This is a genomic window from Longicatena caecimuris (genome assembly GCF_004341945.1).
Classification (GTDB): Bacteria; Bacillota_I; Bacilli_A; order Erysipelotrichales; family Erysipelotrichaceae; genus Longicatena; species Longicatena caecimuris.
In genome coordinates, this window is record NZ_SMBP01000008.1 from 1 (window position 1) to 57,671 (window position 57,671).

The 57,671-nt window shown below is 36.6% G+C and carries 50 protein-coding genes, 2 tRNA genes and 1 pseudogene (1 of these 53 running past the window's edge); 38 read left to right on the plus strand and 15 right to left on the minus strand.

Going from position 1 to position 57,671, the window contains the following annotated elements; translation table 11 throughout:
- Positions 1 to 237 precede the first annotated feature (237 nt).
- The 4 genes from EDD61_RS05940 (at position 238) to EDD61_RS05955 (ending at position 7,026) form a co-directional block, all read left to right on the plus strand.
- On the plus strand, positions 238 to 2,463 hold the full coding sequence (locus EDD61_RS05940) for a bifunctional diguanylate cyclase/phosphodiesterase (protein WP_120136665.1): 2,226 nt from the start codon (positions 238 to 240) through the stop codon (positions 2,461 to 2,463).
- Between the two features lie 209 nt (positions 2,464 to 2,672).
- Positions 2,673 to 3,377 (plus strand): ABC transporter ATP-binding protein, encoded by a 705-nt coding sequence (locus EDD61_RS05945; protein ID WP_008690660.1) that lies wholly within the window; start codon positions 2,673 to 2,675, stop codon positions 3,375 to 3,377.
- Positions 3,377 to 6,625 (plus strand): ABC transporter permease, encoded by a 3,249-nt coding sequence (locus EDD61_RS05950; RefSeq protein ID WP_132224530.1) that lies wholly within the window; start codon positions 3,377 to 3,379, stop codon positions 6,623 to 6,625. The genes EDD61_RS05945 and EDD61_RS05950 overlap by 1 nt, the downstream gene beginning before the upstream one ends.
- A gap of 324 nt (positions 6,626 to 6,949) precedes the next feature.
- Positions 6,950 to 7,026: transfer RNA gene (locus EDD61_RS05955), tRNA-Arg, on the plus strand.
- A 92-nt stretch (positions 7,027 to 7,118) separates the two neighbouring features.
- Here EDD61_RS05955 and EDD61_RS05960 read toward each other — a convergent pair.
- From EDD61_RS05960 to EDD61_RS05970, 3 genes are all read right to left on the minus strand, one after another.
- Positions 7,119 to 8,123, minus strand: coding sequence for a GGDEF domain-containing protein (locus EDD61_RS05960; protein WP_132224532.1), 1,005 nt, complete (start codon positions 8,121 to 8,123; stop codon positions 7,119 to 7,121).
- Between the two features lie 51 nt (positions 8,124 to 8,174).
- Positions 8,175 to 9,677 (minus strand): carboxypeptidase M32, encoded by a 1,503-nt coding sequence (locus EDD61_RS05965; RefSeq protein WP_020990893.1) that lies wholly within the window; start codon positions 9,675 to 9,677, stop codon positions 8,175 to 8,177.
- A gap of 151 nt (positions 9,678 to 9,828) precedes the next feature.
- A complete protein-coding gene (locus tag EDD61_RS05970; protein WP_132224534.1) occupies positions 9,829 to 11,229 on the minus strand; it encodes a GntR family transcriptional regulator in 1,401 nt (466 codons plus the stop codon).
- A 455-nt stretch (positions 11,230 to 11,684) separates the two neighbouring features.
- Here EDD61_RS05970 and EDD61_RS05975 point away from each other — a divergent pair, with 455 nt between their 5' ends.
- Positions 11,685 to 12,428 carry an alpha/beta hydrolase-fold protein gene (locus EDD61_RS05975; protein WP_132224536.1) on the plus strand — a complete coding sequence of 248 codons (744 nt, stop codon included), beginning with the start codon at positions 11,685 to 11,687 and terminating at the stop codon, positions 12,426 to 12,428.
- A 213-nt stretch (positions 12,429 to 12,641) separates the two neighbouring features.
- Here EDD61_RS05975 and EDD61_RS05980 read toward each other — a convergent pair.
- Positions 12,642 to 12,716: transfer RNA gene (locus EDD61_RS05980), tRNA-Arg, on the minus strand.
- A 152-nt stretch (positions 12,717 to 12,868) separates the two neighbouring features.
- Positions 12,869 to 13,717 carry a MurR/RpiR family transcriptional regulator gene (locus EDD61_RS05985; protein ID WP_008979786.1) on the minus strand — a complete coding sequence of 283 codons (849 nt, stop codon included), beginning with the start codon at positions 13,715 to 13,717 and terminating at the stop codon, positions 12,869 to 12,871.
- 246 nt (positions 13,718 to 13,963) lie between these two features.
- Between EDD61_RS05985 and EDD61_RS05990 the strand changes: the two genes are divergently transcribed.
- The 4 genes from EDD61_RS05990 to EDD61_RS06005 are packed head-to-tail and all read left to right on the plus strand — an operon-like array spanning position 13,964 to position 17,073.
- Positions 13,964 to 15,277, plus strand: coding sequence for a PTS sugar transporter subunit IIC (locus tag EDD61_RS05990; RefSeq protein WP_119983270.1), 1,314 nt, complete (start codon positions 13,964 to 13,966; stop codon positions 15,275 to 15,277).
- On the plus strand, positions 15,278 to 15,574 hold the full coding sequence (locus EDD61_RS05995) for a PTS sugar transporter subunit IIB (RefSeq protein ID WP_008690671.1): 297 nt from the start codon (positions 15,278 to 15,280) through the stop codon (positions 15,572 to 15,574).
- A gap of 1 nt (position 15,575) precedes the next feature.
- A complete protein-coding gene (locus tag EDD61_RS06000; protein WP_008979784.1) occupies positions 15,576 to 15,899 on the plus strand; it encodes a PTS sugar transporter subunit IIA in 324 nt (107 codons plus the stop codon).
- Between the two features lie 4 nt (positions 15,900 to 15,903).
- Positions 15,904 to 17,073, plus strand: coding sequence for a trans-sulfuration enzyme family protein (locus EDD61_RS06005; RefSeq protein WP_008979783.1), 1,170 nt, complete (start codon positions 15,904 to 15,906; stop codon positions 17,071 to 17,073).
- A gap of 69 nt (positions 17,074 to 17,142) precedes the next feature.
- Here EDD61_RS06005 and EDD61_RS06010 read toward each other — a convergent pair whose 3' ends face one another.
- On the minus strand, positions 17,143 to 17,763 hold the full coding sequence (locus tag EDD61_RS06010) for a DUF4230 domain-containing protein (RefSeq protein ID WP_008979782.1): 621 nt from the start codon (positions 17,761 to 17,763) through the stop codon (positions 17,143 to 17,145).
- Between the two features lie 321 nt (positions 17,764 to 18,084).
- On the opposite strand from EDD61_RS06010, the gene EDD61_RS06015 reads away from it, so the two are divergent.
- The 12 genes from EDD61_RS06015 to EDD61_RS06070 all read left to right on the plus strand — a co-directional run bounded on the left by EDD61_RS06015 (position 18,085) and on the right by EDD61_RS06070 (position 30,296).
- Entirely contained in the window at positions 18,085 to 19,293 is a 1,209-nt protein-coding gene (locus EDD61_RS06015; protein WP_020990891.1) for an AfsR/SARP family transcriptional regulator, read from the plus strand.
- A gap of 170 nt (positions 19,294 to 19,463) precedes the next feature.
- The gene (locus EDD61_RS06020) at positions 19,464 to 23,090 is read left to right on the plus strand and encodes a vWA domain-containing protein (RefSeq protein WP_132224538.1); all 3,627 of its coding nucleotides are present in this window, start codon (positions 19,464 to 19,466) and stop codon (positions 23,088 to 23,090) included.
- Positions 23,091 to 23,104: 14 nt separating this feature from the next.
- Complete coding sequence (locus EDD61_RS06025; protein WP_132224540.1) at positions 23,105 to 23,596, plus strand: signal peptidase I; 492 nt, start codon at positions 23,105 to 23,107, stop codon at positions 23,594 to 23,596.
- A gap of 1 nt (position 23,597) precedes the next feature.
- A complete protein-coding gene (locus EDD61_RS06030; protein ID WP_132224542.1) occupies positions 23,598 to 24,257 on the plus strand; it encodes a hypothetical protein in 660 nt (219 codons plus the stop codon).
- A 157-nt stretch (positions 24,258 to 24,414) separates the two neighbouring features.
- Positions 24,415 to 25,107: a hypothetical protein gene (locus EDD61_RS06035; protein WP_132224544.1), complete on the plus strand. Its 693-nt coding sequence runs from the start codon at positions 24,415 to 24,417 to the stop codon at positions 25,105 to 25,107.
- A 23-nt stretch (positions 25,108 to 25,130) separates the two neighbouring features.
- Positions 25,131 to 25,913, plus strand: coding sequence for a SipW-dependent-type signal peptide-containing protein (locus tag EDD61_RS06040; protein ID WP_008979776.1), 783 nt, complete (start codon positions 25,131 to 25,133; stop codon positions 25,911 to 25,913).
- A gap of 26 nt (positions 25,914 to 25,939) precedes the next feature.
- Positions 25,940 to 26,614 carry a hypothetical protein gene (locus tag EDD61_RS06045; RefSeq protein WP_120136659.1) on the plus strand — a complete coding sequence of 225 codons (675 nt, stop codon included), beginning with the start codon at positions 25,940 to 25,942 and terminating at the stop codon, positions 26,612 to 26,614.
- A gap of 22 nt (positions 26,615 to 26,636) precedes the next feature.
- On the plus strand, positions 26,637 to 27,263 hold the full coding sequence (locus EDD61_RS06050; RefSeq protein WP_008979774.1) for a SipW-dependent-type signal peptide-containing protein: 627 nt from the start codon (positions 26,637 to 26,639) through the stop codon (positions 27,261 to 27,263).
- A 200-nt stretch (positions 27,264 to 27,463) separates the two neighbouring features.
- Positions 27,464 to 28,105, plus strand: a complete 642-nt coding sequence (locus EDD61_RS06055) for a hypothetical protein (RefSeq protein ID WP_008979773.1) — start codon at positions 27,464 to 27,466, stop codon at positions 28,103 to 28,105.
- A 14-nt stretch (positions 28,106 to 28,119) separates the two neighbouring features.
- The gene (locus tag EDD61_RS06060) at positions 28,120 to 28,779 is read left to right on the plus strand and encodes a hypothetical protein (protein WP_119983277.1); all 660 of its coding nucleotides are present in this window, start codon (positions 28,120 to 28,122) and stop codon (positions 28,777 to 28,779) included.
- Between the two features lie 43 nt (positions 28,780 to 28,822).
- Positions 28,823 to 29,569 carry a MucBP domain-containing protein gene (locus EDD61_RS06065; protein WP_165877194.1) on the plus strand — a complete coding sequence of 249 codons (747 nt, stop codon included), beginning with the start codon at positions 28,823 to 28,825 and terminating at the stop codon, positions 29,567 to 29,569.
- A gap of 151 nt (positions 29,570 to 29,720) precedes the next feature.
- The gene (locus EDD61_RS06070) at positions 29,721 to 30,296 is read left to right on the plus strand and encodes a DUF308 domain-containing protein (RefSeq protein ID WP_008690680.1); all 576 of its coding nucleotides are present in this window, start codon (positions 29,721 to 29,723) and stop codon (positions 30,294 to 30,296) included.
- Positions 30,297 to 30,410: 114 nt separating this feature from the next.
- Here the strand turns inward: EDD61_RS06070 and EDD61_RS06075 are convergent.
- A pseudogene (locus EDD61_RS06075) lies at positions 30,411 to 30,712 on the minus strand (ISL3 family transposase); the annotation flags it as partial.
- A 340-nt stretch (positions 30,713 to 31,052) separates the two neighbouring features.
- Here EDD61_RS06075 and EDD61_RS06080 point away from each other — a divergent pair.
- From EDD61_RS06080 to EDD61_RS14165, 5 genes are all read left to right on the plus strand, one after another.
- Complete coding sequence (locus EDD61_RS06080; RefSeq protein ID WP_243642693.1) at positions 31,053 to 31,832, plus strand: hypothetical protein; 780 nt, start codon at positions 31,053 to 31,055, stop codon at positions 31,830 to 31,832.
- A 245-nt stretch (positions 31,833 to 32,077) separates the two neighbouring features.
- Entirely contained in the window at positions 32,078 to 35,275 is a 3,198-nt protein-coding gene (locus tag EDD61_RS06085; RefSeq protein WP_132224546.1) for a hypothetical protein, read from the plus strand.
- Between the two features lie 277 nt (positions 35,276 to 35,552).
- Positions 35,553 to 36,731 carry a DNA-protecting protein DprA gene (locus tag EDD61_RS06090; protein ID WP_132224548.1) on the plus strand — a complete coding sequence of 393 codons (1,179 nt, stop codon included), beginning with the start codon at positions 35,553 to 35,555 and terminating at the stop codon, positions 36,729 to 36,731.
- The gene (locus tag EDD61_RS06095; RefSeq protein WP_165877195.1) at positions 36,715 to 37,947 is read left to right on the plus strand and encodes a ComF family protein; all 1,233 of its coding nucleotides are present in this window, start codon (positions 36,715 to 36,717) and stop codon (positions 37,945 to 37,947) included. The genes EDD61_RS06090 and EDD61_RS06095 overlap by 17 nt, the downstream gene beginning before the upstream one ends.
- Before the next feature lie 191 nt (positions 37,948 to 38,138).
- Entirely contained in the window at positions 38,139 to 38,270 is a 132-nt protein-coding gene (locus EDD61_RS14165; RefSeq protein ID WP_020990885.1) for a hypothetical protein, read from the plus strand.
- Here the strand turns inward: EDD61_RS14165 and EDD61_RS06100 are convergent.
- Positions 38,253 to 39,101, minus strand: coding sequence for a collagen-like protein (locus tag EDD61_RS06100; RefSeq protein ID WP_119983280.1), 849 nt, complete (start codon positions 39,099 to 39,101; stop codon positions 38,253 to 38,255). The two genes, EDD61_RS14165 and EDD61_RS06100, sit on opposite strands and share 18 nt — an antisense overlap.
- Positions 39,102 to 39,531: 430 nt before the next feature.
- Between EDD61_RS06100 and EDD61_RS06105 the strand changes: the two genes are divergently transcribed.
- Positions 39,532 to 40,431, plus strand: coding sequence for an NAD-dependent epimerase/dehydratase family protein (locus EDD61_RS06105; protein ID WP_132224552.1), 900 nt, complete (start codon positions 39,532 to 39,534; stop codon positions 40,429 to 40,431).
- Between the two features lie 268 nt (positions 40,432 to 40,699).
- On the opposite strand, the gene asrC is transcribed toward EDD61_RS06105, so the two are convergent.
- From asrC to EDD61_RS06135, 6 genes are all read right to left on the minus strand, one after another.
- Positions 40,700 to 41,704, minus strand: a complete 1,005-nt coding sequence (gene asrC, locus EDD61_RS06110) for a sulfite reductase subunit C (RefSeq protein ID WP_132224554.1) — start codon at positions 41,702 to 41,704, stop codon at positions 40,700 to 40,702.
- Between the two features lie 15 nt (positions 41,705 to 41,719).
- The gene (asrB, locus tag EDD61_RS06115; RefSeq protein ID WP_008979764.1) at positions 41,720 to 42,520 is read right to left on the minus strand and encodes an anaerobic sulfite reductase subunit AsrB; all 801 of its coding nucleotides are present in this window, start codon (positions 42,518 to 42,520) and stop codon (positions 41,720 to 41,722) included.
- Positions 42,513 to 43,559: an anaerobic sulfite reductase subunit AsrA gene (gene asrA / locus EDD61_RS06120; RefSeq protein ID WP_119983283.1), complete on the minus strand. Its 1,047-nt coding sequence runs from the start codon at positions 43,557 to 43,559 to the stop codon at positions 42,513 to 42,515. Before asrA ends, asrB begins: the two co-directional genes overlap by 8 nt.
- 320 nt (positions 43,560 to 43,879) lie before the next feature.
- The gene (locus EDD61_RS14170; RefSeq protein ID WP_132224556.1) at positions 43,880 to 45,436 is read right to left on the minus strand and encodes a collagen-like domain-containing protein; all 1,557 of its coding nucleotides are present in this window, start codon (positions 45,434 to 45,436) and stop codon (positions 43,880 to 43,882) included.
- 368 nt (positions 45,437 to 45,804) lie between these two features.
- Positions 45,805 to 47,022, minus strand: coding sequence for an ABC transporter permease (locus EDD61_RS06130; RefSeq protein ID WP_119983285.1), 1,218 nt, complete (start codon positions 47,020 to 47,022; stop codon positions 45,805 to 45,807).
- Complete coding sequence (locus EDD61_RS06135; protein WP_132224558.1) at positions 47,019 to 47,933, minus strand: ABC transporter ATP-binding protein; 915 nt, start codon at positions 47,931 to 47,933, stop codon at positions 47,019 to 47,021. The genes EDD61_RS06130 and EDD61_RS06135 overlap by 4 nt, the downstream gene beginning before the upstream one ends.
- 149 nt (positions 47,934 to 48,082) lie before the next feature.
- On the opposite strand from EDD61_RS06135, the gene EDD61_RS06140 reads away from it, so the two are divergent.
- From EDD61_RS06140 to EDD61_RS06175, 9 genes are all read left to right on the plus strand, one after another.
- Positions 48,083 to 48,301, plus strand: a complete 219-nt coding sequence (locus EDD61_RS06140) for a helix-turn-helix transcriptional regulator (RefSeq protein ID WP_008979742.1) — start codon at positions 48,083 to 48,085, stop codon at positions 48,299 to 48,301.
- Entirely contained in the window at positions 48,298 to 49,200 is a 903-nt protein-coding gene (locus EDD61_RS06145; RefSeq protein WP_132224560.1) for a hypothetical protein, read from the plus strand. The genes EDD61_RS06140 and EDD61_RS06145 overlap by 4 nt, the downstream gene beginning before the upstream one ends.
- A gap of 84 nt (positions 49,201 to 49,284) precedes the next feature.
- On the plus strand, positions 49,285 to 49,929 hold the full coding sequence (locus EDD61_RS06150) for an SGNH/GDSL hydrolase family protein (protein ID WP_008979740.1): 645 nt from the start codon (positions 49,285 to 49,287) through the stop codon (positions 49,927 to 49,929).
- 68 nt (positions 49,930 to 49,997) lie between these two features.
- Positions 49,998 to 50,549, plus strand: coding sequence for an RNA polymerase sigma factor (locus EDD61_RS06155; RefSeq protein ID WP_008979739.1), 552 nt, complete (start codon positions 49,998 to 50,000; stop codon positions 50,547 to 50,549).
- Positions 50,536 to 51,234, plus strand: a complete 699-nt coding sequence (locus tag EDD61_RS06160) for a hypothetical protein (protein WP_132224562.1) — start codon at positions 50,536 to 50,538, stop codon at positions 51,232 to 51,234. The genes EDD61_RS06155 and EDD61_RS06160 overlap by 14 nt, the downstream gene beginning before the upstream one ends.
- The gene (locus tag EDD61_RS06165) at positions 51,225 to 52,097 is read left to right on the plus strand and encodes an ATP-binding cassette domain-containing protein (protein ID WP_119983289.1); all 873 of its coding nucleotides are present in this window, start codon (positions 51,225 to 51,227) and stop codon (positions 52,095 to 52,097) included. Before EDD61_RS06160 ends, EDD61_RS06165 begins: the two co-directional genes overlap by 10 nt.
- Positions 52,094 to 53,560, plus strand: a complete 1,467-nt coding sequence (locus tag EDD61_RS06170) for an ABC transporter permease (protein WP_132224564.1) — start codon at positions 52,094 to 52,096, stop codon at positions 53,558 to 53,560. Before EDD61_RS06165 ends, EDD61_RS06170 begins: the two co-directional genes overlap by 4 nt.
- A 178-nt stretch (positions 53,561 to 53,738) precedes the next feature.
- Positions 53,739 to 53,903, plus strand: coding sequence for a hypothetical protein (locus EDD61_RS13785; RefSeq protein ID WP_165877196.1), 165 nt, complete (start codon positions 53,739 to 53,741; stop codon positions 53,901 to 53,903).
- Between the two features lies 1 nt (position 53,904).
- Complete coding sequence (locus EDD61_RS06175) at positions 53,905 to 55,125, plus strand: tetratricopeptide repeat protein (RefSeq protein ID WP_207900990.1); 1,221 nt, start codon at positions 53,905 to 53,907, stop codon at positions 55,123 to 55,125.
- A gap of 379 nt (positions 55,126 to 55,504) precedes the next feature.
- Here the strand turns inward: EDD61_RS06175 and EDD61_RS06180 are convergent, their stop codons facing one another.
- Complete coding sequence (locus tag EDD61_RS06180; protein WP_132224566.1) at positions 55,505 to 56,398, minus strand: PHP domain-containing protein; 894 nt, start codon at positions 56,396 to 56,398, stop codon at positions 55,505 to 55,507.
- Positions 56,399 to 56,609: 211 nt separating this feature from the next.
- Here EDD61_RS06180 and EDD61_RS06185 point away from each other — a divergent pair, with 211 nt between their 5' ends.
- Entirely contained in the window at positions 56,610 to 57,383 is a 774-nt protein-coding gene (locus EDD61_RS06185) for a DeoR/GlpR family DNA-binding transcription regulator (RefSeq protein WP_020990874.1), read from the plus strand.
- 175 nt (positions 57,384 to 57,558) lie between these two features.
- Positions 57,559 to 57,671, plus strand: partial view of an MFS transporter gene (locus tag EDD61_RS06190; RefSeq protein ID WP_020990873.1) — the beginning only. It continues 1,039 nt past the right edge of the window; 113 of the gene's 1,152 nt are visible here — the first part of the coding sequence; it begins with the start codon at positions 57,559 to 57,561; its stop codon lies beyond the right edge, outside the window.

The following is a 57,671-nucleotide window of genomic DNA, read 5'->3' on the forward strand; positions in this document are numbered from 1 at the left end:
CAAAGATCAATTTTTGTGCTCTTACCAGCACTTGTTTTTGTCATGCTTTTTTAATCTTTTTCAAAAAGGCTTGACTTCTTAATAGCTAGCTCCTTTTTCTTTATTATACGACATAGCTGTGTTCGGAAACAAGTTTTTATCTGATAACGAGAATACGAAACCTAAGAAAAACCGACTTTCCTCTATTTATTTTTTATGATTTGCGTTACAATGAAAGAGGTATCAGGAGGTTGGGACATGCAAAACGAAAAGAGTAAATCTTTGCATTTTACAGAAGAAATGGATCGTTTAAGCACTTTGTTGAATCGGCATGCCGGGGAAGTGTGTTTAGAAAAAGAATTGAAAAAAGCAATCCTGCGCAACCAGCTTTTATGTGTTGCCCTGATCGATATTAATGATATAACCGATATAAATACGAAATATGGTCATGATGCAGGTGATGCTGTTATCCAACAGGTTGCACAATGTTTAAAACAAGATCTGCAGCAAGAAGAATATGCTGCACGATTTAGTGGAGACGAATTTCTTTGTATATATCCTGCAAAACAGCGCCAAGAGATTCATGATCGTTTACAAAAGATAATGGAATACCTTGCCCGTAAAACCGATAAGGATGCATTTCACATCAGCTTTTGTTATGGCCTTACCCTTGTAGAACCGACACAAAAGATCACGGCTAAACAAGTAATCATGGAATGTGATGATGCGATGTATCAATGGAAACGCCGTTATCACTTAGATAAGGCACGTTATTCTATCTTACATCATTTTCTTGAAGATGAAGATGCCAGACAATTTTCTTATGATACAAAATGTCTGTTGCATGCTTTAGTAGCCAGTACCGATGATTATATTTATGTATGTAATATGGCAGAAGATCCCTCTACTTTTTTATATTCGCAAGCAATGGTAAAAGAGTTTGGGCTTCCTCAGCAGGTGATTCATGATGCGGCTTTGGAATGGGGCAAGCACATTCATGAAGCGGATCAACAAGCCTTTTTGGAAGCTAATCTGGCCATTGCAGACAATCGCAGTGATTGTCATAATGTGGAATACCGTGCTAAGAATTGCCGTGGGGAGTGGGTATGGCTCAGATGTCGGGGACATGTGGAGCGGGATATGGATGGAAATCCTATCTTATTTGCCGGTATGATAACCGACCTCAGTAAAAAGAATAAGATCGATCATTTAACAGGTCTGTTTAATAAATATGAATTTGAAGATACGATTGAGCAAATGCTGACAAAAAAGAATACTCGTCCATTCAGTGTGATGCTGTTGGATCTGGATAATTTTTCTAATATCAACAAGTTTCACAATCATCGTTTCGGCGATGAAGTATTAGCAAAAACAGCTCAGCAGATTCAATCCATCTTGCCGCAAGGGGCAAAGATGTATCGTCATGATGGTGATGAATTCCATGTGATTTTCGCTCAAGCTGCTTCCAAAAAACAGATGGAAGAAGTATTTGCGGATATTCAGCATATTTACCGTACCCAGCAGGAATTAAATGATCGTAAATATCATATTACGATTTCGGCTGCTGCATTAAATTGTCCAGATGATGCCGCAGATGTCATGAATATCTCAAAGAATTTACGTTACGCATTGGATCACAGTAAACGCAATGGACGGAATCGTTTAACATTTTATGAAAAAGGCATGCGGTTGCATGAAATGCGCGAGCTTGATCTGATAGAACAATTGCGTTACAGTATTGAACACGATTTTATCGGTTTTGCATTGCACTTTCAACCACAGGTCGATGCAAATACCAAGCAAATCGTTGGAGCTGAGGCTTTAGCCAGATGGAAGAGCGATATTTATGGCAATGTGCCACCATTAATTTTTATTCCCTTGTTAGAAAAAAGCGGCTTGATCAATGAAGCAGGCAAATGGATCTTTCAAAAAGCAGTGCAGTACTGTAAAGAAATGACGACGATACTCCCTACTTTCTGTGTAAGTATCAATTTATCTTATATACAATTAAGTGATTTGCAATTTCTTGCTTTCATGCAACAGGTACTAAAAGAAGAAATGATCGATCCTTCGCATATCATTGTGGAGATGACCGAAAGCTATATGGTAAAAAATGATGATATGCAACAAACATTATTTCATAAGATCCGCGCTTTAGGCATTCGCATTGCCATGGACGATTTTGGAACAGGCTTTTCTTCTCTTGGGGTATTAAAAAAAGCACCGGCCGATATTGTTAAGATTGATAAAGTGTTTATGAAAGATGTACTCACCAGCAATTTTGATGCGACGTTTATTCGCTTTATTGTTACCCTATGTCATGATGTGAATATAAAAGTACTGTTGGAAGGGGTAGAAACAAAAGAAGAATATGAAAAGGTAAAAACGATGGGACTTGATTACATTCAAGGGTATTATTTTGGTAAGCCCCAACCTTTTCAACAATTTAAGAAAAATTGTGAAAACAATACATCAGATGTTTAAAACGGTATGCTCATACCGTTTTTCCTCTTTTAGTATTCCTTATTCTATGAGGAATGGTAGGAAAAAGTGTGTGTAGGATAAGATTGCTTTGGTAAGCTTTTTTAAAACAGAAGAGAAAAAGCGCAAAAACTATTGAAAACATGGAAAAGCCCTGCTTTTCAACGAAAATTCTAGTATAATAGAACATGATAGAAGATGGAGGCGGCTTTATGAGCGCATATATTGAATTTCAAAATGTAAAAAAAATATATCAGATGGGTGAAGTTCAGATTGAAGCATTAAGCGGTGTAGATTTTTCCATAGAGAAAGGTGAATTTGTCGTCATAGCCGGGGCGAGCGGTGCCGGAAAAAGTACGATTTTAAACATCCTTGGTGGTATGGATAGTGTAAGCAGCGGAACGATTTATGTGGATGGCAAAGAAATCAGCGCCTATAATGCAAAACAGCTGACCACCTATCGCCGTTATGATATTGGTTTTGTATTTCAGTTTTACAATTTGGTACAAAATCTGACGGTAAAAGAAAACGTGGAATTGGCAACACAAATTTGCAAAGAACCCTTAGATATTGATGAAACGATTGAGGCGGTAGGCTTAAAAGAACGCAGTCAAAACTTCCCGGCGCAATTGTCCGGAGGAGAACAGCAGCGAGTAGCCATTGCCCGTGCTATTGCTAAAAATCCTAAACTTTTGTTATGCGATGAGCCTACGGGAGCTTTGGATTATAATACTGGAAAACAGATATTAAAACTTTTGCAGGACACCTGCCGCCAACGTGGGGTCAGTGTCATTGTTATCACCCATAACTTGGCATTAACTGCCATGGGGGATAAAGTTATCAAGGTGCGCAACGGAAAAATTGAAAGTGTGACGATCAATGAACATCCGCTGCCGGTAGAAAGGATCGAGTATTAATGACGAAAAAAGCGCTTTTAAAAGATACCTTTCGTGAAATGCGAAAATCGCTGGGACGCTTTATTTCCATTTTTATGATTGTGGGAATCGGAGTGGCGTTTTTTGCTGGAGTAAAAGCAAGTGTACCTGATATGAAGGGGAGCGCAGATAAGTATTTTGATGACTATAATCTGATGGATATAAAAGTTATGTCAACAATTGGCATGAGCAAAGAAGATGTGCAGGCATTGACCAAAGTAAACGGAGTAAATGGTGTTTATGGCAGCTATAGTATGGATGTGGTAAATATGCGCCATAATCAGATGCGTGTATTTAAGCTTATGTCGATGCCCCTTGACAGTGCTGCGAACAATAAAAACTATATCAATCAAGCCAGAGTCATCGAAGGACGCTTACCTAAGAAAAATGATGAATGCGTAATTGAAAAGGATGCTATTCGTCAATCCGGTATGAATATCGGTGATAAAATTACCTTTGCAAGCGGAACAGAGGATGCCTTACGTGATCGTTTAAAACGAACAACCTATACAATTGTCGGCAAGGTAAATACACCATATTATTTATCTTATGAAAAGGGCAGTTCGTCAATTGGCAGTGGAGAAATTAATAATTATGCGTTCATTCCGGAAGAAAATTTCAAAGGCGAATATTTCACGGAAATCTATTTAACACTAGATAATGTAAAACAGCTGAATTCCTATGATGATGCATATTTTGATATTGTGAAACCGGTAAAAAAAGAGGTTACGTCACTTGTGGAAACAAAGGTAGCTGATCGTTTTCAAGATATACGCGACAAAGCATTGCGTAAGATTGCGGATGGACGTAAGGAATATCGAAAGCAAAAACAAAAATATGATAATGAAATAGCCAAAGCGCAACAAAAATTGGCGGATGCGCAAACATCATTACAGGATGGACAGCAGGAATTAAATCATAAGAAACAGACAACGGCCATCACCTTTCAGGAAAAAGAAGCAGAGCTTAACACAAATGCAAATAAGCTGAAGCAAGCGCGTCAGGAGTATGAAAAGGGCAAAGCCGAATTCGCAAAACAAAAAAAGACGGTACAGCAACAGCTTGCCTTATTGGATAAAAATATCGCACAGTTGCAAGCACAGCTGCAACAATTAAAACAACAAAAGGCCGCCTTGGATGCTCAGCTTGCTGCTCCTGATCTTAGTGAAGATGAAAAACAGATCTTGTCTGTAAAACAGCAGGAAATCATTGCCGGAATGCAAAAACTACAGATGACGTTGCAGCCATTACAAACGCAAAAGCAAAGCGCTCAGACACAGCTTGCGCAAGGTGAAAAAAAACTGACGCAGAGCAAACAGCAGATAGCTTTGGGGGAACAGCAATTAAAACAAGGTAAGATACAGTTAGCAGAAGCTAAAAAAACAGCTGAACGTGAATTTGCTTCTGCGCAACAGACAATCAATCATGGAAAAAAAGAGTTGGCAAATGGGCAGCGGGAGTTAAATGTACAGAAAAAAGATGGTGCTGATAAATTAAAGAAAGCAAAAGAAAAACTAGACCAAAGTGAACAGGATATCAACGATTTAAAGGAACCTAAAACCTATGTATTAGATCGCCATTCACATTACTCTTATATGGACTATGGCAGTGCTGCAGATCGTATGGGCGCCATATCAAAGGTATTCCCACTTTTCTTCTTTTTGGTAGCAGCACTTGTTTGCTTAACGACGATGACGCGCATGGTAGATGAACAGCGTCAGGAAATCGGTACTTTAAAAGCACTTGGTTATACCAAAGCGCATATTGCGATGAAGTATATTATTTATGCGTCGATTGCCAGTGTATGCGGCGGTATTTTTGGTGCGGTGATTGGAATGATCATTTTCCCTACCGTGATCTACAATGCTTGGGGTATTATGTATAATATGCCATCAGTGCAATTGCAGGCACAGATTCCATTAGCAGCCACAGCGATCCTGTTAGCATCCTTGATTACGGTAGCAGCTGCCATTATGGCTTGTTACAAAGAGCTGATCGAAGTTCCTTCCCAATTGATGCGTCCAAAGGCTCCGAAAAACGGTAAGAAGATTCTTATGGAACGTATTCCATTCATATGGAAACATTTTAACTTTATTCATAAAGTAACAGCTCGTAATATCTTCCGTTATAAAAAACGTTTCTTTATGACCGTAATCGGAATCAGTGGCTGTACGGCTTTACTGTTGGCTGGTTTTGGCATTCAGGACTCGATCGGGGAAATAGCCGTAAAGCAATATCAGGAAATCTATGCTTTTGATATGAGTATGGAATTTGATAGTGATATAACAGCTTCTCAGAAAGAAAAGTTATTAAAAAAGGTCCAAAGTCAAGATGCTGTTAAAGAGGCATCGTCGATGGCTGTCTACCATGGCTTTTATGCGGATAGTGGTGAGGATAAGGGCATTGATCTTTATGTACCATCGGATGTCCAACAGTTCCGTGATTATATCATGCTGCGGACACGAAAAAGCCATGAACTGCTTACCTTACATGATGATGGGGCGATTATTACGGAAAAGCTTGCCAAGATGAAGCATTTATCAATAGGCGATACGTTTGCTGTTGATAATGGAGATGGTGTAAAACGTAAAGTTAAAATCAGTGGGATCTGCGAAAACTATGTAGGTCATGCTTTGTATATGACACCATCCTATTATAAAAAGATTTATCATCGTTCAGCGAGTGATACGACAGTGTTTGCGAAATTAAAGACAACAACTAGTGAAGTGGAAAATGCTTTAGGTAATACTTTAATGAAAGAAGATAACGTCAGTTCACTCACTTTCTATTCCGGTATTGCCGCAAGCTTTGAAGATACCATTTCTTCCTTATCTTTTGTTGTTGTGGTATTGATTATCTCCGCCGGACTGCTTGCCTTTGTTGTCCTATATAACCTGACGAATGTTAATATCTCTGAACGTCTGCGAGAGATTGCAACCATTAAGGTCTTAGGTTTTTATGATAATGAAGTATCCGCTTATGTTTATCGTGAAAATATCGTATTGACCTTTATCGGTTCCATCGCGGGAATCTTTGTCGGTATAGGTCTGCATGCACTGATCATGAGCCTGGCAGAACTTGAGAATGTCATGTTTGGCCGCAATATCTATTTGGTATCCTTTGGCTATGCCGTGGCAATCACGATGTTGTTTGCTATCATGGTAAATTTAGTAATGTATCGAAAGCTGAAAAAAATACCAATGGTCGAATCTTTGAAATCAATTGAGTAAGCAATCACAATTTAAAAAAGGAAGTATGAATGTCATTGCGCGATCTTATCTAAAACATGTTAGTGAAGAGGATGCATGATTTTTGTACTTCCTTATTGTATGTTTTCACAGAAGGCGATGATCTTAAGTTATACTCTGGAAATACACATGCTCGAAAGGATGTTCTTTCCATAAGTGTTGTGTGTATGCAAACATGGTTTATGAAAGCATAATTTCAATCGTTTTATGTGGAGTTTACTTTTTAATATACGTATTATGGAGGAAAAGCTTTAAATTGCTTATGGCACAGCATGCATTGTTGTGCTATAATAGGAAAGCTGATATGTGCCCGTAGCTCAATTGGATAGAGTATCAGATTCCGATTCTGACGGTTGCAGGTTCGAGACCTGTCGGGTGCGCCAATAAAATGAAAAAAGTCCTGATGGACTTTTTTTGATATATCGGCAAAGCTTGAATAAACCTTATCGTTGCTATATAGGATGATATGCAAATATCAATGCTTTGTGTCATAAAAACAGATGGTGTTATCGCTATGTTTCTTAGCTTCATACATGGCTTTATCCGCATGTTGCCATACCTTATCAAAGTTTGTACCATGTATCGGATAATAGGCAACACCAACGCTTAACGTAATTGTCTGTGCAATATCAAGTGCTTTTTGTGCTTGTTTCCAATAGGCAAAAAAACTATTGATCTTATCTTCTACACAAGTGATATCACCTTCACAATTTGTTCCATAGACAACAAACTCATCTCCGCCAATTCGTCCGCATAGCCCTTGGAAGAACACGGTTTTCATGCAATAAGCCAGCGTTTTCAACACCTTATCACCGAAAGGATGTCCATAGCTGTCATTAAACCATTTAAAATGATCAACATCAATCATCAGCATGATGCCATAAGCATGTTTCGCCATAGTCTGTTCAATCTGTTTTTCACAATATTGGCGATTCCAGATATCCGTCAAATAATCATATTGTGAGTAATAAAGAACCTGCTGATTTCGCTCTTCTAATTCTTTCGTCTTTTGCGCAATGCGCTCTTTCAACATCCGATTGCTTTGATCGACAATGTGTTTAGGAAAAAATTCATTATCCATCTGATTATGATCACCAACAGATTGATGGACATGCAAAACTTTCCATTGCTCATTCTTATAATGAAGCAACATGGTAAAGCGTGTTGTGACCTCATAAATAATGCGATTTTTTCCATTTTCTTTTGTATGCAGTTCCCCTATGATATTGAAGGTATGTGCATCACACGCATATCCTTGATACCATTCGCGAGTGATGAGAAAGGAACCATCCCATTGTTCTTCTTCCTGATACAGCTTCTGAAAACACTCCGCACTGGTATGACAGATTTCATGCGCCCCTGTACCAATCAGCGTCATTTCCTGATCAACAAAGGTGGCTAATGTTTTATAGTCTCGCTGTTCTAAATAAAGATGCCATATTGTACGGCAGATGTTTTTTGCCTCTTCTATTGTTTTCATGATGTCGACTCCATTTACTTCAAAGATTCTCAAGCGTGTTTTTACGCTTTTTTATACATGCGATAGACCATAAACTTTCATAAACTTATTTTTCAAATAGTCTATATAATATTCTGGATTGAAAGGTTCTCCACTTGCTTTGAGCAGAATTTCATCAGCTGTTAAGCTTGCTCCATAACGATGCACGTGTTCTTTTAGCCAATCACTGATAATCTTGAAATCACCTTTGCGTAAGGCGTCTTCAACATCGATATCCTGTTGCATGGCGTGATAGAATTGGGCGGCATATGCACTACCCAATGCATAGGTCGCAAAATATCCCAAATCCGCAGCACCCCAATGCATATCCTGCAAAATGCCATCTTTATCATGCGTTGGACGAATACCGAGATACTCTTCATATTTATCATTCCACATGGTATCTAAATGTTCATAATCAACCTTGCCATCAAAGATTTCTTTTTCAAGCTCATAGCGAATAAGGATATGAATCGGATAGGTAAGTTCATCTGCTTCCGTACGGATCAAGGAAGGTTTTGAAGCATTGATCATGGTCATGAATTGATCCAGTGATACCTGTTGCAATTGCTTAGGGAAATGGGCTTGCAGCTTTGGATAGTTGTATTCCCAAAAGGCTTTGTTACGTCCGATATGGTTTTCCATTAAGCGTGATTGTGATTCATGCATGGCAAATCCGATATCATTTTTAAAGGCTGTATCGGTAAATGTTTCATCAACCTGCAGACTGTATAAGGCATGACCATATTCATGAATGGTTGAAAAAATAGCCGATAGGACATTGTCTTTATAATAATGAGTTGTAATACGTGCTTCGTTTGCGGAAAAGAAATCTGTAAAAGGATGCTCGGTCGTTCCCATGTAGCATTTCGTCGGATCTACTTGCATATACGCATTTAATTCTTGCATGAAAGCTTCCTGTTCACAAAGATCAAAATCTTGATATAAAAGACTGTCATCAATCTTGCGTCCTTCTTTTTGAATGCGCTGAATGAGTGGTAATAGTTCTGTTTTGATGCGGGCAAAAAAGGCATCATATTTTTCACGATTCATACCTGACTGATAACGATCTAATAAATAATCATAATCGCTGCAATCTTTTTCAACATAGCTTATGACTTCTTTCTGTGCTTTGATGACTTGGATCAGATGCTGCTTAAAGTGTTTATAGTCATCACGTTCTTTTGCTATCTGCCATGCTTCTTCACTGTCCGCAACGGTCTTTTTGAAGCGGATATACACATCTTTTGGCAAGTTGCGATTGATATCCAACTCTTTGAAATACAAGGCCAATTCTTTCTTTAATTTTTCGTCCTTGGTAATCTTCATTAAGGTTTCTAATTTCTTTAGATGCTCAGGATTCATCTGATAGGCAAAAGCTTCCCCTGCCAGAATTGACATCATCTCATTGCGATAGGGGATACCAGCACTTGGCGCGATGGTGGCCATATCAAAATACATGGTAGAAAAAGCCAATGTATAGGAAGCGTTGATACGCTTATATTCTGAAAAAAATGTTCTTAGTTCTTTTTCCATTTCTTGATACCTCATATACTGGAATAGCATCGCTTATTCACAATATACCTTTCCTTTCTCAGTTATTCCTATTGTATCATATTCATAACACTTTATTCTTCAAAGAATGTGGTTTTCTGATAGGATTTTATCCTATTTTTTTAAAAGTGTCTCATTTTATAAGATGAGCATGCAGCCAAGTTGTTGTAGCTGTACTTTGCGCATGAAAAAGGGCATATGCACTTTGAGCTGCTGTTGTATAATCTTGCTTTTCTATTGCTTGCATAAAGGAGCATGCATATTGTGTAATCGTCTTATCGTGCTGCTGCATTTGTAATACATGGGAAAGCTGTTTTCCCCATAATTGTATCTGATATAGGGTGCGTATACATTCTTTTGCTACAACGAGTTCACTTACCTTTAAAAGCTGCTGCAAAATAGCATACCCCATCAGATATTCCTCTTGCTTCTCTACAAGCTGCTTCAGATGGGTAAAATCAAAAGTTGCATGCATTGGCAATTGCGTGATCACAGCAGGAACGATCAGTTCCAGAAAACTAAGACTTTGCTGATATTGTTTTAACATCTTTTGAACTGAGGAGCGCTCATAGGTAATATCACAGTCATTACAGGCTGTATATACATACCGGCCTTTTCCTTTCTTGGTCTTGATAATACCCATACCATCCAAAAGATCTAAGGCACGTCGAATGGTGCTGTTTGAAACTTGTAAAGATTGCACAAGCTCATGATGGGATGGCAGATAAGTACCTTCGACATACTCTGCATCATCCAGTTTTACCAAAAGGGCAGTCGCAATGGAATAGCATTGCTGCGAATGGCGATGTTGCAATGACCATTGAAATGGTATCGTTGCGCTTTTTTGTTGTTGTATAGGATGCGCATCAAGGTATGCTTGGAAATAATGGATATAGCGTGCAGGCATATTGATATAGGTATCTTTCCAAGGACTGTTTGGATAATGGGTTAATTTATCCTTTAAAATTAGGATACTGGTCTTTTCTGCAAATAGAAAATCTAAATCGTTAATCATATCGTGATGCAGCAGATAAGGAAAACGCAAAAAATGAATGAGCTGCAAAAAGAAACTGATAATCAGCTCATTGTGTAGTTTGGCAAGATAAATAAGACAAATATGGGTAATGTTTTCTAAGTGATATTGCTGATCATCATCCAATATGGCTAAAATCTTTTGTCGATCCTTCTTCGTTAAAGCTGTGGCAGCTTCCTGCATGATATTGGAAAAAAGCAAGGAAGTACTTTGCAATAGATCTTCATAAAGATAACGACAATTGTGAAAATATGCTAATGTGTAAGAAGTGTCCTCCTTTTTATGATAACAGGATATTGTCTGTTTGCGCTCATCCATACGAATAAACCCTTCGCATGCTAAGCGTTTATATATTTTCCGCACCGTTTCTTTTGCTACATGGAAACGCATGGCAATCTCATGAATGGAAGGAAATGGCGTACCATATGGATATCGATTGAATGACAAACAGGTATGCAAATATTCATAAATTAATTCAGATATTCCATTATCTTTATACATACTTCACCCAATTTCATGCTATTGTCTTTGCTAAAGACGAGTTACATGAATCCTTTCCTTCATTATTTTAGCAGTTTTATGAAAGGATGTACATGAACAGGGATAAAATCGATGATTGTAAGGCTGAAATCCTATAGACATTTATAATAAGGAGAATAACATACGAGTGATGGCATATGAAAAAAGCGTTTCTTTTTATGACAAGCTCTTAAAACATAGTGAATAAAACAGGAAAGGATGGTATGGTCACCTTTCATACCAAACTTTTTTAAATAAACGGTATCCTGAGCATTAGGAAGTATCCGTAAATAGCGTTCGATAAGATGTTTATGTGTTAATCAACACCAAAAGCTAACATCTCTAGGTAAAATGCGATGATATCGTTTACATATGGATTTGTAAAGGTGTATAATATAACTGACCTAGATATGAGCATAGTTAGAGGAGGGATGGTTATGAAGACAGCTGAAGTAACGATGTGCGTATTGCATAGTAACATGCTTCATGCCGATGTGACAGTTAAGACAATTGGCAGCAATGGCGTACCTTGTCTTGTTTTCATGCCTCTGCATGAAGGAGTCAACGAATTCCTTCATTATGCTCTGTCGAGTGAACTGTTGGAGCAGCTTGAACGTGGCAGGATCCGGTTTTATATCTGCGCTACTTGTGATGATGTTTGGGATGATAATGAAGTAAGCAATCATGAGAAAATGCAGTTATATGAAAGCTGGATGCAGTTTCTTCAACAGGAGCTCGTTCCTTATATCAGATCTGTTACCTTCATGGAACAGATCATGGTATGCGGCATAGATATCGGTGCGATGCATGCCATGAATCTTTATCTTCGAATTCCTGAATATATCCGTAAAGTGCTTTGCCTAAGCGGTATTTATAAGATATCGCATTATATTCCATATTACTATGATGAACTTATTTTGAAAAACACACCGGAAGTCATCCTACGCAATTTGCATGGGGAAAAAGTAAAAGCATATCAAAATACCAATATGGTATTATGTAGTGGGCGTTATCCGATGGCGCCGGAAGCAGAAGGCAATTTGCGGGAGCTTGAAGAGGTTTTACGCTTAAAGGATATACCAGTGATTGTGGAGTATTGGGATTATGATGCAGGAACAGGATGGAAATGGTGGACACGTCAATTAGATTACTTCATCCCTCTTTTAATTGGCAGTACATGAATCTTCCATACAATCGTCTGCGGTACGTGCACAGATGATTGGAGAAAAGACACTTTGGCGGTGTCTTTTCTTTTGCTAGTAAAAGCAAAGCAATGGCTTTTTATCAAAAAGCTATTTATCATGGACAATGTTATGTGGAAAAATAAAAAAGGCATTTGTACCGGATGGACAAAGCCTCTTTTTGCCTGTTTTAGTTAACAGTTATTGATTTACTGGCGCCCTCTACAAGAATCGAACTTGTAATTCCACTTTAGGAGAGTGGCGTGATATCCATTCCACCAAGAGGGCTTTTTTAAAAACAAAACATACTTTCGTGCTAAATCGCAGTTAATATTATAGCATATTCTTTTGCATTTTAAACCTTATCTGATGGATTTTTAAGCAATTATGTGAGAAAGATTTGTTTCATCACCTTTCCCATATAATTAAAAAGATAGCTGTTACAAGTGTAGATATTTTTGACGAGAGTGATATAAATGCTCTTTGTTTTTTTCATAATTTGATTTATAAATACAAGAATAGATGACATTTAAAACATATTCGATTGCAAGCTGTGAGGAAAAGGAATAGGTCGCTATTTGAATATCTTCCTCATTTGGCAGCATGATCAATGTATCACACAATTGGGCTAAAGGGCTTGCTGCATTCGAGGTAATGGCAATGGTTTTCACACCACCTTGTTTTAAGATACGTGCTTCATTGATAACTTCAGCCGTTCTGCCACTATAAGAAATCAACAAAGCCACATCTTCACTGGTAGCATGGGTGCATAAATAAGCTTGATCGGGCTGAAGATATGAAATTTTAACAAACATGTTGATCTTCAGCATTTTATTTTGGAAATCGATGATGCGGACAAAACTGTCACTGACTCCAATAGCTAAAATATTACGTGCTTTCAAAAGTTGCTGTACCACTTGATGCAAAATATCCATATCTAAAGTAGCTTGTGTTGAGGCGATGGTATCTTTTGTCAGCAAAGCGATTTTTTGAGCAATGCTGGCAGCAGAATCGCCTTCTGAAAAGGGAGAATTGACATCTACATGAGTATCTCTGTTCATATATGATAACAGATCTTTCGAATAACGAATCTTAAACTCCCGAAAGCCTTTAAAGCCTAGTTTTTTGCATAAGCGGATGATGGTAGTGGTAGAAGTAAAGGTATTTGCTGCAAGCTGCTGTATCGGCATATCCAAAATGGATTCCCCATTCTCTACAATATAGTCTGCTACATCTTTTTCAACACTGGAGAAACTATCTTTTTTTCTTAATTCCTCATATAAATTCATAGGGACCTCCGCTTTTCTTCATAATATGTATATGTATCGTGATCGTTTTCATATTATACCATGAATGTTGGTATAATAGCAGAATGTATTGTAGGTTGCGTAACAAAATTACGCAATTAAAACGAATCCTATAAGAAAAAAAGTAACAAATTTACAGAAACTGTCAACCCTATTTACAATTTGTTATATCCATTGTATAAATTAGGCAGTTGGAAGCGCTTAACAACTCATATGGAGGTAAATTATATGATTTTGAAATGGGTAGAAGGATGGCTGACCCCTAAAGTAGCTGTCATTACAAATACACGATATTTCCAAGCTTTTCGAAGTGCTTTCTTTGCACTGATGCCGTTAACAATCATTGGTACGGTATTCATGTTGATTACTGACTTTCCAATTCCAGGTTATGCGGAATTCATGAATGGTATCTTTGGAGAAAACTGGGCAGATTTTATTTCTCCAGCATATCGTGCAACCTTTAATTTAATGGGGTTATTATTAGCTGGTACCTTATCTTACAAATTATCTGAAAGTTATGAACTTGATAAACTAACGGTCACCGTGTTAGGGCTGGTATCTTATGTTGTCGTATCACCGAAAACATTAACCTTAGAATCCGGTGAAGTTGCGACAAGAATCTTGCAATTTGACTGGTTAGGTACAAAAGGTATTCTGACTGCTATTATCACATCGTTTATCACGGTGGAAATCTTCCGTTTCTGTATTAAAAAGAATGCGACCATCAAAATGCCGGATAGTGTACCAACCATGGTAATCAATGCGTTTACTGCATTAATTCCAGGCGTATTGATTGTTTCTGTCATGCTGATCATCAATGGTGTTTGTATGGTTATTTCCGGATCCTTACCGGAAGCTATCTTCAGCTTGATTCAGCTGCCATTGCAGGTCATCATCTCACAGCCATGGGCCATGGTTATCGTAGCCTTGTTAAATGGTTTATTATGGTGGGCAGGTATTCATCCTACTGTTATCAACTCTTTGATTTATCCATTATTGTATGCCAATGCTGCAAGCAATCAAGTATTAGCAGATGCCGGAAATCTGACAAGTGCAACCGGAAGTTATGGTACGGTACAAATGTTGGATCAATTCTTAACAATTGGCGGTGCCGGTATGATGATCGGTTTAACAATTTCTATGTTAATTGCCGCACGCAGTAAACGTATGAAGGCGGTAAGTAAAGTGGCCTTTGTACCATCCTTATTCAATATTTCAGAACCGGTTACTTTTGCTACGCCAACCGTATTTAGTCCCCTTATGCTGATTCCGATGATTCTTACACCAGTCTTATCTTGTCTGATTGTCTATCTAGCTATGAATATCGGATTTATGCCATTATTTACTAATGTGCAGGCACCATGGGCAACACCATTCTTATTCAGTGGTTTCTTAGTTTGCGGATGGCAAGGTGCAGTTGTACAGATCGTTATCGTTGCATTGACTGTATTGATTTACATGCCATTTACCAAAGCGTTAGATCATCAGTTTATCAAAGAAGAAGCAGAAAAAGAAGAAGCAGAGAAAAAGGAGTTGGCATAAATGAAAAAAATCGTCTTATTATGTTCTCAGGGAGCATCTACAAGCATCTTAGTAAAAGCTATGGAAAAGGCGGCTGCGCAGATGGAGTATGCATGTGATATTCATGCTTATTCAATCAATGAATTAAATCAAGTAAAAGATAGTGCAGATATCATCCTGTTAGGACCGCAGATTCGTTTCCAGGAAGCAAAGGTTAAACAAGAGGCGAGCTGTAAGGTCATGACCATCGATATGGCAATGTATGGCATGATGGATGGCAAAGGTGTGCTGGAAGTTGTGAAAAAGGAGATTGGCTAATATGGAAGGAATTGAAGCCGTCTGTTTTCAAATCATTAGTTTTGCCGGAAGTGCGAAAAGTTGTTATATGGAAGCCATAGGAGCTGCAGAGCAAGATGATTACGATAAAGCCAAAGCTTTGATGGCAGAAGGGGATTCTTGTTTTCATGAGGGACATCGTATTCATGCGCAGCTCATTACCAAAGAAGCCAATCAGGAAAAAATCGATATTCGCTTGCTTTTGATTCATGCGGAAGATCAGATGATGGCAGCAGAAACCGTGCAGATCTTAGCTGAAAAATTTATTCATCTGCATGAACGCATGTATCGTATCGAAGGGGCGTAAGAGTATGGAATATATAGAAAATATATGTAATGAAGTAGAAAAGCGTCAGCGTCAATATCATGCAATGGCTCCGGAAATTGTGATGACTTCTTCTTTCTTCTTTGAAGACTTTGAAGATTTTGCCTATGGCTGCAGCAATGAATTTGATTCTTATGTATATACCAGAGGCACAAATCCAACGGTAGAATTGTTGGAAGAAAAACTGGCAGTCTTGGAACATGGGGAACGCTGTAAAGTATTCGCATCAGGAATGGGTGCCATTTCAGCAGCCATTATCACATTGCTCAAAGCCCAAGATCATGTGTTGCTTGTTAATACGGTGTATGGGGCAACCGTGTCATTGGTACGCTATTTTGAAAAGTATGGCGTAAGTTGTGAGGTTGTGAATACAACGGATGTAGATGAGATTATAAAGCGTGTACAAGAACATACCCGCATGATTTACTTTGAAAGTCCATCCAGTCAAAAATTTGAAATGATTGATTTACAGAAATTAGCTGCTTTTGCAAAAACTAAAGAAATCGTCACCGTAATTGATAATACATGGGCATCACCGCTTTATCAGCATCCCTTAGATCATGGCATTGATGTGGTGATTCATTCATGTTCAAAATATGTTGGCGGACATTCTGATATTGTCTGTGGGGCGATTATCAGCCGGAAAGAAATCATTTCGCAAATTGAAGAAAAAGGATATTTATATTTGGGGGCAACATGCAGTCCAATGAATGCTTTCTTAGCCCTGCGTGGTTTGCGTACATTGCCTGTACGTATGCGCAATGTGCATGAAACGATACAAAAGGTAATTGATGCTTTACGCGAGGATAAGCGCATTGAGAAAATTCATCATCCATATTGCGGAGATGCGAAACAAAAAGCGTTGGCGGATAAATATTTAACCGGATATGGAAGTTTATTTGCAATCGATTTAGCAGATGATGATTTAGAAAAATTAAAGACATTCGTAAATGCGTTGCAGGTATTTACATTAGGTGTAAGTTGGGGTGGTTTTGAAAGTTTGGCATTGCCGGTATATAAAGGGAAAAATCAAGAGGATATAGTAAAACGTGGCTTAAAATTAACACACGTTCGCATGTATGCCGGATTAGAACATCCCGATACGTTGATACAAGATATTAAACAAGCTTTAGATGTTGCATATGGTACAGTGTAATAGAAAAAAGGAGTCAATAAGATGTGTCATCTTGTTCGGCTCCTTTTTAGCAATATAGGAAAGCGTGTTTTATTTTTTAAAGGTAACTTCAATGGTATAATCATCTTTGATTTCCGGAATCATTTGTAAGAACTTACGAATTGTGGATTGGGCCTTGGTTGCAGCCTCGCTCAATAAGCCATTTTCAATAGCTTCATCTTCAACACGCTCTTTTTGTTTGGTAGCAAAGGTTTTATAATCGTTGATACTGATAGGATTGAAAATATTTTTAGTTTCATCATAGACTTCGATACTTTTTTCATCTAAAACATTATTGAGAATGCGAACTTCGGGAAGTGTTACAAGAATTTTCTTGCCTTTCACATTTACTTCCATCGCGCTCATATCAACACCGGCCTGTATTCTACCTGCGTACGTTAATAAAAAGCTTTTCTTAGTAAGTGGAATGCTCCAGCCGTTCAGTTTTAACGAATTCTCGAATTTTCCTACTTTCGTATAATTATAATCTAAAACAGCTAGTTCATTGACCTCTTGCAGTTGCTGGGCAAGCGCGGTTGATGATATTTCAGGTTCACTGTTACGGTCGGCAAATTTCATTCCCGCAAAGAAGATCAATGCGATGATGAGCATTAAAAAAAGAATACTCGTGATGGTTTTTTTCGTATTGCGAATACTTTCCCCTAATTTCATAGTTGTCCTCCTCATCAAATTTGTAAGCAAATTATACCATAATCCTTGTAATTACTTATGAAGTATTTCTTACAATTCACAAGTTGTCAAAATCTTTTTCTTTCATACAATTGATTTCATATTATATCCAAAAAGAAAACATTTTTAGCTAAATGAGGTGATTTCGCACAAGATTAAAAAAAATTAATGGGTAAGATTAAAAACGTGAAAAGAGATATTAAAAAAGTTATCGATATTTTTTCAAAATATGACGAATATATGATAAAATATTACGAGATGGAAAAAGGATTCAGATGCTAGGAGTATGAAAGAAGGATGATTATGGGTATGCCTGAAACAGAGGTCGTGAAAGTACAAATGTTTGAGGATTTGGTACTTCGTTATCGACAAAATCTTGTCAGCAGTCATGATTTTCATTCGGACAAGATTGCGAAATTGCTGGTATATTTTTTGATGAATCATACACGAATTATTGAGGGTAGTGAGTTATGTGACTTTCTTTGGCAAAAAGGAGAAAGTAACAATCCAATCGGAGCGCTGAAAAATTTAGTATATCGTTTAAGAGTTACGCTCAAAGATACTTTAAAAAGAGATGACTTTATCGTTACCAAACGCGGGGCTTATGGATGGAATCCGGATATCTTGTGTGAATTAGATTTTGAAATTTTTGAAGCTTCTTTTCATGAAGCTAAGGCAGCAAAAGACAGAGATGAAAAAAAGGAGTATCTAGAGCGCTGTGTGAATTTATATCGGGGCCCTTTTTTGCCTAAATTAAGCGGCGATCATGTGATTCTTACATCAGCAACATATTTTCAATCGTTGTATCATTCCATTATTAAAGATTTGTCCGCTATTTATGATGAAGAGCATTTATATGACACGATTGAAAAACTATGTAATCGGGCATTGAAATTTGAAACATTAGATGAAAAGATTCATTATTACCTAATTAAGTCTTATCTTTGTCAAGGTAAGAAGAAATTGGCGATGCATCACTACAAACAGACGGTAGATTTGCTTTATTCACAGTTAGGTATACAACCGGATAATGAATTAAAAAATCTTTATCAGGAGATGTTGAAAGACCAAAAGGAACAGGAGCTGGATTTGCAAAAGATTCAAAGCAACATCCAAGCGGAAGGCTCGCCCAATGGTGCGTATTATTGTGAGTATGGCGTATTCCAAAATATTTACAGTTTACAAGCACGTCAGGCGAAAAGGTTAGGTATTTCTGTTTATTGCGGTTTGATTACGGTGAAACCAATGCTCAACATTCCTAAAGGAAGTAAGATGTATTTAAATTTAATTGATCGTGCAATGAAAAACTTGCAGCATATTTTAAGCATTTCTTTGCGTAGTGGCGATGTGATATCACGATTTAGCATGACCCAGTTTATTGTCCTATTGCCTACATGTAATTATGATACCGGCATTATGGTCATGAATCGTATTAATGAGAATTTTCATATCTATGATCCAACTTGTAAAGTGAAGTTGCTTTGTGAAGTAAAGGAATTAGAACTTAGTTAAGATACCTCCCAAAATCAGATGCCAGCCATCTGATTTTCGTATGTTATATCATAACACTCTTTCATATGTGACCGCTCTGTGACTTTGTTTTGATAATATGATAGCGTAAGAAAGTATCATATCCATATTTGTAAAATATATAGTAAAGAATGGCAAGGAGGATGTAATATATGAAAAAGAAACTGTTGTGCTCTTTCGCAATATGTATGAGTTGTGTCATGATGTTAAGTGCCTTTTGCAATCGTGAAGGATTTTTGTTTGCCAATGAAGCAATGGCCCAGGTTGTGGAAGAGACGGTAAATGATCAAACGGATGCAACAGAAGAAACCTCAGATGATAAAACCGTGCTTTCTGAAGATACAAAAGAAGCGGCAAAGGAAGTAACGCCGGTTTCAGAAGAAAAAGAAATGGAAGATCAGATGGTGCCTGTAACACTGACATCAGAAATACACAATGGTGTAAAAGTTGTCGTTCAAGGAGACAGTGTGACGTTGGCAAATGGTAAAAAGGTGCTGGTTGAAGAGTTGCCAAAAGCAGAGCTTGTGAAAGTGAATACGGTTTTAGAAACTGTTTTGCAAGAAGAAAGCGAAATTCAAGCATATGATATCACCTTAAAAGATGATAAAGGAAATATCATACAGCCGGCGGGAGAAGTAAAGGTTTCTTTTGTGAATATCGAACAAACACAAGAGGTCGATGTCTATCATGTTGATCCTGATCATAAGAACGTTGAAAATATGAAGGCCATACAGGCTAAGGATGGTTCGCTTTCATTTGAAACAACACATTTTAGTACCTATGTTTTAAGAACGCCAATGCCAAGAGTCACCGATCCCATCGGAGATATCGAGACACTGCAGATAGAAATGCGTAATTATCCTTACACAATATATGCTTATGGATTTGCGAATTCAATCAAGATTCATGTATATGGCTTGGAAGATACAAAAACGTATCCTGCAAACAATGGTAGTTTTTATCGATTCAATACGTATAATATGCAAATACCTTTAGAAATGGGACTATTGAGCAATACATATGAAATCGAAAAAGTTGTAACAAAGAAACTTGGGTTTATGAACTATGATAAAAATACGGTTGCAAATGGAACATTACTTCCTGTAAATGAAGGGAAGGTAACGCTGCACCTTACAGGAGATAATAAAGGCGCTGATTTCATTGATATATATGTAAAACCTAAGAATCCAAGCAAGAAAACATTAATTTTAAAAAATGCGTTAGACCCTACAGGATTGAGTGCTGCAGAACAAGAGACAGAATTGAAAAAGACCTATAAATATCAATTGTTCGATGCGTATACAAATGAGCCTATCAAACAAATGCTTTCATATGATTTGATCATTGATGGTAAAGCTACTTCCTTGACGACGTTAGATGATGGAATCTTGCGGGCGAAAGTTGGACGAGAACTTCAAATTGATGTTACGAAATTCAGTGGCCAAGAGGTATATATCAAGCAATTAAGCGGTGCGCGATATGAAACTAGCATAAAAATGAATGATGAGAACTTTAAGGTTTCATCTGATAAAAAATCAACAGTATTTGTCGCTAGCGAAACCTTACCAACGATGATAACGTATAAAAACAAACGATTGGACATTGATGATTTAGTTGAACACAATAAGACATCGACGATTGTCGATTGGGAGAAGCGTACATATAATATTCATTTAAGCGCAGGATATAAAAATAATGAGGTAACGACGGTAGAAAACATGGATGTCCAATTTGTTTTAGATACTTCAGGAAGTATGTTATCGACAGATGCCGCAACTCCTCTCCACACGCTTAATGATGTAAACAAATTAAATAAAAAGGCCATTTATTTTACCAAACCATATAAATTGACACAGGATATACAATATTCTCAGGGAATAACTTTTACCGCATTTGATAATGAAGCGGAATATACGAAACAGATTAAAGAGCGTTTAGCATCACATTTTTATCAAAATGGCAATGTTTATGGGGTTATCAGTACAGATAATAATACACTTTTATTTTATGACAATACCAGTGAGGAATGGAAATACATCGACATTAAGAAGAATGGGACGGTTAGTACCAGTGGTGCAAAAACGCTGACAAATGAGATCGTTGGTAAATATCCCGTAGTGTATTGTGATCGTTCCAGTGTTCTAATAGATGCAGTATCAAGTTTTGTGAAAGGGATGAATGCGGATAGCAATGTATCTATTATCACATTTGGCAATAATGCTACAGATGTAACAAAGGGATTTGTTAATGTTGGAAAAAATAAAGAAGAATTGTTGCAGACGATATTAAAATGCTCTGGTACACCATATCAAGGAACCAATATGGCAGATGGATTAACGATGGCAAAAAAGCAAATTGACAATACTCCTTCTTCTAATAACTGTTATAGCATTGTCTTTTCCGATGGTGCGCCAAGTTTACCAAAGGATATCGCAGAACAGGCGGCTGTGGATGCTGCCAAAGCTTTGAAAAAAGTAAGCTTAACCTATGCTGTTTGTGCGGGTGAAGCGGATAAAGATTTTATGAAAAATAAGATAGCTTCCAGTCCTGATCAATTTTTAAGTACAGATAATATGACGGATATTTATGATTTATTACAAATTATCAGTGATGAAGTGGGAGCTGCATCAATTCATGCGAAAATAACGGACTATATTGATCCTCATTTCACTTTGATTGATGAGCAAGGCAACCCATTACATGTCGGCGATAAGATCCTTGGTGGTGAAGGCATTATCGGAACTGTTGGACAGGATGAAAACGGCTGGTTTGTCACATGGGAAAATCAGTTGATTACTACCGGAGATAGTACCTGGTCAGTAAATATTAAGGTACAGGCGAAAGATGCATTTATGGGGAATAATGAAGTCACGACAAATGGCAATGGCTCCCAGATTGAAATACCTGATGGCGATACTACAAAAATTATCGAATTTGATAAACCGGTGGTAAATGTGAAAGAGTTAACGCTGACGGGTGGGGAGAATAGTGAAATTATTTTCTATGGTGAAGAAGAAGATTATGCTGCTATATTTGAAAATAAACGGCCTGCCTTTACCGCATCAGGTGAGGTAACGATTCCACCGTTAACTTCTGATGAATTTAAACAACTGTTAAGTGATGATGCAACAAAGATTGAAAAAACCTATAGTTTTGATGACCGAAAAGCAGGTATCTTTCTGTATTCGGTTGAAACCAAGGGCGATAGTAAGACGATATTATGTACGTATATACCAAATACAGAGTCTGATGAAGAATACACGACCAATCGTGTCAGTGCGAAATGGGTGTATACGCTTAAGAAGGTAAAAGGGCAGTTGGATATAACGAAAACCATCAAGGAAGCCTATACATCAGAGAAACAAATAAAGGCAAATCAAAGCTTTATTTTCCGTATTGAAAGAAGATTGAAAAAAGAAGATGAAAAACCGGTAGAGGTATTCTATCAGGCGATTAATTTCTCTGCCAATACAAATGAAACTAGTAAAACCATATCCGTGAAAGGTCTGAAAAAAGGCTATTATACGGTGATAGAAGAAACGAACTGGTCCTGGAAGTATCAGTTGGTTGCCCAATCGGATAATGATGAACAGAATATAACGAATAATGAATTACTGTTTATTGGTCAAGAACATGGCATGTATTACGGTGTTGAAGAAGGTACGAAGGTAGCGGATATCAAAGATAATCCAAGAAAATCTTATTTTACAAACAATCTTAGCAACACCTTAAAAGATGTATTAGGCGATGTAGCTGCGGCTATCAACTTACTGAACTAGAAAAGGGGAAACTTATGAAAAAGATATCGAATATATTATCTACGCTTCTACTGATTGTCGTCGTAATTCTTGCCTGCATCTTCTTCGTCCCAAGGCTGTTTGGTATACAGACAATGGCCGTGTTGAGCGGAAGCATGGAGCCTCATTTTCATGTGGGTAGCTTAGTTTTTGTAAAAGATGCCGAAATCACAGATTTTGAAAAGGATGATATCGTAACATTTAAGATTGGCAATGGAGATACTGTGGTAACGCATCGAGTGACGCAAGTGACAAAAAAAGGATTGAAAACTAAAGGCGATGCAAATCATAGTGAGGATGGAGGCTTGGTGACATCAGCGAATCTTGTCGGCAAAGCATTTTCCTTCTCCATACCGGTTTTAGGATATCTCGCTGTTTACATGAGCAGTCAAACAGGAATCATTCTGTTGATAGGCGCAATCATCTTGGTCTTTGTATTGTCTTATATAGGAAGTCTGTTTGATAAAAAGGAGAAAGGAGCAAATTAACATGAAGAATCTACATAAAAAAACACAATGGTTGATTGGTATTCTCATTCTTTTGTGTGTAAGTTGTGGAATAACGTTTGCCCTTCTTTCGCAAAAATCGCAGACATCGGTAAATAACTTTACCGGGGGAGCGGCTATTGAACAGAAAGTGAATATCGCTATTCTTGAAAATGGCGCAACAACGCGTTATGAAGATGGTGAAGAAAATAATTTACATACCATTGGCAATGGTTCTTATGGAAAGGCAGTAAGCATTCAGAATGTGAATACTACAGAGTATCCGACAAAGGCTGCCTACATAAGAGTACGCTTTGTGACGGCTTTGAAAAATACGAGCGATGCGACTTACACCTACGATGATAAGGTTAAGGTCATTGCCACATTCAGTAATTCATCCTTGTGGAAATATGATGAGGCCACAAAAACGTTTTATTACACGGAAAAAGTAGCACCTGATGCCAAGACACAAGATTTGTTAAAAAGCGTGAAAGTTACGGATGTTTCATCTGCATATCAAGTGGAAATTAAGGTCTTAGCAGATGCGATTGAAGCGGATCAGGCTACCATGAACAAGGTTTGGGGCATGGAGGATTTCAATGCTTTGCAAAAGCTTCCGACAACCCTTGATCTTATAAAGATGCAAATACCAAAGCAATCCTAAACACGCTTATTCGTGTATAAATAAGATAAGAAAGAAAGCCATATCTAAGGAAGATGTGGTTTTTTTCTAGAAAAAAATATAAAAATCTTTTTTCTTGTTACCATTATGTGACTACCTAAATGGATAATAGGAGTGTCAAAAGAAAGGAGGTCACAGGATGGGCATGAAAAAAACAATACATAAAGTAGCAATCGCAACGATTATGATAATAGCGTTATCCGCAGGAATGACATTTGCATTACTAAGTCATGTAACCGAAAGTGTTACGAATGTATTTGCATCTGATAAGAATTTGTCATTGGAACTGCGTGAACCACAGTGGGATGGCTATACATTTGATGATACCTACCCTACGGATATCCTTCCGGGTACAAGTGTAAAACCGGGTACGGAAAACAGCGGATTACAGATGGCTGAGAACTATCTGCCGGGGAATGTAATCAGTAAAGATCCCATGGTTAAAAACACAAGCGATGGTCTAAGTGAATGGGTTGCCATTAAAGTACAGTACTTTGATGAAAATGGTAAGGCAATTGGGAAAACTGATTTCCAGAAAAAATATGCGAAAACCGCTTATCAAAACGATGAAGTTAATCCTAATTTCGTGAAAATTTCAGATCATGCGGCTATCGAAGAGTTATATATGTATACAAGAACATTGGATACAACTGCTGGTAAGAATATAACCGAACCGTTATTCTCATCCGTTATTGTAAATAAAGATTTAACACCAAACAGTAAGAATATGTGGCCGACTTTTAGTATCAAGGTAACTGGCTATGCGGTACAAAGCGATGGAGTCAGCGAAGATGCAGCTAGGCAGGCATTAATTGAATTAGCAAAAGGATAAGGAAATCCTGGGAGGAAAGTAAAATGAAAGCAAATAAAAAATTTTTCGGTACAGCATTGGCATTAGCCTTAGCATGTGGTGTTGGCATTGGAGCAACACTTGCGTATTTAAACCATGTGACAGAAGATAAAGTCAATACATTTACAAGTAGCAAGGATATTCAAACGGAGATTACCGAAACAGAATTCCATGACGATATCGCAAGCAATTATTATCCTGGACAGGTTATCACAAAAAATCCGGGCATGGTAAACAATAGTGATACAGAAAGCATTTGGGTAGCTGTGAAGTTGGATTATGTAGATAACGACAAGAAAAAAGTATCGGCAGCAGAGTTTGAAAAATATGCCAGCATTGTCTATGGTTCTGAAGGTAATTATCAGAATGGTGTAAATCCTGCTTGGATCAAAATAGCAAGCAACAATACAAGTGATGTGTATATGTTTTCACAGCAGGTAGCACCTCATACTACAACAAATCCTACAGTGTTTGATGCCGTAAAGGTAAATACCGGCATTAAAGAAGTAATTAAAACAGAGTATGAAACGACGACCATTTATGATAAAGATAAGAATCCGATTGATGTAAAAAATGAAGAAGTTAATACTAGCGTTGATTATTACATCGCTAATGAGCAAGGTGATCTTGTAAAAACCGATGTCTTTACATTGCCAAAGTTTGAAGTTGTTGTAAAAGGCTTTGCGATGCAGGCAACCGGTGTTGATGAAGCAACAGCGAAAACGGAATTGGTTAATTTAGTAAATGCCCATTTGGCAGATGGCGAAAACAGCTATACAGCCAAGTAAGTTTATAGAAACAGGAGGAAAAAATGATGAAGAAGAGAACAAAATTAGGAGTATCACTGGCTTTGGTCGGAATTCTTGCGGTAGGTGGAACCTATGCATATTTGCAGTTTCAAACTGGCCCAGTTGAAAATACATTTACCTTTGGTGACAATGTAAATGGGGAAATCAAAGAGCCACATTGGGATGGCGAATGCTTTGAAGGAGAAACATGTGATATTGAGGCTACAGGTAAACAGGATGCACAAAACTTTACCCCAGGTCAGACAATTGCGAAAGACCCTCAGTTGAAAAACACTTCAAACGTACCTGCATATGCTGCTGTTAAAATTGAATATACAGGTGTTGAAAATGATACAGCTGTGACATCTTATGCGGCATTAAACAAATTCGCAGAAATTGATTGGAATACAAATGATTGGTATTTCAATGCCGATCACACACTGGCAATTTATAAAAAAGCTTTACATCCAGATGAAAACAATGTTGAAAATAAAACAGTTCCAGTATTTACGAATGTAAAAATCAACGAACATGCCGTTTATCCAGAAGCAGGGGAAACCAATGATCTGGCAATGCATCACTTCCAGATAAATGTAAAAGGTTATTTTGCACAAGCGGATAATATGGATGGCATGGACAGCATCTTGGCAGTGAAAACAGTATTTGAAGATTTTAAAGATTTTGAAGCTATTAACAAATAAATGAGAAAAGGAGAAAATGAAGATGGTGAAAAATAAAAAAATGCTCGCGTTAGCATTCATTGGTGTATTAGCAGTTGCAGGCATTACAGGAGGTACTTTGGCATACTTTACGGATTCAAAGGTTGCAGAAAATACGATTACGATGGGGGATGTCGATATTAATTTAGAAGAGCCTGAATATGATAAGAATCATCCGGATAAAGAAATTACGGATGTAACACCTAATCAGGTTATTGAAAAAGACCCTACGATCACAATCAAAGAAGGCTCTAAAGCAGCCTACATTCGTTGTAAGATTAATGTAACAAGTGATGATGAAACCGCATTGCCTGCTGGCTATGCAGAGGCTTTGATTGCCAATACAAATATGGATATGACATTATGGAAAAAAGGCGCTGATGGCTATTATTACTATAAGAATAAAGTGGAACCTGTAGCACCAAATAATACGGTGAAATTCTTTAGCGAAGTTAAGATTCCAGAAACATGGGGCAAAGAAATGGCTAATCGTTCCATCAGCATGGATGTTACAGCAGAGGCTATTCAGGCCGATAACTTTACACCGGCCATGGATGAAGATGGATTCATTACGGGTTGGTTCATGAGTGATGGTACAACTCCGGTAACGCCTGATAATTATAACAATTAGGTAAGGGTACATAAGGGAACGCATAGGACAAATCGTTATGGCGTTTCCTTTTTCGATAAAATAGAATTCACAGAAAGAACAATGCATCATCAAAAACATCGTAATATTTTACATGTATCTATTAGCTTTGTGACTTGTCTGTGACTTTTGTTTACTATAGTATATATGTAGAAAGGTGTAATCGAACAGGAGGGGTAGCAATGAAGAAAAAAGTCTTACTTGCAATAGCAGCTCTTCTTTTATTGGTTTTTGTATATCAAGGTTCCTTGGCTTTTTTCCGTAAAGAAAAAGGAGTCAGTACTCCTATCAGTGCGAAGACACTTGGTATCGAATTAATTGATCATACAGATGATACAAGAGCAGAAATGACAGCTGAAGGCTATACCTTTAAAAACGTGATGCCCAATGATGCATTGCATCGTGAAGTATGTGTGAAGAATGTAAAAGAAAAGAATTTATATGTGAGAATCACCGCAACACGTTACTGGAAAGATCGTGATGGCAAAAAAGTAAAGGGTAGTGATGCATCCTTAATTCAACTGGTGACAGCGCAACCAGAAAATTGGATTATTTTGGATGATGGCAAAGCAAGCAATCATGAAATAGTATATTTCTATTATAAGAAACCCATTTTGCCACAAGATCAATCTGATAATGTAATTGATCGTATTGTGTTAAGTGAAGATATTAAAGGTGAAGAATATCAGGAATATCAGGCTTACCTGCATTTGCAGGCAGATGCTATTCAAGATGTCGTTGCACAAGAGGCTATTTTAGCTGAATGGGGAATTGAAGCTACTTTTGATAAGCAGGGCAATATCACTTCCATTGAAGAACAGTAAGGAGGATGCTATATATGAAAAAATTATGTATCATACCAGGTATACTGTTGTTTATGTTGTTTTTAATGCCTATCCATGCCAATGAAACACAAGGACTTGTGTTTGATGGTGATGCAAATGAATTTATCGTTCAAGAAAATAATACCAAGGGATTTGAGGATATGATGCCTGGTGAAACCAGAACATTTGTGATTCAGCTGACCAATCAGGATTATCGCGAAATGAGTTATTATGTGAAAGCTGAAAACTCTAAAACCTTAGGGAAGGACGTTGTATATGATGTAACGTTTTTAAATAATTCTGAAACTTTCTTTAAAGCGCGTGTAGGAGGGCCGAAAGCGAAAGGAATACCTACATTAGAAGAAAACTATTTGTTAAAGAAGTTAAAAAAAGGGGAAAGCAGTACGGTAGAAATTCAAGTTCATCTGGATGGAACCTCTATGGATAACACCTATCAGGGAACACAGGGTGATCTGGGGCTGGTATTCAGTGTGGAATTTGATGAAAATAAACCGGTGGATAAGGTGATTGATACCATCGCCAATATTACTGGTGTTAAAACAGGCGATGTTACGCGACTTGGGGCCATCCTTGCAGTATTTTTAGGAAGTGCCATATTCGTAATTTTGTTATTGGTTAAGAGAAGAAAAGAAAGGGATGATGAGCATGCATAAAGCGATGAAACTTTGTTCTTTCCTTTTTAGCTGTCTCTTATGTATGAATATATGTGTGGTACAGGCAGCAAGCTATGAAATCAGTTTTCGCGGTGGTGTGAATGGTACGGTAGAAGGGCAAAAGAGTGTAACCTATACCGTAGAGGAAAATAGCAAATTTCCTGATGAACCACAGGTAGAAGCAAAAGATGGCTATGTATTTGTCGGCTGGAATAAACAATTGCCTGAAGTTGGCTCTTTGGTAAATGGAAAAGAAGTCTATGTGGCCAGATATGCTGCTGTGGTATCCGGTATCCGTTACACAGTTCACTATGTAAATGAGATAGGTGTTGATATTGCGACACAAAGAACGATGGTGGCAGAGGAAGGCAATGAAGTCACACTTAGAGCAAAGGTAATTGCAGGATATGAAAGCAAAGAAAAACAAAGAAAGGTCATTGTTGATAAGGAACATCATGTCTTCAAATTTGTATATAAACTGATAGATAAAGATGCTGTGGATAAGAATGCAAATCAAAATCAACAAACGCAACAGACAACCGGTACAGAAACTAGCCAAGTGAGTGGACAAGAGCAAACCGTTGATAAGGAAACAGATGCAGTAAATGGGAATACGAAAGATGAAATAAAAACGGAAAAAGAAGAAGAGAATAAAACACCGTTGGCAGGTTTGTTCGGTAATGATCATAGTAATATAGGATATCTTGCGGCAGGAGCAGGTTGCCTTCTGTTTCTGATCTTATTGTTCTTTTGGAAAAAACGAAAGAAAGAAAAAGAAACGCAACAGTAATTGATAAATAGCCATCCTCTTTAACAGATGGCTATTTTTTAGGTTAAATTTAGCTAATGATTTTTTAAACAGATAACTGCTGAAAAACACTTTCTCATTCATGAAGTTCGTGGTAAAATAAAAAGATATAAAGCATAAGGAGGAATCACATATGAAGGTGCCGCAGCTGATTACTGAATCTTATCTCAGTAAATGGAAAACAAACAGTTTTTTATCGGCGATGCTATGGGCTGCCATGGGATTAGTGTTGATCGTTATACGTGATCAGGTGCATTATTCAACCTGTTATCTGTTAGGACTCATTCTGTTGATACAAGGAATACCGCATTTATTTCTCTTCATCATAGAAGAAGAAAAGCATATCTTTTCGATATCTTCTTTAATAAATGGGATTCTGATAAGTTTTTTAGGAATTTGGGCATTGACCTTACCACAAGAAGTGGAACAGGATATTCCCAATGTTATAGCCTTTGTGACCTTATTACATGGCATAAAGGATATTGCTTTATCGAAACGCATTCGTTATTTAGAAAAACGTAGTGGCAATATTGCCATGGGGATCAGTATCTTTACTATTTTTTGTTCCTTATTAATTTTATTTTTGCCTTTAGAGGAAACTGGAATTGTTTCGATATGGTCCGGCTCTTTGTTAATTCTGGATGGCATCAGTGATTTCTGGATGTGGAGTGTGTTGACAACAAAAAGTAATGAACATAGAGGTATTTAAAGCTGTTTAAATGGATAGTTATGTGAAAAGGGACTTGTTTCGGGCTCTAAATTAACGTGGGGTTTCAAAAAAGAAGTAATAAGGTTCGGAAATGAATAAATTACTTCTTTTTTAAAGGCTGCTTATAGTATGCCCGGAAGGCAGGAAGGGATTTGATTCAAAAAATATCTGCCACATATAGCGCACACAAAGTGTCTGGCACGATAGCGGATCAGACAAGAACGGCTGTTCAGCGCAGAATGGGTAATAGATTTAGTTTTATAGTCTTTAATATGTGTAGGAGAAAAACCACAGGAAGGACAGCTAAACTTTTTAGATACGAGAGTAATATCGATAATCAAAGAACCGTTTTCACTTCGAGAAGAGGATAAAACATCTTTTTGAGGTATATTCAATAAATCTGTTATAATATCCATAGTGGAAAACTACTCCTTTCGTTAAGAATAATGTTTGACAACGATATTCTACAACGAAAGGTTTTTTGTGAAATGAACAAAAGAACCCATCCCACAATAATTTAAATATCCTTTGTTTCCCTTTTTTCTTTTGAAGAAAAAGATTACATATGTTCTACGCAATCTAAATATCGAATATGTCTTATATCAAGCTTGAATTATTAAACAAAATCAAGAAAGTTGATTTACTTACTTGTTAAATTATCAGTCAGAGCGATTAAAAAAGATATCACATAATACTTTTTGTATAAGAGATCATGATAGTTTGCATATATCGAATGGATTATGGAATTGACAGTCTATGGAAATCGGAGGCAGATTAGCATTAGATTTTTTAATCAAAGTCGACGGTTATTCATTTATGGAAGCAGCTGAATTAATTGCAAGAAGCCTATCATTAAAAGAACCAAAATACATTCCTTATTCAGAAAAAGAAAGAGATCGGAAATTACAAAAGCCATTGCCTGAAAAAGATAATCAAATGGCAATCTATTATTTATTGAGCCAAGGAATTTCATACGATGTCATTTATTATTGTATCACTCACTATCTTATTTATCGGTCTGTTTACCATAATCTTGAAACAGATAGAATATTTAGTAATATAGAATTTGTAGGGTATGAAAAAGAAACGCAGAGGATGCGACATATTGCATTGAGAGGTATAAATAATAACTTCATAGGTGACGCTACTGGAAGTGATAAGAGATTTTCTTTTTGTATAGAATCTGATCCTAATTGCCGTATAGTACATGTATGTGAAGCACCGATTGATGTGTTATCTCAAGCTACACTGCTTACTTTAGAAAATAAGAAGTTTAATCAAGATCATATTCTTTCGTTAACTAGAATTTATTGTTTAAAAAATGAAAACAAAGAAATTAAAATTTCTGTTGCACTGAATCAATTTTTAATAGATCATCCTCTGGTTGACAATATCATATTTCATTTGGATTTAGATTGTACAGGACGAATGGCTATAAAAATTATTATAGAAAATATGGAATTAAGATGCTTACGTACAAATGCTATGATGAACCACCCCAGTATTATAAAGATAGAAATGATAGCCTTAGTATAAGATTATGGATTTTTAGGTCAAAATCAAAAGTTAAGAAAACAAAAGACTTTAATAAAGATGAACTTTCTTAAGAGAGCATAGATATATATAAGTAGCGATATGAATCTTATGTTCCCTTTAATATGTTATGTAAATGTGATAAACTATAGTTAGTGGATTATAATAGTAAAATTTAAAAAATTCATAATAAATATAAAGATTTTTTTAATCATATGACCTATTATTGATAACACAGGGAGGAAATTATGGAACCGAAAGAATTATTAAGAAAATTGCATCCTGATCAATTTTCTGACTCTAAAGTAATAGACAAAATTGAATGTCCTAGAGATTTTTTAGATTTTTCAATTTCAAGATTATCTGAGCAAAATAAGCATTTTGACTTCGAAGAGTTTATACGAAAGTTGTTAGAACGAGAAATTTGCCCAAATTTAATAGAAGAAACAGGTCCAGCAGGTGGTGGTGATGGTAAAGTTGATACTGAAAATTACTCCGTATCTCCTAATAAACAAATATTTTGGTGGTATGGGCTTAATCCTACTAATGATAAGTGGGCTTTTGCATTTAGTTTAAAAAAAGATTGGAAATCAAAATGTAATTCAGATATAAAAAAAATAATTGAAACCAAACGCGGATATACTAAAATATTCTTTGTCACAAACCAAGCAATCAAAAATAATATTAGATTAGAGTATCAGGATTTGAAAAAAGAAGAGACAGGCATAGAGGTAACTATATTTGATAAAACTTGGATTTTAGATAAGGTGTTACAAGATAAAAATTTAGATTTGCTGAAAATTTTAAACATCACTACACTTGTTAAAGAAAAACAAATTGGTATAAATGATATGAAAAAGCAAAAACGGCTTGAAGAGGTAGAGAAACGTTTAAGTGAGTATTCATCGTCTGGAATACTTAATCAAGATGTTCTAGATCTTGCTAATGAATCTGCAATCTTAAGCAGAGATTTAGAAGAAAATGAAGACGTGGTTGTTGGTAAATTCGAACGGGCTTTAAGACTTTCAGGAAAAAAAGGAAATCATAAATCTGAAAACGAAAATTTGTATAATTTAGCATGGTATTATCATTGGTGGTTAAATGATACTGAAAACTTTGAAAAATGGTATAGTGAATATGAATCCAAAGTCTTAGAAGGAAAGAATTTGGATGAAATTATGGATTTAACAAATTTATGGACACTTTACTTTACAAGAAACGAAAGAAATTATGAAAAAACAAAAGATAAAACAGAAAAGCTGCTAAGTTTATTATATGAGAAAGAAAATTCAATAAGCCGTGTTACTCAATTAATGGCTAAGACTAAAATTTGTATTATTAAAATAACGCTAAATGATGATGTTGATTCTCAATTTGGGCAACTGACAGCAATAGCCGAAGAAGCAGAAAAGTTTAAAGAATACAACTTTGTAGAGTTAGCAAAAATGATTGAAGTATTGCTACCTGTTTACAATGATAATGAAAATTATAATTGCCTATATGAAACCATTACAGATAAATTAACAAATAGGCAAGGTGAAATACAAAGAGCAAAAATGTATGTGAAAAAAGCAAAACTTTTATCATCAAACTCAAATTATTACAATGCTATTAATTTATTAGGTAAATGTTTAACACTCCTATATAAAAATGAAACAGATGATAAACTTCTTGAAACTTATGTTAATATTGGTGGAAATTTTGATTCGATTGGTTTATATTATGCTGCCAAAAATTATTATATTGCTTCAATTACATTAGCTTTAGATATTTTTTTAAGAGAAAATATTATGGATCCATTCTGGATCAAAATTGTAAATCGTGTAATAGATATTGAAATCCAAATGGGTAATGTAGAGGCATCAATACAATGGATAGATATAAAAAATTTATTCTTGAATATCTTGTTTGAGAAAAATGAGCAAATAGATTTGGAAAAAGAACATGAATTTTTGATACAAAGAGATGCTTTGATTTCATCAGAAATTTTAAGCACAAAATTTGATGACTTTCAAATAATGGATAAAATCATTCATATTTGTAAAAAGAATGAATTAATCACATCTGAGGTAATGGCAAAATATGTGATAGGTGAATATGAAAATCAATTATTAAATGAATGTGAAAATGATAAGACGAAAGTTGATGAATTAGTCAGAAGTTTTTACGAGGATTCTTTATATCAAGAATTACCTAGTCCATCATATATAAACAAAAGAAGCAGTGAAATTACATCATCATTAAATGGCAATATTATATGTATTAAATTTATTTCAACAAAATTATTGCATAGATTCGCTGAATTTTTAATCGCATTATTAGAAAATACATTTGCCACAATGTTCTTCTATAAAACTTTTATGCGGGGAGATATCATTATTATCTTAGAAGAAAAAAATACAGGAAAATTCAGTATGAGATATTCTTTTGACGGTATAGACACTTATACGATAATTTTAGATTCATTAAATTTATATGATATTTCTGTGGACAATCATAAAATTATAACTAATACTCTTTATGAATTATTAGTTAATATCCTAGCTGTAGGTTTCATTTATGACGATTTTAAAAAAACATTAGAAAAAATGCTGAAAGATGATGAGACATTTGAAAGAGGACTAAATCATACAAATAGCCTTTATAATCTTAATAAAATTTTTGGTAGTGAATGTGAAGAATTTGCTATTCATAGGATTAATAGAACTTGTGAATGGTATAATGGCATTGAAATAAAACGAAAAGTGGAAGAAACTATTAATCCTTTTAATGATGATAAAAATATTGTATATAGCGAACCTGAGAAAAAACTTTTTGAAAATATATCACAAGATGATTTCTATTCACCAGGACTTATAAAAAGCAATCATTGGGATTCGGCTGTTTGGAAAGGAGTAATGTATTTAGGAGATTTAAATAACAAAAATTTTATAAAAATTGGATTTTTGTTTCAGCAAGAAGGTGGTGCTAAAAGAGTTTTTCAAGATTTGATTAATGTTGCAACAACTGATGATAAATTCGGGAAAATTATTATTTCTTTCATAAAAGGAATTGATAAAAGCAGAAAATATGATTATCGAATAATGGTTACTGGAAAGGTAGAATTACCTAAAGATAAAAAAGAAAAAATTATTATCAGTTCACCTTCAAGAATCCATACAATGAATTGCGATAACGACAATAACTTTCGAATTCTAGAAGATATTATATCTAATGGGAACAATCCTAAAATATATATTTTTCCTGCTGTGTTAAAGAATAATAATGAAATAACGCCTTTATGGAATCTTGAAATAAAGATAAAAGAAGTAAATATAAAAGATGCTTATAAAATAAGCAAACAAGATATTGAAGCTTGTTCCATATCGAAGAATGATAATCCAATTATTCCAAATGGTATAAAGAATGCTCCAGTAATAGAATTATTAAACATCAAAAATAATTAAACTAGAAGTAATGGTTAACTTATTTTATTAACATTATTAAGAGATAAAAATGATATTTTTAGATATACCTGCAATGTATAATTATTCGAATGTAAATACACTATACCAGCAAGCACTGGATACGGATAGCCATGTAGGCATCCTCCTTCCTTCCCCTTTTCTAGGGATAATCCCTATACCCTTGATGTAAAATATTTTATTGTCAGCTTTCATTACTCTCTTGATAATCATCAAGAGTAATAGTACAATATATCTAAACAGAGAGGAAGCGAGTTAGATGGAAAGAAAAGAGATTATGGAATTAATGCAAAATATTTTTACATCTAGTGAAGCAGCGGAATATTTGAATATTTCGACACAGAGATTAAATCAGCTTGTTCATGAAAAAAGAATTGATCCCATAAAAGTTAGTAAATCTGTTATGCTTTTTTTGAAAAGCGATTTGGAAAAACGTAAAATTGTAAATGTATCTAATAAAGCTAATCCCCAAAATGCAGATTGTTTTGATATAAACAACTCTTTTGTCCGTGATGCTATCCTTTATTATACAATTCAACAGTATTTCAATAACAACGATAAACGTACTTGCCAGTTTATAGAACAGATTCAAAAAGTTAATAATTTCGATTTTCATAGAGGACTGCCAATAAATATTCCTTTACTATCATCTCTTTTAAAAGTCAGTGAGAAAGATTTTTATAACAAATACACTAGAGTAAAAGAGAGTTTTCTATCATTGCCAAATGATGTTGTTCTTGTGAAAAAAGGTGATGACATTTATTCTAAGCTGCTTGCAGAAACTAAAGAAGCTGCACCCTATCTTTTTTTAAAGGGAAATGTTCATTTACTTGCTGAAAAATCAGTATGTGTTGTGGGAAGTAGGAATGCATCTTTGGATTCAATGGAAAAGACTGAAAGAATAGTTAAATCGTTAATTCAAAGAAACATTGTAGTCAATGCAGGTTTGGCAAAAGGAATTGATACTGCAACACACCGTTCGGCACTAAAATATGGAGGAAGAACGATTGCAGTCATTGGTACTCCAATCAACCAGTATTATCCGAAAGAAAATAGAAATCTCCAGATGGAAATAGAAAAAAAGGGATTGGTTGTTTCTCAATTTCCACCATGTAATGTTGTAAACAGATGGAATTTTCCTACCCGTAATGCAACGATGAGTGGTATATCATTGGCAACAATCATAATGGAAGCTGGTGAAACAAGTGGTGCTTTAAAACAAGCAGACTATGCCTTAAAACAAGGACGAGATGTGTTAATTCCCCAGTCTACTATTAATAATCCACTAATCAAATGGCCCACTAAATATGTTTTAAAAGGTGCGTTTGCATTTCGTACATTAAAAGAAGTTTTAGAAATTCTGAACAAAAATGAATTATTACTTGATCTATTCAATAAATCAGATATGGAGGAAATCAGTGATGTGGAAATGGACTGATGCAGATAACATTCAAGCAATCATTTTGGATATGGATTCTCTATGTCAAGATTATCTTGAATATCCATTTACATCTATATTGAAAGATGTCAAAGTGTTTAAGGTTAAAGATTTTTGGAATAACGATGTTGAAAAAACACAAGATACAATAGAGTACTTTGATATCTCCTCTTTGTTACAAGAAATATTAAGTATTGCTAAATGTGAATCCTATTCCTTGATTGCTATTAGCAGCAATGCTTTGTTTTTGAAAGAAATGATGCAAAATCATATAGGTACTATTTTAGCTGGAGAATTAACCAAAGAGTTTCTAAAAAGTACCCCTGATTTCACATATACGGCATTAGATACTTTGGATCAAATTTTATTAAAGGAAAGAAAAGGTTATGGTGCTGAGGTTTTCGCAACATACAGTAAATCACGTAAAAAAATGTCATTATTGAAAAGTGAAACTATTGTTCAATTAGAAAATGGACAGCAAGAACCTTTGACACTATATTTTGGAGGTAGATATTATTCTCAAGGACATCAATATTTATTAGACGATCCACTTTCTGTATTAGTAAAGGAATTTAAAGATAATTATGTAGAGGTCATAGACTTGTTCTTTGATTTAGCAATAAATTTTATAAATAAAAAAGAGAAAATAGATATTCTTACGGCTATTCCATTAAAACCTATTGAAATAAAAAACAAGCGTTTTGATAGATTCGCTTCACTTCATTTAAAAAGATGTACTAATAATCAATTGGAGCTTCAAAGCATCTTAAAGTGTAATAAAGATTTTTCTCAAAAAGGAAATAATCTATTTAACAGAAAAGAAATCGTTAAAGGAGCTTTTGAAGTTACAGAAAATATAGCTGGTAAAAGTATCTTACTTATGGATGATGTGTATTCTTCAGGTTCAACTTTTTTAGAAGTAGCAAAAACACTATATGCGGCAGGAGCGAAAAATGTAAGTGGTGTCTTATTAGCTGTTAACCAATTAACAGAGTCAACTTCTATGTCTTATCATAGTCTTCTTTGTTCTTGCTGTGGGAAACCAATGACGTTAAAGATTAATCATAAAAACAAGCAGATGTTTTTTGGATGTACGGAATATCAAAAACATCTTTATGTTGACACCTCTATATCTATGCAACATGGATTACGTATGTTGTTAGATAATAATAAATTGGAGATTACAGAAATTATAGATTTGGAAGATGAGTATTAGAAATTGCAATTATTTAAGTAAATTACAAAGAACTAAAATATAGTTATAAAATTGTAGGAAATAACCCCCTAAAGTGACCCCTTAAGTCTAGACCCCTAAAGATTTTGGATACCCAAATAATGATTTATAACGTTTACATAGCCACTTGGTTTAACTACAAAGTGGCTTTATTATGAAAGGAGCTGATATACATGAATAGAACAGAGATGTTTTTTTCTTATGAAGAAAAAGATTACGTATGTTCTACGCAATCTAGTGAAAAGTATTGGCTGATGCAGATGGCACTAGATGAACAGGGAAGTGGTTTATGTGATATCCCTTAATTTAATAATCGTCAATGTTAAAGTACCCTCGGTAGCTCTTGCATTGGCGTTAAACGTAAGGAAGAAATCACTTGCAGAAATCATACGTATGATAAAGGTGTTAGAGCCATAGGCACTTGTATTATCAGCGGCATTCATAAAATAAATGGCCGTTTCAATATGGGGAGCACCATTATAGTATGGTGTTATCTGCATATAGCCTTGTGGATTTAACAGGGCAGATACGTGATAGGATATGACATAATAACCGGGTTCTATCACAAGATTTGTATCGGAAATTTGGCGAATCTGACCAGTGTCATCTTCCGTAAGTGTGCCAAAAGGGATGCGTGTGGCATTGGTGAAGCTGGCAGCAAAAGTGATGAAGCTGGCAAATGCAATTTCAGGCAGTATACCCGGCAAGCCTTGTGGAATGCCAAATTCTAAGGCGATGCCATCTGGAGTTATGCTGGAAGTAACACTTGCTAAAGAGCCAGGTGCTAAAGTTGTTGTACCAATCACTTCAACTTGAGGCAAAGGCCCTGTCGCGCCTGTTTCTCCTATAGGTCCGGTAGCTCCGGTATTTCCAATAGGTCCGGTTGCACCGGTAGGTCCAGTAGCTCCGGTGTTTCCAATAGGTCCGGTTGCACCAATAGGTCCAGTAGCTCCGATGTTTCCAATAGGTCCGGTTGCACCAGTAGGCCCAGTAGCTCCGGTATTTCCAATAGGCCCAGTTGCACCAGTAGGCCCAGTCGCACCGGTCGCACCGGTTGGTCCTATAGGAGGGATTCCATCATCACAACAGCAAGGACACGGCGGACAACATTCGCAATTCCAATTTGTGTATTTCATACTTTACCTCCATTCTTGTTATTTTATGAGCATTATTTATATTAGTTACGGCTATGATGCAGGAGTATAAAATAAGGCATATCATATAAGGATATTAGTGTTTAAGATTATCATATTTTTTCAGACACATGCTAATAATGGTAAGGTATATTTGAAAGATTTTAGATATGTGCATAGGCTGTATATTTACCACCATATGTTTATAAGCCACTTCCTCTTTCACCTGTTTTAACGGTATTGTTGTTTTGATGATTCTACATAAAATCGGATAAATAAAACATCCTGAATGTAAAAAAAATGTAAGCATCTTGAACATGAAGGAAGATATGGGTTTCTCATAATCGTGCACTATTCATTGCGTAATAGCAATTAAGATGGCATAATGATATGGAAATACACGGCTTAAAAAGCTATCGGTTGGGAGGATTGCATGAAAAAAGTGCTTATAACTGGTGGAACAGTATTTGTAAGCAGATATATTGCAGAGTATTATGTTAAGAAGCATTATGATGTATATGTATTAAATCGTAATAGCAAAAAGCAATCAAAAGGGGTAAAGCTGATCCAGGCAGACAGACATAATTTAGGAAATCTTCTTCGCGATTTTCATTTTGATGTTGTGATTGATACAGCATATACTTCTGATGATGTCGAAAAGTTATTAGCTGCATTAGACAGTTATGAAGATTATATTTTGATCAGCTCAAGTGCTGTATATCCTGAAAATCTTTCACAGCCTTTTAAAGAAGATTCTCCAGTAGGGCTTAATAACTATTGGGGGAAATACGGAATTGATAAAATTGAAGCAGAAACGGCTTTATTGAAAAGAAATCCCAATGCCTATATCCTTAGACCACCTTATTTATATGGGCAAATGAACAATGTATATAGAGAAGCTTTTGTATTTGAATGTGCGTTGGCAGATAGGAAGTTTTATTTACCAAAAGATGGGGAAATGAAGTTACAGTTTTTTCATATTCATGATCTATGCCGATTTATAGATATACTTTTGAAACAAAAACCGGCTCAACATATTTTTAATGTAGGAAATAAAGATACTATATCAATTCGGGAATGGGTTGCCCTTTGTTATCATGTTGTTGGAAAACAAGCCGCATATGAATATGTGTATGGGGAAATAGAACAAAGAAACTATTTTTGTTTCTATGATTATGAATATTATCTGGATGTTTCTGAACAATATAAGCTTATGCATGATGTAAAACCGATATCTGTAGGATTAAGAGAGGCATTTGATTGGTATAAAGGAAATGTAGAAAAAGTGAATAGAAAGCCTTATTTAGATTATATTGATAAGAATATACGATAAACAAGTCCCATCTGCTGAACAAAAAATCAGAACTTATAGAGGGGTTCAAGTAAAACCAATATGTAATGATGTGTTTGTATAACGATGAGGAAATGAGCAAGATTTAAGAAATGGTGAATGATACATGACCATTTGTAAAAGAACTTTTTTAGGTAGGAGGAATTACCAATGCTAGATTTTTTCGAAGCATTAACAAGTGAGAGTAAAAACACAAAAAAGAGGCCGTTTTCATGGCCTCTTTTATAATATTTCCCCTCCAAGCAATTTTTTATTTTACTGGTTTTACATGTATTCTGCCGCGATATTCTGTTTCGGCAAAATAGACATTTTCCGCAATGCGTGCTTCCGGATTTAACGTAACATTTTTAAGCATCATTTCTTTGAATTTCTCATAACCTGCCATATCCAATAGATGACCGCCATGCAGATAACGTGGCTGACCTTTTAAGACATCTGCAGAGAACGCTTGCCAGTTTTTAATGATAGCAAGCACAGCTTCTTCACTTAAGAAGTCCGCAAATGTTTTTCCCATCCTTGGATATTGTTTCCCCGTTCTGCCGCCAATCAAAATACGATAGAATGGTTTTGGACTTCTGCGCATGGCATTGGTAGGACAAACTAACGTACATTCACCACAGCCAACACAACAACAAGCATCCTTTTCTATGCGATTGTTTACCATGCTCAAAACTCTGGTCGCATGAGATTCACAGGCTTTGACACAACTGCCACAACCGATACATAAATCAGGATCATAAATGGGTTTAGTTAAGCCGACAATCCCAAAGTCATTAAAATGTCCCTTGGCACAATCATTTGGACAGCCAGCAACCGCTACTTTGATATGATAGTGGCTAGGAAAGACTTCCTTTTCAATCTTCTTAGCTATTTCCTGCGTGTTAATATTTGCTTTAATACAATGAATACCGCCGATACACGCCATGATGTTTCGCGCGCCGATCGTCGGATATCCGGCAGACGTATCCATGTCCACACCACATTGTGCCACCTCGATATCTTCTAAGTAATCCTTTAATTCTTTATTTACTTTATCAATATTTTCATATTTAATGCCGGGAATCGCAAAACATTGACGAGATCCAAAATGGAAGGTGCCATCCCCATAAGTTGTCGCAAGATGCTGTACAAAGTCTAAATATTTAGCCTCGATAAGGCCGGCAGGGACACGCATTTGTAACATATATTCACCTTTTACTTTTGATTGACGGAAACAGTTGGTACGCAAGGCACCAATATTCATATCTTTAGCCATTATAACGTTACCTCCTTAATCCATCAATGTCTTCGCCTTGGTATAAGGGAAGACAGGACCTTCCAGGCAGACATAAGTTTCATTAATCTTACAGTGACCGCATTTACCTAAAGCGCAGGACATTTTACGTTCAAAGGATACGTAGATGTGCTCTTCTTGAACACCATATTTCATACATTCCTGAGCTGTAAATTTCATCATGACTGGCGGGCCGACAATGATGACGGCATAATCTTCGCCCCATTCCTGAAAAGGTATATCTTTTACATAATTCATCGCAAAGCCTTCTTTAAATCCCTCTTTTTGCCCATTATCTAATGTTAGGGTAGTATGAAAATGGGGTGCATTGACAAAGGCTTTTAAATCATTTTCAAATAAAGTGTGAGAAGGATCACGAAATCCGGCAATGGCATATACATCCTTACAATCCTGTGGATGATGAAGGAAGTGTTTTAGCGTACTACGGACAGGGGCAACACCGGTTCCACCGGCAATTACCACAACATGTTTATTTTTAAATGATTCTAATGGAAACCCATTGCCATAAGGACCGCGAATATATAAATCATCCCCAGGTGCTAAATCGAAGATGACGTTTGTTAACTTTCCCACGCGGCGAATTGTAAATTCTACCGTGGAATCAGTAAAACTACTTACGGAAATAGGAGCTTCGCCAATTTTTGGCAAAGAGATTTCAAAGAATTGTCCGTGCCGTATCGAGGCATTTGGGAATTCTACTACAAATGTAGATTCTAAATCCGTTTCTTCTATGATATCTAAAATACGATGTTTTTCAGGTAACCAGGGGTTATTCATCTGCCTTTGCCTCCTTTCTTGCTTCTACTTCCTCATACAAGCGATTTATGATATGCGTAAATGAAATATATTCCGGACAGATATCATCACAGCGACCGCAGCCGACACACATCTGATAATCGGTTTTAAAACGTTTCTGAAAGTCATAAACCTTATGCATTGTCTTAAATCGCATACGATCTTGATAATCGTCACGGAAAGCATGCCCGCCGTTTACTGTGGTGAATCCATCATTCATACAGCCGGTCCAGGTCCGTCTGCGCTCACCGCTTTTTCCATTTTCCGTATAAGTCGTGTCAATGGTATTGAAGCAAGAACAGGTGATGCATACGGAATTACATGCGCCACAGCCAATACAGCGTGTCTGATAATCCTTCCACATGTCGAAAGCATAGATGTCCGCTACCATGTCTTCCGTTATCTTTGGAACATGAATAACGGTTTCATTCTTTTTCACAAATGCTGGCTGATAGGTTGTTTTCGGATATGTGTTAAAAATAGATGTAAATTGATCACTCTTACATTCTACCAAGACACGTCCTTCTTCTTCATAAGGGCGTATAGCTAAATCATAATCATCTGTTTTATTTGTACCCATGCTGCAGCAAGCACAAGATTCCCAGCCTTCTTCCGGACATTCCATCAAGATAAAATGAACCTTATCACGCATACGCTTATAATAAGGATCTACTTCATTGCCATTTTCTAAGAATATCTTATCCAGACGTTTTATACCGTGAATATCACAAGAACGGGCAAAAATCAGCAGATCTTTATCAAAAATCTGACTTTCCATAAAGCCATATTCAGTGAAATGAAATAATGTCTGATTGATTGGATAGAAGACTTCCTTTGGCGAATATTGACTGCGCTCATTCCATTCAATCTCTTCAAGACTACGGATTTCTTTATACCGAATAATATCTGTATTGCAATATCTTCCGGCATTTTTTAATCGTTTTGGTGCATAAATCTTATAATGCAGCCTGAGTGAATCAAATACATGATTCATCTCTTCGTATGTCAATTCATACGACATGGTAACTACCTCCTTCATCCTTGTACATAAGAGTCATTGTAGGATATTCATCTTTGACTTCCATTATGTATGTCATAACTGATTTCATTGTAAACCCTTAAAAAATTTTTTTGAATAGGAGGAACGGTTTTTCAAAAATTCTAATAGATACATAAATATTTCTTATCGTTAGTACCAGAATGTTTTGAAAGGGCAAAAGATAAGGAGGATGGGAAAGTGAAAAGATCAAGAATAGAAGCTTTGAAAATGTGAAGAAGTTTCTATAAATGACAAAAGCCACCGTTATTGGTGGCTAATGAAATACATATGGGGATGGTATATTATTTCGTGATGATTTCTGCTTTGCAGGCCGATACGAAAGTAGGGTTGTCACAACCATTACCGACAAGAACGATCATACCAAATTCATTCTTTAATACCATACCGTTTCCTACAGTCTGACCTCCAGCATTGATAGATACACCAGTAGTACCTACTGGCAAGTACATACGCTCTGCTTCTTCACAATCAAAGTCACAACCTGTTGGTATTGGTGTTGGTACAGACAGATATGTGATAGCATTGTTGTAGGAAGCACTGGTAAGTTTAATTGATGCAATATGGCAGATGGAAATGGCTTCGGATGGTTTCCCCTGCGAGTTGACCAATTGTAAAATACCACTATGAGGGTTGTTGTTAGGAGAAGGCAGTAAGGAACCGAGACGACCACTTGCATTATTGCCACTTTCCATACTGACAATGACGTTTTCATTTGGATAAAGAGCAATCAGTTGTTCGAGTAAGTGTTTCATCTGGCTTACACATGCACAAGAAGCACTGACAGCAACAACACCGGTAGCACCTGTAGCTCCCGTAGCACCGGTTACCCCGGTAGGCCCTGTTGCACCTGTAGCACCGGTTGGGCCGGTAGGACCAGTGATACCATCTTCGCCATCTGTACCGGTAGCACCGCGTGGTATGACGAAGTCTAAGATATGATTAGGACCACCTGAATCTGTGACAGATGCCGGTGTACCCGGTTCTGCAGTCGTTGTGCTTCTAACTGTCAACGTATCAGCAACACCCGTAGCACCGGTAGGGCCAGTAGGTCCGGTAGGCCCTGTTGGTCCGGTCGCCCCAGTTGCGCCGGTTGCGCCAGTGGCTCCGGTTACCCCAGTAATACCAATGCCAGTTGCCCCGGTAGCTCCGGTAGCACCGGTTACTCCGGTTGGCCCGGTAGGCCCAATAGTACCTGTAACGCCCGTAGCACCGGTAGGCCCCGTAGCGCCATTTGCCCCGGTATTTCCCGTAGGCCCTTGTAAACCAGTAGCGCCGGTGGCTCCTGTAATGCCGGTAGGACCGGTTGCTCCCGTAATGCCTGTAGCACCATTCGCTCCAGTAGGTCCGGTATTTCCGGTAGGTCCGGTAGCTCCTGCAGGTCCAGTAGCTCCCGTGATTCCTGCGAAACCTTGAAGACCGGTTGCACCTGTTGGACCTTGTGGTCCAGTAGGTCCAGTTGCACCATTTGCTCCAGTAGGCCCAGTAGCTCCTGTAATACCAGATGCGCCGGTTGTTCCTGTTGCACCGGTTGGTCCTTGCAGACCGGTAGGCCCGGTAGCACCATTCGCGCCGGTCGCTCCCGTGGCACCTGTTGGCCCGGTAGGCCCGGTAGCTCCTACACCAGGTCCGGTAGCACCAGTAGCTCCGGTAGGTCCTGTAGGCCCAGTGGCACCACGGAATCCTCTAGGACCTCTTGGCCCAATACATGCACATCCACAAGTATTCACAGGAGTAATGCAAGGCTCGCATGAGCAACTTAGCGGACAATCGTTTCGTCCCTGAAAAGGTTCTTCTTCATAATCGTAATCATCTTGTTCAAACGTATCTTCATATTCCATTTTATCACCTCGCCGCATGGATTTTGAATATCCGTCGTATCCTATGCGCTTACTTGCAAAATGGCATAAGCAAGTGCCTAGTTTAGAAGGATATCAATGAAAACGTGAGATACAACTATGTTTTGCTGTATCAGACAACTGTAAAAAAGGCTTTTCATTACGCGCGTTACTTGTGGAAAAGGCATTTTCTTATAATGAAGTTTCACCTCTTTTCTTTTTATCCAACGTATACTATGCAAAACAGGAAATGTTATATGGTGTATCTTATCAGGGATGTCTGTTACTTTTCCAAATAACCATAAAAAAAGCCATTTGTTTACAAGAGAATATAGAAACAAATGACTTTGGTTATGATTTATAATATTTTTTTATTCATGATGACGTAAGGCTTGTACGATTGTTTTTAATGAAACCGTATTGCCATAACTCAATGTCCCTCTGCGATATAAGCGCGCCCCTAAAATTCCCATGGCAATGGTCGTAACTGCCAATAGGCACCAGGAAATAATGATTTCCCATACGGTAGCAGAGCCAACGGCAACATTGATGAACATACACATCCAGGAGGTAAAGGGTACAAAACCAACGATTTTGGCAAGAAGCGTATCTGGCATCTGCAAGCTTACATAACTCAAGATGAAAACCGCGATAATCAGTAGCTGAATCGGCATGGTTGCCCCATTTACTTCTTCGACTTTCGAACATAAAGCACCAATCGCCCCAAACAGGAAGTTGAAGAGCAAATAGCCTAACATGCCAAATAATGCGAAGGTCCATAATACGATGGAAGGAATGTGTAAAAATTTATCCAATGCATGATTCCACACATCTGCATTTACTTGATATGCCAACAGGAAAGAACCTAACATAAGGGCAGTCTGCAGAACCCCTGTAATTGCGCCGGCAATGACCTTGCCGAAAATTAAGGTATTTGATGTTGTACTGGTTGTTAGTATTTCAATAGCACGGTTGCTTTTCTCACTTGCAACTCCTACACCAACTTGATTACCGTAAATCATGATCATCATATAAAGAAGGAGGATCAATGCATAGGTGTAATAATAGTTACTGCTGCCATCGGTTCCCAACACGGTTGTTTTGGATTGAATCGGTGTCTGATAAATAGCTTCAATGGTTGTCGCATCATAATGATGACGTTTGAACTCCTTTGCTTGGTATTGCTTTTTCATCAAATCTTCAAACTTAGCTGGACGTGTATCCTGTAAACTTGAATTTTTTATATAATAAGTGAAATGCGTAGCATCGTTTATGGCAAAACCAATATCTGCTTTCCCATCAGTTACTTGTTTTTTTAATTCATCCAACTGCGTGGTGCGCAGAACCTTATAAGCAGGAAATTGTTGCTTGATCAAATTGTCATCTTGTAAGATCTGTTTCATATCCTGTATGATCATGACCTTATCAACTTTTTGGGTGTCCTTATTTTCGCTGTCATTTGATAGAAAGCGAGGGAAGGATAATAAAGCAAAGGCAGCTATTGCTACTAATATGGTGGAAATCAGAAAAGATTTCTTTTTTAGCATAGTTTCCAATTCAAATTTTAAAACGATAAAAAAGGCTCTCATTCTTCATCACCTGCCTTTACTACAAAAATGTCTGTAAGTGATGCCTCATATATCTTAAATACGTCGATATCAATATGATGATTCACAAGATATGCGAACAGCATCTGCTTATCAATACCTTCCTTTAATTCTACGATATAATCCTCAGCTTGTTTTGTGTACAGATTGATCATATTTTGACATTGTTTTAAAGTGTCCTCAAAGGTGCCAGCACATGATTCATTTGGACGTAATACGAGACGGTTATGACCAAATGCTTTTTTTATTTGTTTCAGGTTGCCTTGTAAAACGACATTGCCATGATGCAAGATTACAATATCTTCGCAAAATTCCTCAACATAATTCATTTGGTGTGAAGAAAAGATGACAAGCTTACCGGCTTGTATTTGCTCTTGTACGACTTCTTGTAAGATCTGTGAATTTACCGGATCTAAACCGGAAAATGGCTCATCTAAAATTACGATATCCGGATCATTCATCAAAGTCTGTGCTAACTGAACTTTCTGCTGATTTCCTTTACTCAATGTTTCTAAAACACTTGATTCATATTCTTCAATATGCAAACGTTTTAACCATTTTTTTAAGTTGCTTTTGGCTTCGGCTTTTTTCATACCTCGTAACTCAGCTAAATAAAGCAATTGCTCAGATACTTTCTTTTTGGGATATAAGCCTCTTTCTTCTGGTAAATAGCCGATGTTATATTCCTTCGCATGAAATGGCTTTCCATCCATGAGAAGTGTTCCTTGATTTGCCTTGAATACATCCATCAGGATGCGAATGGTTGTTGATTTCCCCGCGCCGTTACGCCCCAATAGACCTAAAGCTTTGCCACTTTCAATGGTAAAAGAAATACCATGCAGTACTTCTTTGCCTTGAAAGCTTTTATGCAAGTCGTGTACTTCTAGTTTCATTTTGTCCCTCCTATTGTTAGCTACATTATAAAGCAAGTTTCTTTAAAATGCAATATATATTTTGCATTTGTAAGATATAACTTTCATAAAGTCTTGCTTTTCCTCTCTCATCCACCTATAATAAAAACGATAAAGAAGGGATATGCGATATGAAAAATCTCAAGATCAAGATGGCCCGTATGGAACTGGATATGTCACAAGAAGAATTAGCAAAAAAAGTTGGAGCGACCAGACAGACCATTGGGTTGATTGAAGCAGGAAGGTATAATCCAAGCATTAAGCTTTGTATCAATATCTGTATTGCGTTGCATAAACATTTAGATGATTTATTTTGGGATGAGTCCTATGATAAGGAGGAATGGGAATGAAACAGCCGAAACAAAGCTTGTTGAAAGATATCATACGTTATGGAAAAACAAAAGGAAAAGCACCATTGGATGAACGTCAGATGGATACTTTAAAAAATTTATACATTGAATTAGCCAGATCGGTATTACTGGCATTTATGATATTCAGCATTGCTTATGGGTATAAAGAGATTCATGGGGAAGAAATATCTTATAGTTATTTTAATTTATCTGTCGGTATCATCGGTGCCGTAACCTATTATTATTTATTGCGTTTCGCATATCAGCAGGTGATTGGGATTGATGAGAATTTTGAAGTTTTACTCATACCGGCACTTGTCTTTACACCGTCCTTCTACATGGATGCATTATGGGCACTGGGATTTTTATTTGATTTCCCTGCAATGTATTTTCGTGTGGTGGCATATTTATGGCCTCTTTATGCCATCTTAAATTACTTAGGAGCAAATAAAGTGTATCAGCATGGGAAAATGGTAATGGAAAAAGAAATTGAACTGGGACAGTTGAGCTTTCGCAGTCGTAAAATGATAACAAACTATGTTTTGTTTTTCCTGATAATCGCATGTATGTTGCCGATTTCTTATGATATGTTGTGCCATATGACCTTATTATTGGCAATGTTGTTTCTTTTTTATACGATATGGCAATATGGCTTTCATACGCCAACCAATATTTATGTATTTGATGAAGAGGGTTTGCGTTATCATAAGGCATTGTGGAATCGCAAAGGAGGATATTTGCGCTATGATGAAATCGTATCTGTGAAACAACAGGATACCTTTAATATCGGATATGCGAAGGATAAAGTGTGTATTCATACCAAACAAGGAAAAGATGTCTTATTGTATCCGGAAAATCCATATCGATTTTGTACAGAACTAGAAAACTTATTGGGATGATGTTTCATAAATAAAAGCCAATATAAATATTACTGGATTTAAAAAAACAGGGAAAGCTTTAAATGATATAAAAGGAGGAAAGTTATGCGTATTTTATGTTATGGGGATAGTAATACTTGGGGATATGATCCAACAAGTGGAATGCGTTTTGCGCATCGTTGGCCAAAGGTATTAGCACAGCAATTCCCACAGGATGAAATTATTGAAGAGGGATTAAATGGACGTACTTTGGTTCATGAGGATCCTTATGGCAAGGGAAGATGTGGCAGTGCTGTTTTGGAAATGCTATTGCGAACCCATCAGCCTCTGGATCTTATCATTATGATGCTGGGAACTAACGATCTGAAAACTATGTATCATTTGAATGCCGAGATGATCGCAAAGGGAGTCAGGGAAAATATTAAGATCATGCAGAATCCCTTTCTTTATGAACGTTATGCCATTCCTAAGATTTTGGTGGTTTCACCGATTGCCTTGGGCGAAACGATTTTGACAACTTCACCATGGGCAGGCGAATTCCATGAAAGGAGTTATCAGGTGGCAAGGCATATGGCAAAGCCAATACAAGAAATCTGTGCACAATATCATTGTTACTTCTTTGATGCCGCCAGTGTTGCCTGCGCCAGTAAAGCGGATGGCGTGCATATGGATGAAGAAAATCATCGTAAACTGGCATACGCTTTGGCAAAAGAAATTCGGAAAATGCAAAAGGATCATGAGAAAGTTTAAAAAACTTTCTTTTTTTAAGACCTTTTTCATAGATCATTCGTTAAACATATAGAGGAGGCGTAAAGAACATGAAAGAAAAGTGGTTACTACATAAAATTCGCCATGGCGATATGGCCGCGTTGGATACCTTTATCACCCAAGTATATCCAACTATTTACGCCTTTGTTTATCGTAAGATGCAGGGAGATGATAGTGCGAAGGATATTACCCAAGAAGTATTCTTGCGTTTTATTCGTTATTTGCCAACCTATCATGAAGAGGGGAAGGTGATACATTTTCTATACCGCATTGCCAGTAATCTTTGTGTGGATGCTTACCGCAAACAAAAACTACACCTTATGGAAGACAGCGAGGCTTGGATGAATGGTCTGGGGGATGATATTGATGTACATGAAAGCATTTTAAAGCAATGCGCACAGGAAACATTACTGTATAACATTGGAAAGTTACCGCTGCCCCAACAGGATGTGATCCTATTGCATTATTTCCATCAACTTACTTATCGTGAAATCGCACAAGTGTATGATATGCCAATATCCAGTGTAAAATCCAGGCATAAAGCAGCTTTAGCAAAGCTGTATCAAATGATGAAAGGAGAAAGACAAGATGAAAACAGATAAACCTCATATTTCACAGGATGCTTTATACGATACGTTGGCGGCTTGTCGTAATGAATGGCAGAATCAGCAAATGAAAACACCATATAAAAATGAGCTCTTGCTGCGTTTTATGCATATGGAACTAAAAAGCTATATCCGCATGTCTTTTCTCGGATTATGTATATGTCTTGCAGGCAGCATCATGTTCAGCAATACAATCTTTGTTGTTTGTGGCTATATGTTTTTAATGGGCAGTTGTTTTTTATTTGAACTCTATCGGCGAAAGTATTATCAGACACAAGAAATCATGGCACCTGTTTATCTCAATGATGGCAGAGTATTACTTTTTAAGATGGCCGGTATTGCGGTATGGGAAATAGTAGAATTCATCATATTGTGTTTGGTCTTATATGTTATGGACAAACTGGCGCTGGCGGAAGTTTTGTTGTATGGATTCTTACCGATTTTTATTTTACAAAGCTTATTGATTGTATTCATGACCAAATTAAATACGCTATATAAAGCAGGAAGTGCTTATGTGTTATCGTTTGGTATTTATGTAATCCTTATACAAAGTTTAGATGTATTGTTGTTTGTAAACGCCATACAGCTATTGGTGGCAGCCGTGGTCAGCATCATCTTATATTATTTGATGTTGCTAGTGAATTATCGTATGAAAACAAGGAGGACGATACTATGGAATTAACGTTGGAACATGTGGATAAATCATTTAAACAAATTCATGCCGTACGAGATGTTACCTTACAGCTTGGTAAAGGTGTTCATGGATTATTAGGCGCAAATGGCAGTGGCAAAACGACATTGATGCGATTAATATGTGGCTTGATTCCTCTTGATAAAGGCAGTTTGCATTTTATGGATATAAATGCGCTGAAACAATATGATACATATGCAAGTTATCTTGGCTATCTGCCACAGCATTTCGGTTATTATCCACATTACAGTGTCTATGATTTTCTCTCCTATATGAGTATTTTGAAAAACATGTCTAAAGAATATAGTGAACAGCGTATAGAAACACTTTTAGAAAGGCTAAATTTGCAGTCACATAAGCATAAGAAGCTCCGTCAATTATCTGGTGGTATGTTACGTCGTGTGGGGATTGCCCAAGCCTTATTGAATGAACCTAAGCTGTTGCTGTTAGATGAGCCAACGGCAGGTCTGGACCCTAAAGAAAGAATTATCTTTCGTAATCTGATCGCCTCCTTATCGCAAGAATGTTGTATCCTGTTATCTACCCATATTGTAAGTGATGTAGAAACGATTGCAGATGATATTCTTGTCATGAAAGAAGGTAGTATCTTACTGCATGATACCGTTGCTAATCTCTTGACCTATATGCAGGGGAAAGTATGGGAAATGGTGCTTCCTGCAAGCGAAGCAATTGCTCTTTCTGATAAGTATTGCATCGTAAAACAGCATACCATGCAAGATGGTGTGCATCTGCGTTTTATAAGTGATACACAAAGTTATCCGAATGCGAAATTAGCAATTCCCGATTTAGATGATTTGTATCTTTATTATTTTCAGGATGGTGAAACCGTATGATGCGTTTATTAAAAAGTGAATATCAAAAACTAGGGAAACGAAAATTTACGGTTGTATTGTTAATAGCTTTATTTGCTTATAGTGGCTATCAGATTTATCAGACTTATCATGCAACTGCAGCATCTGAAATAATGGCAATGACTTATGAGACAACAGATCATCAAAAAGTTGCAAACGGTTTAGCATATTATCGTTATGCCGATGAATACCTACACCAGTATGCAGGGCCCTTTAATGAAGATACCATTCAGAAAATGAAGGAAGATTATCAAAAAATCATGAAGAAGTATCAGCGTAAGAATATAGATACGGAAAAGATGGAACGCATATACGGTAAAGATTGGGAGTCTTTCTTAAAGGGCGCCGCTACCAGTAAGTATATGGAAGAAGATGTTCGAAAACGAATGGAACGTATGAACATTGATGGATATGGTATGGATGATAAAGGTAATTACTTTTTCAACGTTTTTTATAAAGAAGATCCGGTATATATGCTTTATCAACGTATTTACACAGGGCATAGTCAATATGCCACAAGTCATGAACTTTATGGTGAGAACGCAGGACAAATATCTTCTGAGATAGTTGATATTTCTGTAAATCAATATCTGCCTCGTTTCTTAAAAGGGGCAGGAGCAGAAAAAGAGTTGTTTGAAAATGCGATGCATAGTGGTGAGATAACGAACGCGTCTTCGCGAATTGCGAAAAAGTATCAAGAAGAATTACAACAAGGACAGCTTCAATATGACAGTACGGTAGGTAATCATTTATTGTTAACAAATTTGAATAAAATTGACTTTGTAAGTTTACTAGTTATCATAATCGTATTATCGGATATGTTTGCACAAGAAACACATTATAAAACTGATCAGATTCTCATACCGACAAAAGAAGGAGCGAAACGCTTGGTGATTGCCAAACTATTATGTGGCATGTCTTTAGCAATCGGTATTCTATTCCTTCAGTTATGCATGATTGTTTTGGCAGCATTCATCTTTGTTCCTCTGCGATCCTTAGATCTCACGGTATTTCCACAAGCAGATGCCGGGTATTATGAAATGATACGGTTCATATTTACCTATCGTGAGGTTCTCGTTAGTACCTTTTTCCTTACCCTGATAGCAGCTATGGCGATAGGTATGGTAACAATGACCATTTCTTATTTCTCTAAGAATCGATTTGCGACAGCGATTCTTATGCTCGTATTTATGATTTTATCATTTGCCATTAACTTCAGACAAGATGGATGGTTGGCTTATCTTTGTTCTCTTTTCCCATCCCATATGTTGGAGGTAAACACCTTTTATAGTTGGATGAATGGTGGATTTTCACCTTTCATAATCTTTATGGATATGATGATCCCTTGGAAAAATATTGTTTGTGTCCTCTGGATAATACTGATGATCATCCTGTCTGTTATTATCATACAGCGGTATCAAAAACATTTCGTAAAGAGTCATTAAGATGAATATTGTGAAATTTAGATGGTCTGTATAAAAAAGGGTAAATACTAGTGGCATTTATCCGTAAATTGCGCAAAAAACATGAAAAAACAGTCCGTTTTTTCTAGAAATATGCCTATTGATTAAAAGCGGATCCTATGTTAAATTAAGACACAGATATATAGGAGGAATAGTTATTATGAAAAAAGTTATGAAATTTATGATGGTTTTAGGGCTAGTCTTAACTCTGGCACCAAGTATGGGAGGCCATGTAAACAATAAACGTTGCGGATTAAATCCTAAAACAAGTAAAGATTGTGCACATGAGGTAATGCCTGCTAATTCAGAACATTTAGGTTTATAAAATGAACAGACATTTAGGTCCTATCTTTCGCTTACATAGAAGAGAATCTGGACTTCGACTGGCACAATTCAAGGAAATTGTGCCAGTTTCTAAATTAAGCGATTTTGAAACTGGGAAGAAAGATCTGACGCAGGAAACGGTAAGAAAGCTATATGCGATTATCGGCATGGAGTTTCATGCGATTGAAGATAATGCAAATGTATCTATCATGGTTTGGAATCTGTTTACGGCAATTGTTAAATCAGAACCTACGGCAGACATATACAAAAAACTTTATCAACAGAAGTCCAGTGTACAATTTCAAGGTGAATATATCATATGGTTGTTAGGTGTTTTTATTTATCGTGTATATCATGCAGAGGATGAATATTTATATGAAGAAGATATCAAAAGGCTGAATAAATACATTGATTATTTAGAACCGGAACTTCAGAAATTGTTTTATGATACTGCTGGTGGCTATTATATCAGTGCTTATGATTATAAAAATGCAATTATGTATTTTGATAAGGCTATACATAGTAACAATATAGAAATACAGGCTATGGCATTTTATCATAAGACGATCATATTGGTAGAACAAGGCTATTATGTGGAAGGCTTAGATTGTATCAAAAGAGCCATCAGTTTATTTAATCAAAATCTGTATTTAAAGCGTGGTGTCATGTGCAATGTATTGTTAGGAAACTTGTATTCAGGATTGAATGATTACGCAATGGCTGAACAAGTATACGTACAATGTTTAAATGCTATGAGACAACTTTCATTACCTAATATGATTGCCATCTTTAATAATCTCACTTGGATAAGTTTGTTATGGGGTAAATATGATAAAGTATTACAATATGCAAATGAGGCAGAGAAACATAGCAAAACCCATGAGATGATGTATTTTTATAAATCCTATGCTTATCATAAAATGAATATGCGTAATGAAGCAAAAGAACAAATACGTCAAGCAAAATTGTATTGCACAAAATCCTCTGAATATCGCATTGCGATGATTGATGCATTTGCGACTTATCTCTATGAAACGAAACCATTTGAATTAAAGGAAAAGAAGTTTTTAAAAGCCTATAAGTCTGCCAGAAAGGCAAACGATATACAGGCTGCTATCTTTGTGTTAAATCTCTTATCAGATCTATGTGAGTCCTATATGAGAAAAGAAAAAGAATTATTTTATAAAACAGAGATGATAAAATTATACAAAATGAGAAGATGAGGTAATTATTTTCTGGAAATTATAATTGTAAAAAAATATTATATATGGTTAATCTTCGGGTAGGATATAAAGGCGGTAATTATGGGCTGCCTTTTTTTCCATATATAACAAAAAGTCAGGCTCTGAAACGGTCCTGACTCTTTGTTGTAAATGATATAAAACATATAGTGGGAAGTTAGTGCTTGTGGTTGTAAAGTTATAGAGGAAATAAGCCATGTGTAGAAAGGAAGTACACATCTCTCATAATTAGCTTTATCTAACTTCTTCTATATAATACAACGAAAGTTAACCTTAGTCAACAATTTTATACAAGTTTTTCATTTTTTTATACATGACGACTTGCACCACCTACATAAGTAAAAAAGACTGTTTCAACAGTCTAATCGTTCGCTAAGGCATGTAAGAATTGTTGCAAGATTATTTCCGCATGGTTACCTTCATAGCCATATTCCCCAAGTTGAATCTTTGGTTTCATTTTACCATGAAAATCACTGCCACAACTCATCAGCACATGATGCTTTTGACAATAGTCTTCATAATATAAGTTTTGTTCCCGCGTATGGTAGTTGCTGTAGGCCTCAATACCATCTATACCTTGGCTAAGGGCTTTTTCCAAGCGTTCTTCTTGGTGGAAGAAATTACGGAAAGGATGGGCAATAATGGCAATACCACCGGCTTCATGGATGTGCTCTACGGTTTCTTGCAGGCTGGGATATGGTACATGAACATAGCAGGGATTACCGGCACTGCACATATCCCAATAAAAATTGACACAAGCCGGCTCACAGCGCTCTCCACCTGGTTGGTAGGGCTGAAAGGCTGGCTTATTTGCATAGCGAGGGTCCTTGAGAAAATAGTCAACGATAGCGGGAAAGGGATTCATCGTTCCAAAGCGTTGTAATAATGCTTGTGCATCTAATTCCATATCGAAGTATTCATTCAATTTGGCAATGCGTTTTGTCATCGTACCCTGCTTCAATTGAGCAATCTGCTGAGGAAGCTTTTCAAAATACGGTGTATGATGATTTAGGCCATAGCCCAGCACATGGACTTCCAATCCGTCAAACAAGGTATCACATTCAATGGCAGGAATCACACGTATCGCGTTTTGCTTACCTAACTGCATCATTTCATCAACGCCCTGTGCCGTATTATGGTCGCTTAAGGCAATAAGAGACAGCTTGGCTTCTTTTACTTTTTCTATTAATTCCTGACAGGTGAATTGTCCATCACTACTATATAAAGAATGCATGTGTAAATCAAATGTTGTCATAGTGGCTCTCCTTTGAAAACAAAGGTATTATAGCATAAGCAAATCGGAAAAGTTTGTATCTATTAGAAATTATTAAAATATTGCGAAAAAAGTGGGAAATTTGTATAAAAACAAAAAAATTAATGTTTTAAATTTGGAATGTTGGGATTTTTAATTGACGAATTCCTTGGGAATACTTAAACTAAGAGTGTGTCAAAGGAGGCTGATGAAAATGTCCAAAGCAAGCGATGCCAGAAGAAATGCGTTATATGAGATCATTCTGAATGAAGGAAGAGTTCGTGTGGGGGATTTGGCGCGGGCCTTGGATGTTACTACAGAAACCATACGAAAAGATCTGAAAGTATTAGAAGATCGTGGCGTATTAATTAAAAAGCATGGCAGCGCTACTGTTCGCAATGCTTATTATCAGTTGCCTTTTGATGTGAAACTGCAGGAGAATACAGTGCAGAAACAATGGATTGCGCGCAAGGCATTAGATTTTATACAGGATGATTCCATCGTCTATTTAGATCCGGGAAGTACCTGTTTGCAACTGGCTAAATTGTTACGGTTAAAGAAGAATATTACCGTATTGACAAATTCTTTGCCCATTGGCGATATCATTTGTGACAGTGGCTTAGAACTTATTATGGCCGGTGGTAAGCTGCAGAAAAAAGGCAGAGCTTTTATTGGCTATTATACGACAAATGTGATTGACTCCATTCGCATCGATATTGCTTTTTTAGGCTGTGACGGTTTCCAGGATATGGATGGACCGATGACATTTTCTATGGAACATGCGGAAATCAACCGCCATATTCTACGCCAATCCAGAAAAAGTATTTTGCTTTGTGATTCCAGCAAGTTTACCAAGACCAGTACCTATCAGTTTGCGAAGTTTTCGGATTATGATGTCATGATTACCAATCCGATCAGTGAGGAACAGCAGACAATGGTAAAAGGTGTAAAACAGCTGATCATGGTAGATGAGCATACTTTTGAATGACCATGATAAGACATGGGCCATATACCCGATAAACACTGTTGTAGGATCTGACCAATCTACTGATGAAGAGCGACCTCCTTGCCATATCAGAACAGCGTTATCGGGTTTGTTTTATGAAAGCATATCGTTTATGATAATAGAAAAGGGATGCAAGGAAACAATACAGGAGGAACCTATGAAAAAAGATCGAAGAAATGTCGTGCTGTTATGTGGTTTTTACTTTCTGAGCTATTTGGCATTTGTATTGCCTTATGGCTACATGCAAACGTTTTTAGAATCTGTTGGCTA

What these genes read in the sequence shown, in the direction of transcription:
- EDD61_RS06005 (WP_008979783.1), top strand. Translation starts at nt 15,904, where the DNA reads ATGGAATATATAGAAAATATATGTAATGAAGTAGAAAAGCGTCAGCGT.
- EDD61_RS05945 (WP_008690660.1), top strand. Translation starts at nt 2,673, where the DNA reads ATGAGCGCATATATTGAATTTCAAAATGTAAAAAAAATATATCAGATG.
- EDD61_RS05995 (WP_008690671.1), top strand. Translation starts at nt 15,278, where the DNA reads ATGAAAAAAATCGTCTTATTATGTTCTCAGGGAGCATCTACAAGCATC.
- EDD61_RS06035 (WP_132224544.1), top strand. Translation starts at nt 24,415, where the DNA reads ATGGGCATGAAAAAAACAATACATAAAGTAGCAATCGCAACGATTATG.
- EDD61_RS06015 (WP_020990891.1), top strand. Translation starts at nt 18,085, where the DNA reads ATGGGTATGCCTGAAACAGAGGTCGTGAAAGTACAAATGTTTGAGGAT.
- EDD61_RS05970 (WP_132224534.1), bottom strand. Translation starts at nt 11,229, where the DNA reads ATGTATAAAGATAATGGAATATCTGAATTAATTTATGAATATTTGCAT.
- EDD61_RS05985 (WP_008979786.1), bottom strand. Translation starts at nt 13,717, where the DNA reads ATGAATTTATATGAGGAATTAAGAAAAAAAGATAGTTTCTCCAGTGTT.
- asrC (WP_132224554.1), bottom strand. Translation starts at nt 41,704, where the DNA reads ATGGCTAAAGATATGAATATTGGTGCCTTGCGTACCAACTGTTTCCGT.
- EDD61_RS05960 (WP_132224532.1), bottom strand. Translation starts at nt 8,123, where the DNA reads ATGAAAACAATAGAAGAGGCAAAAAACATCTGCCGTACAATATGGCAT.
- EDD61_RS06025 (WP_132224540.1), top strand. Translation starts at nt 23,105, where the DNA reads ATGAAAAAGATATCGAATATATTATCTACGCTTCTACTGATTGTCGTC.
- EDD61_RS06100 (WP_119983280.1), bottom strand. Translation starts at nt 39,101, where the DNA reads ATGAAATACACAAATTGGAATTGCGAATGTTGTCCGCCGTGTCCTTGC.
- EDD61_RS06085 (WP_132224546.1), top strand. Translation starts at nt 32,078, where the DNA reads ATGGAACCGAAAGAATTATTAAGAAAATTGCATCCTGATCAATTTTCT.
- EDD61_RS05950 (WP_132224530.1), top strand. Translation starts at nt 3,377, where the DNA reads ATGACGAAAAAAGCGCTTTTAAAAGATACCTTTCGTGAAATGCGAAAA.
- EDD61_RS13785 (WP_165877196.1), top strand. Translation starts at nt 53,739, where the DNA reads ATGAAAAAAGTTATGAAATTTATGATGGTTTTAGGGCTAGTCTTAACT.
- EDD61_RS06080 (WP_243642693.1), top strand. Translation starts at nt 31,053, where the DNA reads ATGGAAATCGGAGGCAGATTAGCATTAGATTTTTTAATCAAAGTCGAC.
- EDD61_RS05990 (WP_119983270.1), top strand. Translation starts at nt 13,964, where the DNA reads ATGATTTTGAAATGGGTAGAAGGATGGCTGACCCCTAAAGTAGCTGTC.
- EDD61_RS06165 (WP_119983289.1), top strand. Translation starts at nt 51,225, where the DNA reads ATGGAATTAACGTTGGAACATGTGGATAAATCATTTAAACAAATTCAT.
- EDD61_RS06155 (WP_008979739.1), top strand. Translation starts at nt 49,998, where the DNA reads ATGAAAGAAAAGTGGTTACTACATAAAATTCGCCATGGCGATATGGCC.
- EDD61_RS06175 (WP_207900990.1), top strand. Translation starts at nt 53,905, where the DNA reads ATGAACAGACATTTAGGTCCTATCTTTCGCTTACATAGAAGAGAATCT.
- EDD61_RS06135 (WP_132224558.1), bottom strand. Translation starts at nt 47,933, where the DNA reads ATGAAACTAGAAGTACACGACTTGCATAAAAGCTTTCAAGGCAAAGAA.
- EDD61_RS06055 (WP_008979773.1), top strand. Translation starts at nt 27,464, where the DNA reads ATGAAGAAAAAAGTCTTACTTGCAATAGCAGCTCTTCTTTTATTGGTT.
- EDD61_RS06040 (WP_008979776.1), top strand. Translation starts at nt 25,131, where the DNA reads ATGAAAGCAAATAAAAAATTTTTCGGTACAGCATTGGCATTAGCCTTA.
- EDD61_RS06010 (WP_008979782.1), bottom strand. Translation starts at nt 17,763, where the DNA reads ATGAAATTAGGGGAAAGTATTCGCAATACGAAAAAAACCATCACGAGT.
- EDD61_RS05965 (WP_020990893.1), bottom strand. Translation starts at nt 9,677, where the DNA reads ATGGAAAAAGAACTAAGAACATTTTTTTCAGAATATAAGCGTATCAAC.
- EDD61_RS06050 (WP_008979774.1), top strand. Translation starts at nt 26,637, where the DNA reads ATGGTGAAAAATAAAAAAATGCTCGCGTTAGCATTCATTGGTGTATTA.
- EDD61_RS06130 (WP_119983285.1), bottom strand. Translation starts at nt 47,022, where the DNA reads ATGAGAGCCTTTTTTATCGTTTTAAAATTTGAATTGGAAACTATGCTA.
- EDD61_RS06020 (WP_132224538.1), top strand. Translation starts at nt 19,464, where the DNA reads ATGAAAAAGAAACTGTTGTGCTCTTTCGCAATATGTATGAGTTGTGTC.
- asrA (WP_119983283.1), bottom strand. Translation starts at nt 43,559, where the DNA reads ATGTCGTATGAATTGACATACGAAGAGATGAATCATGTATTTGATTCA.
- EDD61_RS06170 (WP_132224564.1), top strand. Translation starts at nt 52,094, where the DNA reads ATGATGCGTTTATTAAAAAGTGAATATCAAAAACTAGGGAAACGAAAA.
- asrB (WP_008979764.1), bottom strand. Translation starts at nt 42,520, where the DNA reads ATGAATAACCCCTGGTTACCTGAAAAACATCGTATTTTAGATATCATA.
- EDD61_RS05975 (WP_132224536.1), top strand. Translation starts at nt 11,685, where the DNA reads ATGAAGACAGCTGAAGTAACGATGTGCGTATTGCATAGTAACATGCTT.
- EDD61_RS06070 (WP_008690680.1), top strand. Translation starts at nt 29,721, where the DNA reads ATGAAGGTGCCGCAGCTGATTACTGAATCTTATCTCAGTAAATGGAAA.
- EDD61_RS06090 (WP_132224548.1), top strand. Translation starts at nt 35,553, where the DNA reads ATGGAAAGAAAAGAGATTATGGAATTAATGCAAAATATTTTTACATCT.
- EDD61_RS06060 (WP_119983277.1), top strand. Translation starts at nt 28,120, where the DNA reads ATGAAAAAATTATGTATCATACCAGGTATACTGTTGTTTATGTTGTTT.
- EDD61_RS05940 (WP_120136665.1), top strand. Translation starts at nt 238, where the DNA reads ATGCAAAACGAAAAGAGTAAATCTTTGCATTTTACAGAAGAAATGGAT.
- EDD61_RS06160 (WP_132224562.1), top strand. Translation starts at nt 50,536, where the DNA reads ATGAAAACAGATAAACCTCATATTTCACAGGATGCTTTATACGATACG.
- EDD61_RS14170 (WP_132224556.1), bottom strand. Translation starts at nt 45,436, where the DNA reads ATGGAATATGAAGATACGTTTGAACAAGATGATTACGATTATGAAGAA.
- EDD61_RS06095 (WP_165877195.1), top strand. Translation starts at nt 36,715, where the DNA reads ATGTGGAAATGGACTGATGCAGATAACATTCAAGCAATCATTTTGGAT.
- EDD61_RS06105 (WP_132224552.1), top strand. Translation starts at nt 39,532, where the DNA reads ATGAAAAAAGTGCTTATAACTGGTGGAACAGTATTTGTAAGCAGATAT.
- EDD61_RS06185 (WP_020990874.1), top strand. Translation starts at nt 56,610, where the DNA reads ATGTCCAAAGCAAGCGATGCCAGAAGAAATGCGTTATATGAGATCATT.
- EDD61_RS06140 (WP_008979742.1), top strand. Translation starts at nt 48,083, where the DNA reads ATGAAAAATCTCAAGATCAAGATGGCCCGTATGGAACTGGATATGTCA.
- EDD61_RS14165 (WP_020990885.1), top strand. Translation starts at nt 38,139, where the DNA reads ATGAATAGAACAGAGATGTTTTTTTCTTATGAAGAAAAAGATTACGTA.
- EDD61_RS06180 (WP_132224566.1), bottom strand. Translation starts at nt 56,398, where the DNA reads ATGACAACATTTGATTTACACATGCATTCTTTATATAGTAGTGATGGA.
- EDD61_RS06000 (WP_008979784.1), top strand. Translation starts at nt 15,576, where the DNA reads ATGGAAGGAATTGAAGCCGTCTGTTTTCAAATCATTAGTTTTGCCGGA.
- EDD61_RS06150 (WP_008979740.1), top strand. Translation starts at nt 49,285, where the DNA reads ATGCGTATTTTATGTTATGGGGATAGTAATACTTGGGGATATGATCCA.
- EDD61_RS06030 (WP_132224542.1), top strand. Translation starts at nt 23,598, where the DNA reads ATGAAGAATCTACATAAAAAAACACAATGGTTGATTGGTATTCTCATT.
- EDD61_RS06145 (WP_132224560.1), top strand. Translation starts at nt 48,298, where the DNA reads ATGAAACAGCCGAAACAAAGCTTGTTGAAAGATATCATACGTTATGGA.
- EDD61_RS06045 (WP_120136659.1), top strand. Translation starts at nt 25,940, where the DNA reads ATGAAGAAGAGAACAAAATTAGGAGTATCACTGGCTTTGGTCGGAATT.
- EDD61_RS06065 (WP_165877194.1), top strand. Translation starts at nt 28,823, where the DNA reads ATGAATATATGTGTGGTACAGGCAGCAAGCTATGAAATCAGTTTTCGC.